The sequence below is a fragment of the Clostridioides sp. ES-S-0006-03 genome (assembly GCF_020662275.1).
Taxonomy (GTDB): Bacteria; Bacillota; Clostridia; order Peptostreptococcales; family Peptostreptococcaceae; genus Clostridioides.
Genome location: NZ_JADGMM010000009.1, coordinates 57,672 through 115,342, shown reverse-complemented (window position 1 = coordinate 115,342; position 57,671 = coordinate 57,672). Strand labels below are relative to the sequence as shown.

General features: G+C 25.9%; 57 protein-coding genes, 3 riboswitches and 1 other annotated feature (1 of these 61 only partly in view). Of the genes, 16 read left to right on the top strand and 41 right to left on the bottom strand.

The annotated features are described in order from the left end of the window. The 7 genes from miaA to IR151_RS13310 form a co-directional block, all read right to left on the bottom strand. Positions 1-507 carry the 5' portion of a tRNA (adenosine(37)-N6)-dimethylallyltransferase MiaA gene (gene miaA / locus IR151_RS13340; protein WP_227435241.1) on the bottom strand. Its footprint begins 429 nt before the window's first position, so 507 of the gene's 936 nt are visible here — the first part of the coding sequence; the start codon lies at positions 505-507; the stop codon falls past the left edge of the window. A gap of 38 nt (positions 508-545) precedes the next feature. Further along, complete coding sequence (mutL, locus tag IR151_RS13335; RefSeq protein ID WP_227435133.1) at positions 546-2,531, bottom strand: DNA mismatch repair endonuclease MutL; 1,986 nt, start codon at positions 2,529-2,531, stop codon at positions 546-548. 10 nt (positions 2,532-2,541) lie between these two features. Then, complete coding sequence (gene mutS / locus IR151_RS13330; RefSeq protein WP_227435132.1) at positions 2,542-5,385, bottom strand: DNA mismatch repair protein MutS; 2,844 nt, start codon at positions 5,383-5,385, stop codon at positions 2,542-2,544. A 162-nt stretch (positions 5,386-5,547) separates the two neighbouring features. Then, the gene (locus tag IR151_RS13325; protein ID WP_227435131.1) at positions 5,548-6,282 is read right to left on the bottom strand and encodes an ABC transporter ATP-binding protein; all 735 of its coding nucleotides are present in this window, start codon (positions 6,280-6,282) and stop codon (positions 5,548-5,550) included. After that, positions 6,251-7,270, bottom strand: coding sequence for an ABC transporter substrate-binding protein (locus IR151_RS13320; RefSeq protein WP_227435130.1), 1,020 nt, complete (start codon positions 7,268-7,270; stop codon positions 6,251-6,253). Before IR151_RS13320 ends, IR151_RS13325 begins: the two co-directional genes overlap by 32 nt. 21 nt (positions 7,271-7,291) lie before the next feature. After that, complete coding sequence (locus IR151_RS13315) at positions 7,292-8,062, bottom strand: ABC transporter permease (protein ID WP_227435129.1); 771 nt, start codon at positions 8,060-8,062, stop codon at positions 7,292-7,294. After that, positions 8,037-8,327, bottom strand: a complete 291-nt coding sequence (locus tag IR151_RS13310) for an MTH1187 family thiamine-binding protein (protein WP_227435128.1) — start codon at positions 8,325-8,327, stop codon at positions 8,037-8,039. Before IR151_RS13310 ends, IR151_RS13315 begins: the two co-directional genes overlap by 26 nt. 130 nt (positions 8,328-8,457) lie before the next feature. Further along, positions 8,458-8,557, bottom strand: a riboswitch (TPP riboswitch). A 470-nt stretch (positions 8,558-9,027) separates the two neighbouring features. Beyond that, positions 9,028-9,117, top strand: a riboswitch (cyclic di-GMP riboswitch). Between the two features lie 53 nt (positions 9,118-9,170). Here IR151_RS13310 and IR151_RS13305 point away from each other — a divergent pair. Further along, complete coding sequence (locus IR151_RS13305; RefSeq protein ID WP_227435127.1) at positions 9,171-9,347, top strand: hypothetical protein; 177 nt, start codon at positions 9,171-9,173, stop codon at positions 9,345-9,347. Positions 9,348-9,401: 54 nt separating this feature from the next. Here IR151_RS13305 and IR151_RS13300 read toward each other — a convergent pair whose 3' ends face one another. Together IR151_RS13300 and IR151_RS13295 are read right to left on the bottom strand one after the other, a co-directional pair. Further along, positions 9,402-10,304, bottom strand: a complete 903-nt coding sequence (locus tag IR151_RS13300) for a metallophosphoesterase (protein WP_227435126.1) — start codon at positions 10,302-10,304, stop codon at positions 9,402-9,404. 140 nt (positions 10,305-10,444) lie between these two features. Next, the gene (locus tag IR151_RS13295; protein WP_227435125.1) at positions 10,445-11,452 is read right to left on the bottom strand and encodes a M56 family metallopeptidase; all 1,008 of its coding nucleotides are present in this window, start codon (positions 11,450-11,452) and stop codon (positions 10,445-10,447) included. A 580-nt stretch (positions 11,453-12,032) separates the two neighbouring features. Here IR151_RS13295 and IR151_RS13290 point away from each other — a divergent pair. The 3 genes from IR151_RS13290 to IR151_RS13280 all read left to right on the top strand — a co-directional run bounded on the left by IR151_RS13290 (position 12,033) and on the right by IR151_RS13280 (position 14,423). Next, positions 12,033-12,731, top strand: a complete 699-nt coding sequence (locus IR151_RS13290; RefSeq protein WP_227435124.1) for an amino acid racemase — start codon at positions 12,033-12,035, stop codon at positions 12,729-12,731. A 421-nt stretch (positions 12,732-13,152) separates the two neighbouring features. Beyond that, positions 13,153-13,764 (top strand): NUDIX hydrolase, encoded by a 612-nt coding sequence (locus IR151_RS13285; protein ID WP_227435123.1) that lies wholly within the window; start codon positions 13,153-13,155, stop codon positions 13,762-13,764. Between the two features lie 320 nt (positions 13,765-14,084). Next, positions 14,085-14,423: a DUF3784 domain-containing protein gene (locus IR151_RS13280; RefSeq protein WP_227435122.1), complete on the top strand. Its 339-nt coding sequence runs from the start codon at positions 14,085-14,087 to the stop codon at positions 14,421-14,423. Positions 14,424-14,715: 292 nt separating this feature from the next. Here the strand turns inward: IR151_RS13280 and miaB are convergent, their stop codons facing one another. The 4 genes from miaB to IR151_RS13260 all read right to left on the bottom strand — a co-directional run bounded on the left by miaB (position 14,716) and on the right by IR151_RS13260 (position 18,941). Beyond that, positions 14,716-16,152, bottom strand: coding sequence for a tRNA (N6-isopentenyl adenosine(37)-C2)-methylthiotransferase MiaB (gene miaB, locus IR151_RS13275; protein WP_227435121.1), 1,437 nt, complete (start codon positions 16,150-16,152; stop codon positions 14,716-14,718). 358 nt (positions 16,153-16,510) lie between these two features. Continuing rightward, entirely contained in the window at positions 16,511-17,062 is a 552-nt protein-coding gene (locus IR151_RS13270; protein WP_227435120.1) for a tryptophan transporter, read from the bottom strand. 150 nt (positions 17,063-17,212) lie between these two features. After that, positions 17,213-17,477 (bottom strand) — a binding site (T-box leader). Positions 17,478-17,758: 281 nt separating this feature from the next. After that, positions 17,759-18,157 (bottom strand): hypothetical protein, encoded by a 399-nt coding sequence (locus tag IR151_RS13265; protein WP_227435119.1) that lies wholly within the window; start codon positions 18,155-18,157, stop codon positions 17,759-17,761. Between the two features lie 289 nt (positions 18,158-18,446). Beyond that, entirely contained in the window at positions 18,447-18,941 is a 495-nt protein-coding gene (locus tag IR151_RS13260) for an AAA family ATPase (protein ID WP_227435118.1), read from the bottom strand. A gap of 376 nt (positions 18,942-19,317) precedes the next feature. Between IR151_RS13260 and IR151_RS13255 the strand changes: the two genes are divergently transcribed. Further along, positions 19,318-19,845 (top strand): PadR family transcriptional regulator, encoded by a 528-nt coding sequence (locus tag IR151_RS13255; protein WP_227435117.1) that lies wholly within the window; start codon positions 19,318-19,320, stop codon positions 19,843-19,845. Positions 19,846-20,094: 249 nt separating this feature from the next. On the opposite strand, the gene IR151_RS13250 is transcribed toward IR151_RS13255, so the two are convergent. Then, positions 20,095-20,577 carry an SH3 domain-containing protein gene (locus tag IR151_RS13250; protein ID WP_227435116.1) on the bottom strand — a complete coding sequence of 161 codons (483 nt, stop codon included), beginning with the start codon at positions 20,575-20,577 and terminating at the stop codon, positions 20,095-20,097. Positions 20,578-20,662: 85 nt separating this feature from the next. Further along, positions 20,663-20,756: riboswitch (cyclic di-GMP riboswitch) on the bottom strand. Positions 20,757-21,438: 682 nt separating this feature from the next. Between IR151_RS13250 and IR151_RS13245 the strand changes: the two genes are divergently transcribed. The 3 genes from IR151_RS13245 to IR151_RS13235 all read left to right on the top strand — a co-directional run bounded on the left by IR151_RS13245 (position 21,439) and on the right by IR151_RS13235 (position 25,654). After that, entirely contained in the window at positions 21,439-23,772 is a 2,334-nt protein-coding gene (locus tag IR151_RS13245) for an FtsX-like permease family protein (RefSeq protein ID WP_227435115.1), read from the top strand. A gap of 10 nt (positions 23,773-23,782) precedes the next feature. After that, a complete protein-coding gene (locus IR151_RS13240; RefSeq protein WP_227435114.1) occupies positions 23,783-24,550 on the top strand; it encodes an ABC transporter ATP-binding protein in 768 nt (255 codons plus the stop codon). 279 nt (positions 24,551-24,829) lie between these two features. Continuing rightward, the gene (locus tag IR151_RS13235) at positions 24,830-25,654 is read left to right on the top strand and encodes a tetratricopeptide repeat protein (RefSeq protein WP_227435113.1); all 825 of its coding nucleotides are present in this window, start codon (positions 24,830-24,832) and stop codon (positions 25,652-25,654) included. Positions 25,655-25,961: 307 nt separating this feature from the next. Here the strand turns inward: IR151_RS13235 and IR151_RS13230 are convergent, their stop codons facing one another. From IR151_RS13230 to IR151_RS13215, 4 genes are all read right to left on the bottom strand, one after another. Then, on the bottom strand, positions 25,962-26,288 hold the full coding sequence (locus tag IR151_RS13230; protein WP_227435111.1) for an AzlD domain-containing protein: 327 nt from the start codon (positions 26,286-26,288) through the stop codon (positions 25,962-25,964). Continuing rightward, on the bottom strand, positions 26,281-26,982 hold the full coding sequence (locus tag IR151_RS13225; RefSeq protein WP_227435109.1) for an AzlC family ABC transporter permease: 702 nt from the start codon (positions 26,980-26,982) through the stop codon (positions 26,281-26,283). Before IR151_RS13225 ends, IR151_RS13230 begins: the two co-directional genes overlap by 8 nt. Before the next feature lie 280 nt (positions 26,983-27,262). Then, on the bottom strand, positions 27,263-28,645 hold the full coding sequence (locus IR151_RS13220; RefSeq protein ID WP_227435108.1) for a PLP-dependent aminotransferase family protein: 1,383 nt from the start codon (positions 28,643-28,645) through the stop codon (positions 27,263-27,265). 290 nt (positions 28,646-28,935) lie between these two features. Continuing rightward, positions 28,936-29,100: a hypothetical protein gene (locus IR151_RS13215; RefSeq protein WP_227435106.1), complete on the bottom strand. Its 165-nt coding sequence runs from the start codon at positions 29,098-29,100 to the stop codon at positions 28,936-28,938. Positions 29,101-29,748: 648 nt separating this feature from the next. On the opposite strand from IR151_RS13215, the gene IR151_RS13210 reads away from it, so the two are divergent. After that, positions 29,749-30,729, top strand: coding sequence for a MerR family transcriptional regulator (locus IR151_RS13210; RefSeq protein ID WP_227435104.1), 981 nt, complete (start codon positions 29,749-29,751; stop codon positions 30,727-30,729). A gap of 421 nt (positions 30,730-31,150) precedes the next feature. Here the strand turns inward: IR151_RS13210 and IR151_RS13205 are convergent, their stop codons facing one another. From IR151_RS13205 to IR151_RS13175, 8 genes are all read right to left on the bottom strand, one after another. Continuing rightward, positions 31,151-31,483: a carboxymuconolactone decarboxylase family protein gene (locus IR151_RS13205; RefSeq protein ID WP_227435101.1), complete on the bottom strand. Its 333-nt coding sequence runs from the start codon at positions 31,481-31,483 to the stop codon at positions 31,151-31,153. Positions 31,484-31,748: 265 nt separating this feature from the next. Then, positions 31,749-32,390, bottom strand: a complete 642-nt coding sequence (locus tag IR151_RS13200) for an SdpI family protein (protein ID WP_227435098.1) — start codon at positions 32,388-32,390, stop codon at positions 31,749-31,751. Beyond that, positions 32,371-32,664 (bottom strand): autorepressor SdpR family transcription factor, encoded by a 294-nt coding sequence (locus IR151_RS13195; RefSeq protein WP_227435096.1) that lies wholly within the window; start codon positions 32,662-32,664, stop codon positions 32,371-32,373. The genes IR151_RS13200 and IR151_RS13195 overlap by 20 nt, the downstream gene beginning before the upstream one ends. A gap of 265 nt (positions 32,665-32,929) precedes the next feature. Beyond that, entirely contained in the window at positions 32,930-33,064 is a 135-nt protein-coding gene (locus IR151_RS20260; protein ID WP_255612865.1) for a hypothetical protein, read from the bottom strand. A 368-nt stretch (positions 33,065-33,432) separates the two neighbouring features. Next, on the bottom strand, positions 33,433-34,185 hold the full coding sequence (locus tag IR151_RS13190) for a sulfite exporter TauE/SafE family protein (RefSeq protein WP_227435094.1): 753 nt from the start codon (positions 34,183-34,185) through the stop codon (positions 33,433-33,435). 62 nt (positions 34,186-34,247) lie between these two features. Continuing rightward, the gene (locus IR151_RS13185; protein ID WP_227435093.1) at positions 34,248-35,912 is read right to left on the bottom strand and encodes a helix-turn-helix domain-containing protein; all 1,665 of its coding nucleotides are present in this window, start codon (positions 35,910-35,912) and stop codon (positions 34,248-34,250) included. Between the two features lie 11 nt (positions 35,913-35,923). Beyond that, on the bottom strand, positions 35,924-36,286 hold the full coding sequence (locus IR151_RS13180; protein WP_227435091.1) for a metal-dependent transcriptional regulator: 363 nt from the start codon (positions 36,284-36,286) through the stop codon (positions 35,924-35,926). A 468-nt stretch (positions 36,287-36,754) separates the two neighbouring features. Further along, the gene (locus tag IR151_RS13175) at positions 36,755-37,123 is read right to left on the bottom strand and encodes a MerR family transcriptional regulator (protein WP_227435089.1); all 369 of its coding nucleotides are present in this window, start codon (positions 37,121-37,123) and stop codon (positions 36,755-36,757) included. A gap of 159 nt (positions 37,124-37,282) precedes the next feature. Here IR151_RS13175 and IR151_RS13170 point away from each other — a divergent pair, with 159 nt between their 5' ends. After that, a complete protein-coding gene (locus IR151_RS13170) occupies positions 37,283-37,903 on the top strand; it encodes an aldolase/citrate lyase family protein (protein WP_227435087.1) in 621 nt (206 codons plus the stop codon). A 192-nt stretch (positions 37,904-38,095) separates the two neighbouring features. Here IR151_RS13170 and IR151_RS13165 read toward each other — a convergent pair whose 3' ends face one another. The 7 genes from IR151_RS13165 to IR151_RS13140 all read right to left on the bottom strand — a co-directional run bounded on the left by IR151_RS13165 (position 38,096) and on the right by IR151_RS13140 (position 44,101). Then, complete coding sequence (locus IR151_RS13165) at positions 38,096-38,524, bottom strand: flavodoxin (RefSeq protein ID WP_227435085.1); 429 nt, start codon at positions 38,522-38,524, stop codon at positions 38,096-38,098. A 223-nt stretch (positions 38,525-38,747) separates the two neighbouring features. Then, positions 38,748-39,686, bottom strand: coding sequence for a S8 family peptidase (locus IR151_RS13160; protein WP_227435084.1), 939 nt, complete (start codon positions 39,684-39,686; stop codon positions 38,748-38,750). Between the two features lie 358 nt (positions 39,687-40,044). Beyond that, a complete protein-coding gene (gene ilvD / locus IR151_RS13155) occupies positions 40,045-41,700 on the bottom strand; it encodes a dihydroxy-acid dehydratase (RefSeq protein WP_227435080.1) in 1,656 nt (551 codons plus the stop codon). A gap of 156 nt (positions 41,701-41,856) precedes the next feature. Next, complete coding sequence (locus IR151_RS13150) at positions 41,857-42,510, bottom strand: TVP38/TMEM64 family protein (protein WP_227435078.1); 654 nt, start codon at positions 42,508-42,510, stop codon at positions 41,857-41,859. 763 nt (positions 42,511-43,273) lie between these two features. After that, a complete protein-coding gene (locus tag IR151_RS13145; protein WP_255613182.1) occupies positions 43,274-43,543 on the bottom strand; it encodes a DUF5071 domain-containing protein in 270 nt (89 codons plus the stop codon). Further along, a complete protein-coding gene (locus tag IR151_RS20255) occupies positions 43,456-43,656 on the bottom strand; it encodes a DUF5071 domain-containing protein (RefSeq protein ID WP_255613183.1) in 201 nt (66 codons plus the stop codon). The genes IR151_RS13145 and IR151_RS20255 overlap by 88 nt, the downstream gene beginning before the upstream one ends. Before the next feature lie 145 nt (positions 43,657-43,801). Then, entirely contained in the window at positions 43,802-44,101 is a 300-nt protein-coding gene (locus tag IR151_RS13140; RefSeq protein WP_227435077.1) for a hypothetical protein, read from the bottom strand. A gap of 263 nt (positions 44,102-44,364) precedes the next feature. Here IR151_RS13140 and IR151_RS13135 point away from each other — a divergent pair, with 263 nt between their 5' ends. Then, positions 44,365-45,039, top strand: a complete 675-nt coding sequence (locus IR151_RS13135; protein ID WP_227435075.1) for a VanZ family protein — start codon at positions 44,365-44,367, stop codon at positions 45,037-45,039. A gap of 260 nt (positions 45,040-45,299) precedes the next feature. On the opposite strand, the gene IR151_RS13130 is transcribed toward IR151_RS13135, so the two are convergent. Further along, positions 45,300-45,557: a hypothetical protein gene (locus IR151_RS13130; RefSeq protein ID WP_227435074.1), complete on the bottom strand. Its 258-nt coding sequence runs from the start codon at positions 45,555-45,557 to the stop codon at positions 45,300-45,302. Between the two features lie 638 nt (positions 45,558-46,195). On the opposite strand from IR151_RS13130, the gene IR151_RS13125 reads away from it, so the two are divergent. Further along, on the top strand, positions 46,196-46,567 hold the full coding sequence (locus IR151_RS13125) for a helix-turn-helix domain-containing protein (protein WP_227435072.1): 372 nt from the start codon (positions 46,196-46,198) through the stop codon (positions 46,565-46,567). Here IR151_RS13125 and IR151_RS13120 read toward each other — a convergent pair. From IR151_RS13120 to IR151_RS13100, 5 genes are all read right to left on the bottom strand, one after another. Continuing rightward, positions 46,564-46,704 (bottom strand): hypothetical protein, encoded by a 141-nt coding sequence (locus IR151_RS13120; protein WP_227435245.1) that lies wholly within the window; start codon positions 46,702-46,704, stop codon positions 46,564-46,566. The two genes, IR151_RS13125 and IR151_RS13120, sit on opposite strands and share 4 nt — an antisense overlap. 660 nt (positions 46,705-47,364) lie before the next feature. Further along, positions 47,365-47,835, bottom strand: a complete 471-nt coding sequence (locus IR151_RS13115) for a methylated-DNA--[protein]-cysteine S-methyltransferase (protein WP_227435071.1) — start codon at positions 47,833-47,835, stop codon at positions 47,365-47,367. Positions 47,836-48,118: 283 nt separating this feature from the next. Next, positions 48,119-50,713 (bottom strand): ATP-dependent chaperone ClpB, encoded by a 2,595-nt coding sequence (clpB, locus tag IR151_RS13110; protein ID WP_227435070.1) that lies wholly within the window; start codon positions 50,711-50,713, stop codon positions 48,119-48,121. Between the two features lie 36 nt (positions 50,714-50,749). Next, positions 50,750-51,346 (bottom strand): hypothetical protein, encoded by a 597-nt coding sequence (locus IR151_RS13105; protein ID WP_227435068.1) that lies wholly within the window; start codon positions 51,344-51,346, stop codon positions 50,750-50,752. 16 nt (positions 51,347-51,362) lie between these two features. Further along, entirely contained in the window at positions 51,363-51,707 is a 345-nt protein-coding gene (locus tag IR151_RS13100; protein WP_227435067.1) for a replication/maintenance protein RepL, read from the bottom strand. A 423-nt stretch (positions 51,708-52,130) separates the two neighbouring features. Between IR151_RS13100 and IR151_RS13095 the strand changes: the two genes are divergently transcribed. The 4 genes from IR151_RS13095 (at position 52,131) to IR151_RS13080 (ending at position 55,451) form a co-directional block, all read left to right on the top strand. Then, a complete protein-coding gene (locus IR151_RS13095) occupies positions 52,131-52,505 on the top strand; it encodes a GntR family transcriptional regulator (protein WP_227435065.1) in 375 nt (124 codons plus the stop codon). Continuing rightward, positions 52,502-53,365, top strand: a complete 864-nt coding sequence (locus tag IR151_RS13090) for an ABC transporter ATP-binding protein (protein WP_227435063.1) — start codon at positions 52,502-52,504, stop codon at positions 53,363-53,365. Before IR151_RS13095 ends, IR151_RS13090 begins: the two co-directional genes overlap by 4 nt. After that, complete coding sequence (locus IR151_RS13085) at positions 53,365-54,003, top strand: ABC-2 transporter permease (protein ID WP_227435062.1); 639 nt, start codon at positions 53,365-53,367, stop codon at positions 54,001-54,003. The genes IR151_RS13090 and IR151_RS13085 overlap by 1 nt, the downstream gene beginning before the upstream one ends. Positions 54,004-54,233: 230 nt before the next feature. Continuing rightward, positions 54,234-55,451: a M20 family metallo-hydrolase gene (locus IR151_RS13080; protein ID WP_227435060.1), complete on the top strand. Its 1,218-nt coding sequence runs from the start codon at positions 54,234-54,236 to the stop codon at positions 55,449-55,451. A gap of 377 nt (positions 55,452-55,828) precedes the next feature. Here IR151_RS13080 and IR151_RS13075 read toward each other — a convergent pair whose 3' ends face one another. After that, positions 55,829-56,437 (bottom strand): DUF4878 domain-containing protein, encoded by a 609-nt coding sequence (locus tag IR151_RS13075; protein ID WP_227435058.1) that lies wholly within the window; start codon positions 56,435-56,437, stop codon positions 55,829-55,831. Between the two features lie 124 nt (positions 56,438-56,561). Continuing rightward, positions 56,562-57,584, bottom strand: a complete 1,023-nt coding sequence (argF, locus tag IR151_RS13070; RefSeq protein WP_227435057.1) for an ornithine carbamoyltransferase — start codon at positions 57,582-57,584, stop codon at positions 56,562-56,564. Between the last annotated feature and the right edge of the window lie 87 nt (positions 57,585-57,671).

Sequence of the window (57,671 nt, the reverse complement as noted above, 5' to 3'; positions counted from 1 at the left end):
AACTTCAAGTGCTCTTATAACTCTCTTTGTATTGTTTTTATGAATTCTATCAGCAGCTTCTTCATCAAGTGATTTTAATCTATCATGCATGTAATCTATTCCATTCTCAAGAAGTTGTTTTTGAAGTTCTTTTCTTAATTCATTATTAGCATCAGATTTTGCAAAATCCATATTGTATATTAAAGAATTGAGATAAAGACCTGTTCCTCCAGTCACTAAAACACACTTTCCCTTTTGATTTATTTCAGATATATATTTTTTTGCCCTTTGTTGAAATTCTGAAACTGAAAATGGATAGTCAGGTTTAACCTCATCTATAAGATAATGCTTTACTCCTTGCATTTCCTCAGATGTAACTTTTGCACTTCCAATATCCATATATTTATATATTTGCATAGAATCTGCTGAAATTATCTCTGCATCCATATCTTTTGCTAACTTTATTGACAAATCAGTCTTTCCAACAGCAGTTGGACCTGTAAGTATTATAAGTGGTATTTTTTTCATAACATTCCTTTCCATATATTTTAAATATCCAAAATATTTTACATAATTCTTTTAAACATTTTTTCTATTTCGGTCTTAGAAATTTCAACCATTATAGGTCTGCCATGAGGACACGTAAATGGATTCTCACAATTTTCTAATTGTTCCAATAAGCTTTTTATCTCAATATCATATATTTTATCATTTGCTTTTATAGCAGACCTACATGCCATAGATGCAAATCTCTCACCTTTTAAATCATAATTACTTGTAATCTCATCTATATTATCAATTATTTGAAGTATAAACTTTTCAGTTTCTGGAATTCCAAATATAGTTGGAACACATCTTATCATTACATGATTGTTGCCAAAAACTTCTAATTCGAAACCAAATTTCATAAATAACTCTAAATTATTTTCAATTTGAAGCATATCTACATTTGATACTTCAAGAATTACTGGGTCTAAAAGTATTTGCATATTGATATCTTGTCTATAGAACTTATCCATATATCTCTCATACAAAACTCTTTCATGTGCAGCATGTTGGTCTAACAAATACATAGAATCATCTTTACTTAGAATTATATAAGTATTAAATACGACTCCAATTACAGAATATCCATATAAAGAAAATCTTTGTTTTGAATTAGTTAAATATTCCTCTTGGCTGTCTTTAATACTTCTTTCTAAATAATTACTATCTTCATTTTTAGAACTATCAATTTGTTTAGGCCTATCAACTTGAAATTCTTCTTGTATATTGTCATTTACAACCTCTTCTTCTAAAGAGCCCGTATTTTTTAATTCCTTTTCTATATTTGCATTTAAAACTTCACTTACAGAAGGAAATTCGTCTATTGGTTTTTCACTTGATAAACTTACAACTTCAATGAATTCATCTTTATCTTTAGTTGTATTATTATTTTTTGAATTAGCTTCAATGAAGTTCTTATTTTTAAATTCATAATCTGTACTTTTTTCTCTACTATTGATAGCAATTCGAGGCTGCGTTTTTTTATCATTATATGTAGCATACTTTCCAATAAGGTTAGAATGTATTAATTTAACTTTTAAAAAATCTCTTAGCTCTATATACACTTCTTGTTCTTTTTCAAATTTAACTTCAAGCTTATTAGGATGTATATTTACATCAATACCTGCTGGGTCTACTTCTATATTTAAAAAACAAACAGCATGCTTACCTATTGGAATTATAGACTTATAACTTTCAGTTATTGCATCTATAATTATTTTACTTTTTACAAATCTTTTATTTATATAGATATGTTGCAAGTTTTTATTGGAACGATAGATGTTATTATTTCCTATATATCCATCAATTTTAAAGTGATTGCATTTAAATTCTATATTTATTAGGTTTTCCGTTATTTCTTTTCCATATATACTCCTAATAGTATTTATGAGCTTTCCATCACCTGGTGTATTTAACATTTGTTTATTATTATTTGTATATTTAAATTGGATATTAGGATTGCCTATTGCAAGCTTATTTATCAAATCACTTATGTTTATGGTTTCAGCATGGGTAGATTTCAAAAATTTCTGTCTTGCTGGTGTATTAAAGAAAATCTCTTTTATAATGATTGTTGTACCATTAGTGGAACCAATTGGCTCCTTTGAAACTATTTTTCCACCTTCTACAAATATTTTAGTTCCAACCATTTCATCTTTGGTTTTAGTAATCATTTCTAATTTTGATATAGCTGAAATAGATGCTAATGCTTCTCCTCTAAATCCAAGAGAGTACAAATCATATAAATCATCAATTTTTTTAATTTTACTAGTAGCATGTCTTAAAAATGATTTCTCGACTTCGCTTGAAGGTATTCCTATTCCATTATCTGTGATTTTAATTAAGGTTTTTCCTCCATCAATGATATCTATAGAAATCTTATTTGCACCTGCATCAATAGAATTCTCAATTAATTCTTTTAATGCAGAAGACGGTCTTTCTACTACTTCTCCTGCTGCTATTTTATTTATAGTCAAATCATCTAGGATGTTAATTATATTTTTCATTTTTACACCTCTAAGATTTTATTTCTTTTGCTTTTTTTTGAAGACTGTAAAGAGAATTTATAGCATCTAATGGAGTCATATTTAAAATATCTAAGTTTAAAATTTCTTGTGACAATATATCTCTCTTTACACTATCAAAAGATATTTGAGTTAGTGCTAATTCCTTTACAGAATCTTCTTTATCAATTTCTTCTTTACTATCCTTTTTCTTCATTGAAATAACTTCATCGTTTAACGTTTTAAACTTAGAATTTAGTTTATCATAATCCTTTTTCATGTGTTTATAATCTTTTACTATAAGCTCATGCTCTATTTTTAGAGATTCGTATTTATTTTTAAAATTGCTCTGATTTACCTTAAGTAGTTCTTCATCTAAATCATTATTAATCACAATAGTTTTTTCTTTATCTCCATTTATTGCTACACTGTTATAAACATGATTTTTTTCTAAATCCTTAAGTATATATTTTGCTCTATCTATGACTTCATCTGGCAATTTAGCTAATTTAGCAACATAGATTCCATAACTCTTATCTGCACCTTGAGGAATTATTTTTCTTAAAAATATTATTCCCTCTCCATCTTCTTTAACTGCTATTGAATAATTTTTAACCTCTTTAAATTCTTCTTCTAAATCAGTAAGTTCATGATAATGTGTTGCAAATAGTGTCTTACATCTAATATTCTTTTGAATATATTCTACTATTGACCATGCTAAACTTATACCATCATAAGTACTAGTTCCACGTCCTATTTCATCTAAAATAACTAAGCTTCTTTCAGTAGCATTTTTTAATATAAGAGATACCTCATTCATCTCTACCATAAAAGTAGATTGTCCTTGAGATAAATCATCACTAGCCCCTACTCTTGTAAATATTCTATCTAATATCGGTACATTAGCATATTCTGCTGGAACAAAAGAACCTATATGTGCCATAAGTGCTATTATAGCAGTTTGTCTCATATATGTTGACTTACCAGACATATTAGGTCCAGTTATTATGTTAATGATGTTTTCTCCACGATTTAAATATGTATCATTTGGAACAAAATTTTCTTCACCTACTATATTTTCAACAACTGGATGTCTACCATTTCTTATATCGAGTTTATTATTTTCGTTTATCTGTGGTTTTATATAGTTGTTTATGTGAGCAACTGTTGCCAAAGATACAAAAACGTCTATATTAGCTATAATCTTAGCTACTTTTTGTATTCTGTCTATATTTTTATATATAGTATCTCTTATACTTACAAATATCTCATATTCTAGAGATTTAATTTTCTCTTCAGCATGTAGTATCTTTTCTTCTATTTCTTTTAACTCTGGAGTTATATATCTTTCTGCATTACTAAGTGTCTGCTTTCTTATATATGTCTCATCTAGTTTTGCTTGTTTAAAGTTAGCCTTTGTTATTTCTATATAATATCCAAATACTTTATTAAATCCTATTTTTAATGATTTAACTCCCGTCTTTTCTCTTTCTCTATTTTCTATTTCTTTTATAAGAAAAGCACCATTTTTAGAAATATCCCTCAATTCTTTAAGTTCATCACTAAAATCAGACTTAATTATATTCCCATCTTTTATAGTTATTGTAGGTTCTTCCAAAATGGCTTCATCTATTAAACTGTATATATCATCCAACTTGTCCATTTCTGATACATACTCTTTTAATCTATTTGCATTTGATAAGTCTATTGTGTCTTTTAGATTTGGTAATTTTTCTACTGAATTTTTTAAGTGAACTAATTCTTTTGGTGTTACTCTTTCAAATGCTATTTTCCCACATATTCTTTCTATATCATATATATTTTTAAGTATATCATTTAAATCTTCTCTTAGTATAAAATCATCTTTTATTTCTTCTATTACATTTAATCTATTTTCAATTTTAGGTTTATTTATCAGAGGCTCTTCTACATATTTTCTTAGAAGTCTTCCTCCCATCGCAGTAGATGTTTTGTCTAAAACATGTAATAGTGAACCTTTCTTTTTATTTCCTCTTATAGTCTGAGTAAGTTCTAAATTAGTTCTAGTAAACATATCTAAGACCATATACTCTGATGAATTGTATATATTTATATTATTAATATTGGATGTTATCTGCTTTTGAGTGTTATATATATAGTTTAGAAGAATTGATAAACTCGATTTTATAAGACCCTTATCATCAAACTTTAATTTTTGTAGATAAACCTCTGGAAAATACTCTTTTAATATATTTATATCTAAATAGTTGTCGCTAAAACTTTCATTTATGTATATGTTGCTTACAGTAGCTATATCTCTAAGTTTTTCTATAAAATTCAAATCATTTATAATTATTTCTGTAGGATGAATTTTTGCAATTTCTTCTATTACTTTATCTTCATTCAGACAAGTTGCATTAGCTTCTCCTGTACTTATATCTACATAAGTTAAACCTATATTGGTGTCATCTTTATATAAAGATAATAAATAATTATTCTTTTTATTTTCAAGTAAATTTCCATCTAGAACTGTTCCAGGAGTAATAACTCTTATTACCTCTCTCCTAACAATTCCTTTTGCAGTAGATGGGTCTTCCATTTGCTCACCTATTGCTACTTTATATCCATTTTCTACTAACTTTGATATATATGAATTGGCTGAGTGAAATGGTACTCCACACATAGGAGCACGTTCTTCTAAACCACAGGCTTTCCCTGTTAATGCTATTTCAAGAGCTTTTGAAGCTACTAATGCATCTTCAAAAAACATTTCATAAAAATCTCCCAATCTAAAAAACAGTATACAATCTTTATATCTATTTTTTACTTCAAGATACTGTTTCATCATAGGAGTTAATTTATTCATATCTATTTGCATTATTAAACCTCCTTCTTTTCTAATTAAATATTATATCATAGTACTTGATTATTATTAACATAATATATAAAATTTTGACGTATAACTAAAAAACAATCCAAAATGCTGATTGCACTTTGGATTGTTAAGTTTAATAATCACTAGGTAAAAACATATAGAATTTTATAATAAAGATATTATCTCTTTTTTCAGTTTAATAACATTCTCAAGATTATCTTCATTTATATTTCTATTATCTATGATAAATTCTTTTTTTACTATTGATGGTTTTTTTGAGATAACATAAATTCTATTTGATAACATTATAGCTTCATCAATATCATGAGTTATAAGAAGTATCGTTGAATTTACTTTTTTCTTAACTTCTAAAAGCCATTTTTGCATAGATGTTTTAGTTAATGAATCGAGTGCACCAAAAGGTTCATCTAAAAGCATTATGTCATTAGAATTTATAAAAGTTCTCAAAAAATTAGCTCTTTGTCTCATACCTCCAGAAAGCTCTGATGGATATTTATACTCATACCCTTCCAAACCAAAAACCTCAAAGTAGTGTTTTACCATAGACCTAGCTTTGCTCTTTTTTTCTTTTTTTAGTACCAATGGAAGAGACACATTATCTATTATAGTTTTATATGGTAAAAGTAAATCTTTTTGATACATGTAGCTATAATTACCGTTTATGTTTACCATACCACTATTATAGTCTGTCAATTGAGTTATAATATTAAAGATAGTACTTTTTCCACATCCGCTTGGTCCCAATATAGAAACAAATTCGCCTTCATAAACATCAATACTTATATCTTTTAAAACATCTACATCTTTATATGTCTTTGATACATTTTCTATAGATATTTTTGCCTTTTTATTGTGGTAAGAATTCATTTGTGTAAGCATCACTTGCCTTCATATCCTTATCTATTAATTTATATTCTTTTAAGAATGATGTATAGTTATTCCATACACTATCTTTCATTTCTCCCCATCTTGGTGCATCATCTTTATATTTACTTGCTAAATATTCTTGACTCTTTATTGCTAGTTTTTCATCTACCTCAGGAGCATGCTTTACTAAAATTTTTGCAGCATCTTCAGGATTTTTTATTGCATACTCATAACCTTTTGTTGTAGCTTTTAAGAATTTCTTAGCAAGTTCTGGGTTGTCTTTAAGTATAGTCTCATTAGAAATTATAAGTGGTGTATAATAATCTAATCTTTCATCTAGGTCTTTTACTGGTATAAAGTTTAAATCATAATCAATTAAATTAGCTTTAACTACATCCCAACCTTCAAATATCCATGCAAAATCTACAGTTTTCATAGCTGCAAAGAAATCATCTTGACCAGTATTAACTATCTTTAATTTATTAAAGTCAGCTCCATTTTTATTCATAACTGCTTTAAAAACAGCTTCTTCTGATGGAGAACCCCAACCTCCATAAGTTTTTCCTTCAAAATCTTTTGCTGTAGTTATGTTTTTTTCTTTTGGAGATGCAAATCCAGAAGTATTGTGTTGTATAACAGTAGCTACAGCTTTTATTGGAAGTGGGTCTTCACTAGTTTTTGCGTAAGTAACTTGTTCTTGATAACTTATACCAAAGTCAGCCTTTCCTGTTGCTACTAAAGTCTCAGCTCCACTTTCAGGTGGTTGTACTATTTCAACATCCAAGCCTTCTTCTTTATAATAACCTTTATCAAGCGCCACAAATAATCCAGTATGATTAGTATTTGGTGTCCAATCAAGTACAACAGTCACTTTTTTAGAAGAAGTATCTTTACTATTTTTTTTGTCTTTATCACTATTATTTCCAGAAGAACATCCAGTTATTGTTGCTAATGTAAGAGCACTTACTAAACCTAATATTCCTAATTTTTTGAAATTCATAATATCCTCCCTCAAGTACATTTAATCTTCTAATCTATGTTTTATAACAACTTTTTTTATAGCTTGTACAATTCCTACAAATATTAAGCTAAATATAACTACTAATATAGTAGATGCAAATACTTTATCAAGTGCATATGCACTTTTTGACCTTAGCATATAAACACCAAGACCTTTAGTTCCACCTAACCACTCTGCAACAGTTGCTGCCATTACAGCATAAGTAGAAGATATTTTAAGTCCAGAAAAAAATTTATCCATTGACATAGGAAATTTGAGATGAATAAAAGTATTAATCTTATTTGAATTCATAGTCTTAAACAAATTTAAATAATCTTTATCAATATTCTCAATACCATCTACAAAACTTATTAATATAGGGAAAAAACACGTAAGTGTTACCATCAATATTTTTGGCATTGTTCCAAAGCCAAACCAAATCATAAAAAGTGGAGCTATTATTATTGTAGGTATCATTTGAGTCACTAACATAATAGGATAAAGACATTTTTTTATTATCAATACAAAATCCATTAATATTCCAATTATTAAAGATATTATTATCGCAACTATAAAGCCAAATATTGCTTCCCCTATAGTAACCATGGCATGCATGGATAAATTTTGATAATCTTTAAAAAATACGTTAATTATATCTATTGGTGTAGGCAGTATATATTGAGGAACTCTTAAAACTTCTACCACAGATTGCCAAAAAATAAGTATAAACAAAAATGTTGCTATTGGATATATACTATTTTTGACTTTATCTATGATTTCTAAGTTTATCATCTATAGTTAAACCCCCAGCTTTTTCATCTACTCTAGCTACTGTTATAACTCTTTCACATCCAAGATTAAAAGGGATTTTATGTACTTTTTTTAGTAGTTCAAAAACTTCATCAAAATCACCTTCAACAGTAGTACTCATTGCTCCTATTTCACATTTAAGACCACTGTTTTCAATTTCTGCTATACAAGCATCTACTACTTTATACATTTCTTCTTCACCTTTGTAAGGTCTTAGTGGCATTACTGCTATGTCTGCAATTACCATTTAAATCACTCCTTTTAAAATAATTAATACCTACTAGGTATATTTTGTTTTTTATTAAAATATTTTATAGATAAAAACATAGTATATTTAAATAAAATAAAAGTCTTATCCAAAATAGGATAAGACTTATTTTTATCTTTACTGGTCTCCCTACACTGGCATTATCCAAACAGGTTCAAAGGGTCGAGATAAAATCTCCTCTCAGCATATTAGCTCCCCGAAATATATTATATCTTTTCTACTTGATTATACTACACTTATCATATTTTAACAAATTTTTTATTTATATCATATATTTTATTTGTATTAAAATTTACAAAACTATTATAGTAGTTTATGATTTATTGTCTTTATGCCCACTAATTTTTTAAAATTTCAATAACCATCTTTTATTTACTATAGCTTTATTCTGTTAATGCTATTATTTTTGATATAATAGATTTTTATACACATATATTTATTATCTATACTCTTTTTAATATATTGAACACTTCCTGTTGATTAATTTTGTGCTACTTCATCAATATAATTCAAATAAATTAATAATATAACTTTACAGTTCCTTTTACACAACAAGCTTTATTACATAATTTACTTGTATGTTTTATTTTTAAAGGACAAAATAACTTTTATATTTAATTTTTTTAGTTTATATATTGAAAAACAAAACGTTTTCCTGTAATATTATAATCGTAGAATAAAACTAACTAGGCAAAACTAGAGAAATTTAGTGACGCAAAGCTATAGGGACTAACACTTATAAAATAAGTTATGTCAGCCAGTTGCCAAAAAGATATTTTCTTTTTGTTTTTTATGAAAGTTTTTTAGGGGGATAAATAATATATGTTTATGAATAAAATAGATAGATGTACACATATACTAACTGCCTATATATGTAGTTCATATGACTACTGTAATTTTATAGATACGCAGTTAAACGATTTTATACTAGAGTATGGTGAAAATGTTGTGGAATCTTGTTTACATCAAGTGATGGTATTGGTAAGTAAGTATAATTAAATGGATTTTATTTTCTAGAAAACCCTTTTTAGTTTTATCTACATTTTAAATGTATTATTGATATAAAATTGATAAAAAAAAGATATCATTTGTATAATCATGTTGCTCAATTTCCTTATGAGTATGCCCTGCTACTATCGCATCAATTCCATCAACTTCTTTAGCTAGTTCTTGTATTCTATTACCTGGATTTTTAGGCTTTTTAGGTTTTTCTCCACTATGTACTACGGCTAATAGTATATCTGGATTTTCTTTTTCTTTTATTTCCTTCACCCATTTTTTAGCATCATCTATCATATCATTCATATATAAATCCTGGTATGTAGCCATATCTTTTAAATCTCTGGACTTAGCCTTAATTTTATTTTCGTTTTCATCAAAATCCCATCCTTCTCCGACTTCTTTGATTGTAAGACCAAGTATACCAAGCTTAACTTCACCATATTTTGTTTCAATTGTATTTATTGTGTAAGGTTTAACATAACTTGAACTGTTACTATTATATGTATTCGCAGATAAAACTTCTATATTTTCACTATTAAATTCATTTATCATTTTATCTAAATTTTTTTTAGAGCTAGAAACAAACTCATGATTACCAAGCACTACTGCATCATATTTAACTTCACTCATTTGTCTAACTATAGGTACTTCTTTTTTAATTACTTCATCTTTTTCGTAAGCATCTCGAGCCTCACTAAGATATTGCTCCATTGCTCCTAAACCATCCGAATTATAAAAATCTCCTGCATCTACTAATGTTATATTAGAGTCTTTTTTTCTTTCTTCGTTTATTTTTTCAGCTACATTATAGGTAACTTCTCCATGTAAGTCTGTAGTTGCTAATATATTGATTTCAGTGATTTTATCATTTTTAGAATTAGTGCAACCTGTCAATATCATTGGAATTGATATTAAACATAAACTTAATACTTTGGCTTTACTTTTAAAATTCATTTTATCCCCCTATAAAACTTAATATACATAAAGTATAACAGTTGAACTAACAAACTAATTTACACCAAAATATATATTAGCGTAATTAATAAGCTAATTTATTCTCAATAAATCTCTAAATGTATTATTTAAAATTCACATTACTCATCTGTATTAACCTGTCCTAAGTATTTAAAATTAGAATTCTTATTTTCAATAGTTAATTGTTTTGGTAATGAATAAATTAATGATTTAGAATCAATTATATCTATTTTAAAATATGTAATCAATGATAATAAACATAAAATTAATGCCATTAAATTTCCTGTTTTATTTTTTTCATTAAACATATTAGATACTCTTTTTTTTATATCTGATTTCTTATGCAGTCCAGCTACAAATTTATTTGAAGAATTTAAATCTTTTTTCATTGCACCTATAATAGTCAAAGCATACTCTTTTTTATCTTCTATACTACGATTTTTTAAAACTCTTTCATCACAATAAAGTTCACAATCTAAATCTATAACTTTATCCATAATGTACATAAAAGGATTAAACCAATATACTATTTTTAAGAATAATACTAAATATTTAATATAAATGTCTTTACTCTTAAAATGCATAAGTTCATGTCTAAATATCCATTCAAGTTCTTTTAATTTATAATCATATGGTGGTAAAAGAACACAGGAATTAAAAAATGACGGAGTTTCAACTTCATGAGAATATTTAATCTTTACATTTTTATTTATATTAAGCTCTTTTAATAAACTATCATAAAGATTGTTTATGTCTTCATCATCAACATCATAGGACAAATCCTCTATCAGATTTTTAAGCTTAATATATTTCCATAAAGTAGAAATCAAATAAAATATCGTAACAGTAATCCAAACAGACACTAAAATAATAGTACACAAAGTAGAAATATTGTTAAAACCTTCTAAATTTACCTTATTAATATTGTGTTGATATTTCAATTCATTAAATGCAAAAGTATAATATGTAAATGGTAATAATAGTTTTATAATGACAATAAACCATATATAATAGTTAAATTTTCTACTGAAAGTTTTAAAAATAGTCATTCTAAAAACTAATAAGATAACTATAAATAAACTACTTACTAAAACGGTTCTAAAAAAATCGTTTAAAATTAAAATCATAAATTTTCACCCCCTTATTCTAGAGTGAATTGTGGAATATTTAAAAAACAAGCACCAATATAAAAATAGCAACAGGACTATGTCTTTCTTAATACAAAGAATTCCTTCATGACACCAGTTAAAAATTCCAATATCTTTTGACAGTTGACATACTTAAATTTAATTAAATAGGATAATGACTTTTAGGTATAGCTTTTCTTTTATCTCTTTTAAGACATAATCGAGTCATCCTCTATTATCAAAAAGCATAGTTGGTTTTAATTTTATTCCATCCGAATCTTTTTTTATAAAAATTTAAATACTTCTTTTATATAATTTTGATTGTAACATAGAGCATGACATAATACCACAAGAGCTATTATATAAATAAAGAATACTCAAATATTTTTCATAATTACGCTACAATTGTTAAATGATACAAAAATAGTATAAAAGACTATAAGGATTGTTACAAAGATTTATTCTACATTTGACAGAAAGACACCCAAATATTAGAATTAAAGAAACATATGATTTCTTCATTTTTGGCGGATAAAGCCTATACAAAATAAACTATACAGAATCTAAGGAGATTATTTAAATGAATAAAAAATTAATTGGAATTTTGGCTGGGATGGGCCCAAGGTCAACAGCGCCATTTGTTGATTTAATTATTGATGAATGTCAGTCTCAGTATGGAGCGAGATACGATGAAGAGTTTCCTGAAATTATGATATATTCCTTACCTACTCCATTTTATATTGACCGCGCAATAAATCATGAACTTATGAAAAAAACTATCATTAAGGGTCTAAAAAAACTTGAATCAATTGGAACAAACTTTATTGCGATGCCGTGCAATTCAGCTCATATATATTTTGAAGAATTGAAAGAATCAATAGGTATTCCATTATTAAATATTGTAGAAGAAACTATTAAATATTTACCTGCTATGCCACAAAAAGTAACTCTACTTTCAACAAGTTCAACATTTGAATCTACAATTTATCAAAAAGGTATAACAAAAGCTGGTCATGAATTTATATTTAAAGAAGAATGGCAAAAAAAGATAAATGCTCTTATACAAAACATAAAAACAGATAAGAATAATCCACAAAATATCAATATTTGGAATGAACTTCTAGAAAGTATAAAATTTGAATCTATTGAAAATATAGTGATTGCTTGCACTGATTTAAATGTTGTCTTGGAAAAGATACAACCATCAATTAACATTATTGATTCGTCAAAATGTTTAGCAGAGTCAGTTATTAAGAAATATTTAGAGTTAGAAAAATAGAATTTACTCTATTTTTAATTTATAAATATTTTAGATAAATTATTCATAAAAAAGTAAAGCAGTAAGATTATCTTACCACTTTACTTTTTTATAAATATTCACTTTTTTATTTTTGATGATGATTCTAAAATAAAATTCACCTTAATGAGATTGTAAAAATAAAAAAATGAATGTCAGTTAAAATAGAAATATATTTTTCAATTAAAGGTCACAAAATTATTTTATAATACTTTAGTTTAAATATTACTAAACTTAAATACTTTAGTATTTGTTAATACTTGTTAATATATATTTATTGATTTATTATATAATAATATAGATATTACTATATCTTGAATTAGATAAATATAATTACGTATATATTGTTATTGTCAAAATTTAATTCTACATTTTTTTAATAATATTATTTTAGGAGGAAAAAATGATAAACAATATTAAAAATAAATTTAAAGATTACAAACCATATATAAACGGTTATGAAAATATGAAAAGAGCATCTGTATTAATTCCAATAGTAGAAATAAATAACATACATCATATATTATTTGAAGTTCGCTCAAAAAATTTAAAGCATCAACCCAATGAAATTTCTTTTCCAGGTGGAAAAATAGAGTCTAACGAAACTCCTTATGAAGCCGTTATTAGAGAAACATGTGAGGAACTTGGAACTTTTAATGACAATATAGAAGTTATAGCAAGTCTTGACTTACTTATAACTCCTGTAAAATTTATAATACATCCCTACTTAGGATATATAAAAAACATCAATAATTTAAATATAAATAAAGATGAAGTTGACCATACTTTTTTGGTACCTATAAAATATCTTTTAGAAAATCCTCCAAATACCTATAATAATACAGTCAAAGTTTTTCCTGATGAAAATCTTCCATATGGTTCAATTCCAAATCAAAAAGATTATAAATTTGAAAGTGGAAGTTACCCTGTTCTATTTTATAAATATAAAGATTATGTAATTTGGGGAATAACAGCAAAAATATTAGAAAATTTTTTAAACTTCTTATCAGAATAATACTTATAATCAAATATTCAAATTTTTATATAAAAAGTTTTTAAAATTTTCTAACTTTAAAATGTTATAATTCTAAAAAAGATAGTAAATTATGTTTTATAATATTTTTTATGCTTGATTATTGTTCAATTATTGTTACACAATTTTTAATACAATTTCAAGCTAAGCACTATGTATTAACACCACATTATAAATAAATTATAATATGATAATATATCTAATAAGATTAATCTATGAAATAAATGATTTTAATGTATGTTTATGGTAAAATATTAATAATTAAGTAAACTGATAAATCAGAGTATCTGGAGGTGCTTATAATGTTTGCAGTAGGATTCACAGTTATAATTGCAATTGCCTCTTTCATTTTAAGTATATTGTTATTTAATGGAAAAGCAAGTATGCTATTAGCAGGTTATAATACTATGAGTGATAAAGAAAAAGCTCGATATGATGTAAAAAAACTATGTAGAAGTTCTAGCATTGTTACTTTTATCGTATCTATAATGTTATTTATCATGTCATTTTTGGGATATAGAATAGAGAGTGGACAAATGGATGAAAAAAAAATGCTTCCGTTTGCTGTAATATTTATAATAGTTATACTTGCTAGCGTGTTTTTCAATATCTATTACTCTAACAAGAAATGTAAAAAATAAAAATTAGTAAGTTAAGCAGTTAATTATGAAAGATTGACTGCTTTTTTATGTCTATTAGATATTTTAATATATAATAAATACTAAATATAGTTAAGTAAGCTTTGATAAAATAGAATAAAAAATAGATGTACAATTAATTTACATCCTATATCAAATTTATTTTTATTTATAATAGAAACTGAAATTATCATAATATATATGATATGTTCTTAAAATTTAAAAATTTAATATATTTTGTTTTATAGTACATCTATTCCAATCAGTTTACATAATTTTATTATTTTATACAGTTCTAATCATTTACTAGTACACCATTCAATGAAAATGTTCTAGGTTCAGTGATTTTAACCATAACTAATTTTCCAATTAAATCATCACTTCCACCTTCAAAATTTACAAGTTTATTTTGTCTAGTTCTACCAGCAAGTTTATTTTCATTATTTTTGCTTCTTCCTTCGACCAAAACTTCAACTACTCTATTTTTATATTCATTATTTATCTCTGCTGAGATTCTATTTACTGCTTCTAATACTCTATTAAATCTTTCATGTTTTATTTCTTCTGGTATTTGATTTTCCATTTTAGCAGCAGGAGTTCCCTGTCTTTTAGAATAAATAAATGTAAATGCTGAATCATATCTAACTTTTTCAACCACATCTAGAGTATCTTCTAAATCTTCTTCTGTTTCTCCTGGAAAACCTATCATTAAGTCCGTTGAAAAAGCAATATCTGGCACTTCTTTTTTAGCTTTCTCTATTATGTCTAGATAATATTCCTTTGTATAATGTCTATTCATTTTTTTCAGAAGACTACTACTTCCACATTGTATTGGTAAATGTAAAAATTCACACACCTTATCACAATCTCTAATTGCATATATCACCTCATCAGATATATCTTTAGGATGAGATGTCATAAATCTAACTCTTTCAATTCCTTCTATATCATTAACTTTTCTTAAAAGTTCTGAGAATGCAACTGGATTTTCAAGTGTTTTGCCATACGAATCTACATTTTGTCCAAGCAAAGTTATTTCTTTTGTTCCATTTGAAGCAAGCTCTTTTATCTCATTAATTATATCTTCAGGTGTTCTACTTCTTTCTCTTCCTCTTGTATATGGAACTATACAATATGTACAGAAATTATTGCATCCATACATTATATTTACAAATGCTTTTAATTCAAATTTTCTATTACTTCTAAGGCCTTCTATTACTTCTCCATCTACATCCCATACATCTACTAACATTTTATCAGAATTTATTGATTCTGTAAGTAATTGTGGAAATTTATATAGATTATGTGTTCCAAATACAAGGTCTACATGTTTGTATTTTTTTCTTAGTTCTTCTACAACATGTGGTTGTTGCATCATACATCCACACACAGCTATTTTCATGTTTGGATTTTTTCCTTTTAGATGCTTTAACTGACCTAAATTTCCATACACCTTTAGTTCTGCATTTTCTCTTACTGCACATGTATTATATATTATTAGGTCACTTTCTTCAACTATCATTGACATTTGGTATCCCATTTCTTCTAACATTGAACAAAGTTTTTCTGAATCATGTTCATTCATCTGGCATCCAAAGGTTTGAGTAAACACGAGTTTTCTCTTTCCAGTTCTGTTGAAGTATTCTTCATTTTGTCTGTGTATTTGTTCTATATATTTATCTTGTTCTTGTATTTTCTCTATAGGTATTGTTACTTGTTTTCTTTTGCTCACTTCTATTCCTCCTAGTTAATTTCTTATATTACACATAACCTTAATTATATCAAATAAGAAAAATCTTTTAAAGGTATTATTAAAGTTTTAAGTATAATAAAAGACAGCCAAGTCGCTGTCCTTTATTATATTATACTTTACTTTTATATAAAAATAGATTTTAAATCAATCCATTTACAATTCTACAAAATATATTTCTATTGATATCTAATAATTTACTAAGTTTATACTATACAAGTACATTAAATTAATCTTATTTAAGAAAATAAAATAATCATAATATCTTTATAAAATAAACTTTTTATTATATCAAGTATATCTCAAATTAAATATTATAAGCCATATATCTAATCAAATTTTAACTTTGGTAACTAACCCTTCTTATTGATAAATTAACAATCTTAAATAAAAATATTCCTGCAACTAAATTTATTAAAACAGCTGGTAATACTACTGTTAAGAATAACGCTGTAAAAGAAGCTCCTGGAAGACCAACTATAGCTTGAGCAGCTAACAAAAATATTGTTCCACTTACAAGTGTTCCTATTGGCATTATAATTGCAACTACTATAGTATCCTGTGTTTTTTTAGATAAGTTTTTTATAAAAGGCATTTTATAGCTAACATATATTAATAAAAATACTATATTGGCTGTAAGAGTTTTATCTATTATATTAGGAACTTGACCTCCTGGGAAGCTTGATGTAAGTGCTGTAAATATACCTGTCACTATTCCTGCTATTAAGCAAGTTTTATAGTCATCTCTATTTAAAACTAATATCACAAACAGCATTGCTAGTGGTACATCTGGTTTCATTGGTAATCCTATAGCAGGTGTAATTTGATGTATTAATAATCCCATTGCTAAAAGTATTGCATTTAAAGTTAGTTTTTTTGTATTTGTTTTCATTTTTGTATTTCCTCCTAATTTTTTTAATTTTCAATTTATTTTTTTGCCAGTTTTCTAAATCATCATCTTTAGCTTTAGAAATTCATAACATCTATTTCACCACCTTCTACATATCGAATTTTTCGTAAAATAAAAAACTCCGTCCTAAATTAATAGGACGGAGATTATCCGCGTTGCCACCTAAATTATATAAAAACTTAATATAAAACTCAATTTTTATATATCTCATTATCAGGTACTTACATACCCTATTCGCTATAACGTACGACTAACGATAAAGTCTACTCTCAAAAATATGATTTCGATTTACTCCTCTAAGGCCCATTCATCAAATTTTTTCTTACCAAGATTCCACCATCCTTGGCTCTCTATATTGAACCTAAATTTAACTACTCTTCCTTGTCATAGGATTTAATTTATTATATATTGTTTTGCCATTGAAATAATCATATTACTTTTTCTAAAAAATGTCAATATATTTTTATAGCTTTTTAAATATACTTCTTTTAAAACTATTTTTTTAAAATAATACTAATAAAAATCAATACTAATTTCTTTCTTAAAATTTTATACCTAATTCAAACTTTTTAAATTTTATTTTCAATAATTTAATTTATTTTCTTATTATTTATCTAGCTATTTTATGTAATTTTTGAATTAGTCTTAATAAGGCTTTAATAATTCTATTTTTATATTCTAATAAAATCTTTTCTTATTTCTTTTAATTAATATTACTATTACTATAGCTATAATGATAAATATCACTATTACTAACAATATCAACTTTGATATTATATTGTGTTTTTTTATACTTCTGTTACTATGTCTATTTATAATTCCATTTCTATACCTTTTATTACTTGTACTTCGTTTTTTTAGTTTTATTTTACTTTTATTTGACCTACTACCTCTATGTCTTTTTCTAGATTTAATAGTCTTAAACTTAGCATTAGTAGATGTATAGTTCGTTTGTGTTGAGTAAACAGATGTACTAAAATCGTTAATAATTTCAGCTTCTACTTGTAGCGGATTTACAATACTGATTACTAGCAAAAAACATATAATTATCCTAATCAATTTTTTCTTTTTTTTCATTTACTTTCCCCTCATAAAAAATTTATATCTATTTTATTATAATATATACTCACTCAAAAACTACAAATTTTTTCAAATTTCTAATTTTTTTATATTAGATATTTTTTATAATATCAGAAGAATATTAAAATTTGACTATATTTTTTCGTCCTTATTCTTAATCTAACTGGAACAATAGGAATTACACAAATAGAATTAAGCAATGCATTCCTTTTTTATATTTATCAATCAACAGTGGAATGTTCAACAATACTATAATGTCATTAACTTTAAATTAAAAACTAAAATTTTACAATTTAGATATCTCTTCAAAAATCTCTTTGACAGATTTATTAGAAACATTAATTTTCGTTGTTGCTAATATTTCATACATGGGTAAATAGTTAACACTTCTTTCTATTACATCAGTAAAACGCAAACCTTCCTCTACATCGGTCTTCAACCTTTTTCTCAATACAGTTTCATCACAAATTAAGGAAATATTTATTACTCTACAATCAGATATATCTAGGCAAGATATAATAGTATCAATAATACTTTGTTCATGCATTACCCAACAAAAAATAATATTTTCAAAAGTACTACACTTTATAAAGTTATTCAACAATGAACAAATATTTGAAAGAACCATTTTTTTCGTTTCAACAGTAATTTGAAATGGATGCATATCCCAACACCAATCACCATCAAGAAAAACACTATTTTTCAAGATTAATTTTAGAGATTGGCATACTGTTGTTTTGCCTACTCCCATTGTCCCACCAATAATATAAATATTTTTCATTCATTTTTCCTTTCAAAGTTCAATTTATTTGTTAGTCATATTTTATCACATCAACATATAAAAATCATACTTTAACATCTATCATATTATTCATACCATATACAATTGCTTTGTTATCTTTAGGTCTCTTATATTCCTTCCTAAATGGATTAAGTAGAAAATTAAACTTATAAATCAGTTTTTATTACTTAAATTTTTGAAATAATTAATTTAAACTTTATACATTTATTAATTTGTAACATAATCTATATTCATACTTTCTTTCATTAAAATTCCATGATACAATAATACTGCTAGATAATAGTAGTAGTTTAATATAAAACTAATATATATATAATTATGTAATAATAAATATTACAAAGGAGAGTGAATTATAATGTTATCAAAACCAGCAACAATGCTTTTAGGTCTAATAAATGAAAAGCCTCTTAATGCCTATGAAATTATAAAAGTGCTAGAATACATGAATGTAAAGTACTGGTTTAATATCGCAGACTCAACCGTATATACTACAATTAAGACTTTAGAAAAAAGAGGATTGATTTTAGGTACTGTTAAAAAGGATGGTAATATGCCAGACAAAACGGTTTACACAATCACAGAAAAAGGAAGTATAGAATTTCACGATACTTTGAGAAGTTCTATTTTAAAATTCGATTATGACACTAATATTTTTTCTATTACAGCATTCTTTATTGAATACCTAGGAAAAGAAGAAAGAAAGAAGCTTTTAGAAAAACGATTAGAAGTTTTAAATCAATATCTAACAGGGATTAAGCAAAAAGATGATGATTGGGAAAAAGAAGTTAGTGAATTTCATGTTGCTAATGTAAAACGTATGATAGATATAGTATTAGCAGAAATTTCTGGAACAAAAAAATTATTAACTGTTTGTAAGGGTTAAGCAAAAACTGTAGATAATGGCTTTCCACATATAATTCATAGTTTACTGTTTTGTATTTATTTTATTTACTCTTCTTTCATAGATATAGAAAGGGCACCTCATATGAAGTGCCAATCTATATTATATTCATTTTTAGTTATTACCTTTAGCTATTGTATAAAACTCTTTTCTCAATATATTTTCATATACCCTTATGAATGACATCTTGCATTTATTAGGATTCTTTTTTATAAAGTTTATTATATATGATTATGTCAAAGTCGAATATTCTTCTACATACTGACTATATACATATCCAGAATATCTTTTCCCATTTTTGTGAATATTGATTCTTGTCCATTTTCCAACACTATAACAGACTTCAACTTTAAAACCATCAGGAATTGTAGTTATTATTTTTGAATCTGTTGTTCTGTCATTTCTTAATTCTAGATTTAAACCATTAGTTTTTATATTTCCTATGTAATTTCTTTTTCTGTTTTCTAGAATATTATTACTTTTAGCGTTGCTCAATTTCTCTAAATATTTATATAGTAACCAACCTTTGTCATAATTACTTTCAACTTCTGCCCATTTTCCATCTACACAATTTAACTTAACCATTTTTCCTTCTGGTATGCTTTTTAATTTCATACTGTTTATATCTGGTTTCTCTCTTAAATTCAATTTAATCTTAGTCTTAAAATTGATTTTAGATTCATCAAAGTTTTTTAACATTAATTCAGATATCATTTAAAACCCTCCTCTTGCCAAATTTTAAGTTATTAAAAATACCTAACTCTTAAAAAATAAATTTAACAAAAAGAATTATTATCTTTTTGGCAACTGGCTGACATGACCTTTATTATATAAAGATTTTAGTCCCTATAGCTTTGCGTCATTAGATTTATCTAATATTGCCTATATCTGAATAATAACACAAATTAAATATTTACAAAATAATATTCCCTCAAATTTTATATTAATTAAATATAAATTCAATTTTTAATTAATAATAAATAAAAAATATCTTTATATTACTAAATAAAGTATTATTCTCTATGAATCATCTATAAAATAGTAATTTACCTAACATATAATTTTTTATAACAAACTTTTTTCTATATTAAGAATATGAAGATATAAAGACAAATTCATAATTTCTTATATCTTTAATACAGGAACTTTTATAAATATATATTAACAAAAAAGTTTGTGTGTATTCATACAGGTTCTTATACCTTATATCTCTTTTTTGATTATTGAACACTATTTAGGTATCATAATTTTTTAAAGCTTACTTGACAAAAAAGGTATATCACTGTATCATTAATATAAACCGACGGTCAGTCTATAGAATAGATATAAGTATAAAATCTACATATATTTGTATGATTATGAAAGTACATAAAGACTAACTAATAAAAATTTTAATGAAAATAGTGGTAACTATTGTTATCTCTTATCAATATATAACATTAATAAAAAAATCACTTATGATACACTTTCTTGAGTTTTTTTATATTCAACTCAGTTCACTTACTTTAGTTATTTACATTGCTATACTTATGCTATTTTTAATTTTTTAAAATTTTTAAGAAACGAGGATGAAATATGTTAAAAAGAATATTACAAAAAGATTTAGCAAGAAATAAAGTAGTAACAGCCACATTATTCATATTTATTTTCCTGGCAGCTATGTTGGTATCTAGTGCTACAAATATCATTATAGAACTTACTAGTTCTATGTCTTCCTTGTTTAGACAATCTCATGCACCTCACTATGTTCAAATGTATTCTGGAGAATTAAACCAAAAATTAATCAATGAATTTACATCTTCAACTCCGTCTGTAAAAGAACAACAAACGGTTGAACTTCTAAATATCAATGGAAGAAATATTTTTCTAGGAAATGAGAAAAAAAGCCAATCTGACAGTGTTTTAGAAAATAGTTTTGTGAGGCAAAATAATAAGTTCGATTTTTTGTTAGACATGAATAATGCTATATTAAAAGTAGAAAATGGAGAAATAGGGGTTCCTGTCTATTACATGAAACAAAATAATTTAAATATTGGAGATAAGATACAAATAGCCAATGGTGATTTCTTCATGGAATTTACAATAAAAGACTTTGTGCGTGATGTACAAATGAACCCTTCCCTTGTTACTTCAAAGCGTTTCTTAATCAGTAATGATGATTGGAATACTTTACATGCTAACTTAGGTGAAAGTGAGTACCTTATTGAATTTCTATTAAATGATATAAATAAAATTAGTGAATTTGAAACGTTATATCAATCAACTAATCTTCCACAAACAGGAACATCAATAACTTATTCTCTTTATCAAGTACTAAATGCATTATCTGATGGAATTTTAGTTGCAATTATTATATTAATTAGTATTCTACTTATTATAATTTCTACTTTATGCTTACGATTTACACTAATTACAACTATTGAAGAAGATTATCGTGAAATTGGTGTTATGAAAGCAATTGGTATCCAAAGTGTTAATATCCGAAAGTTGTATCTTGCAAAATATCTATTGATTGCATCTTTAGCAAGTTTTTTTGGTTATATAACCTCATTATTTATTGGAACTTTTTTTACAGAGAATATCAATCTTTATATGGGTACAGTAGAAAAAAATACTTTTAGTGTCTTTATCCCATTAATTGGTGCAGTTATTGTATTTATAGCAGTTATATTCTTTTGTAATCTAATACTCAAAAGATTTAATAAAATATCAGCAGTAGAAGCATTAAAAACAGGTACTTCAATGACCACTAAACAAAACAGATATAATATAAAACTGTACAAAAGCAAAATAACAAATGTTAATCTCTTTTTAGGATTAAATGAAGTAACTGGAAGATTTACCATTTATAGCTTACTCTGCTTTGTTTATGCTGTCTGCACCTTCCTCATGATTATACCACTTAATTTTCTAAATACTATTCAGTCTCCAGAATTTATTACTTATATGGGAGCTGGTCAAAGCGATATTCGCATTGATTTGCAACAGACAAATGAAACTCAAAACCATCTTAATTCTATATTGAAGGTGATTGAAAGTGATGATGATGTTGAAAAATATGCTTCCTTTATAACGAGTTCTTATAAGGTAGTGAACCAGGATGGAGCGATAGAAAACATGAAAATAGAAAATGGAGATTTTTCAACTTTTCCACTTGAATATGTAAATGGTTCTGCACCAACAAATGAAAATGAGATTGCTCTATCTGTTATAAATGCTGATGAACTAGGGAAAAGTGTTGGAGATAATTTATCCATTTTTTCAGAAGAAGATAATGAACTAATTCTCACTGTTAGTGGCATTTATCAAGATGTTACATATGGTGGTAAGACTGCAAAAGCGATGCTACCTTACAAAAAAGATACAATTTTATGGTATATCATAAATTTAAATATGAAACCTGGAGTTAATTTAACAGATAAATTAGATCAGTATAGAATGGATTGTTATCCTGCAAAAGTTACAAATATGGATGATTATGTAAGTCAGACATTAGGCTCTGTTATTAGCCAACTAAGACTTGTTATAAAGTTAGCTATTATTCTATCTGTTTCGATTTCTGGATTTATTACAGCAATGTTTTTCAAAATGCTGATTGCTAAAGATACATCACAAATTGCAATTATGCTTAGTTTAGGATTTTCTACTAAAAATATACGAACTCAATATACTGCAAGAGCATTATTAGTGCTTACAATTGGAATTATTTTAGGAATTATTGCATCAAATACAATTGGTCAGAAAATAGCAGGGCTACTTCTTTCTGGTATATCCAATTTACAATTTATAACAAATCCACTAATTGTATATATAGTTTGTCCAATAACTTTAATTATAACTGTATCTGTTACTATTACAGCAATTAGTATGACAATCAAAAAAATAAAAATTATGTCTATCATAGAATAAGAGGTATATTATGAATAATATTATAGAAGCTAGAAAAATTAGTAAAGAATATGTCATCAGCAAAGAGAATATACATCAAGTTTTAAAAGGAATTGATTTAACCATTCAACATGGAGAGTTTGTATCTGTTATGGGAGCTTCTGGCTCAGGAAAAACAACTCTACTTTATAACTTAAGTGGTATGGATAAACTCACATCTGGAAATATTACATTCTGCGGAGAAATGATTTCTAGTATGTCTGAGGAAGAATTATCGAAGATACGATTAGAAAAAATGGGATTTATCTTTCAACAAAGCAATTTACTAAAAAATTTAAATATTTTTGATAATATAGTCCTTTCCGCCTATTTGAGAAAGGAAGAAAGCCGCCAAATAATTAATGAACGAGCAAAAACACTTATGGAGAAAACAAATATTTCAGAAATCAAAGATAAAGATATTACTCAGGTTTCTGGTGGTCAACTTCAAAGAGCAGCTATATGTCGTGCATTAATTAATACTCCAGAAATCTTATTTGGAGATGAACCAACAGGTGCACTTAATTCTAAAGTAACAAATGAAGTGATGGAAATTCTTTTAAATATCAATAACTCTGGTACAACCATTATGCTTGTAACTCATGATGCCAAAGTTGCAGCAAAAACAGAACGAGTAGTATTTATGTCTGATGGTGTAATCATTGGAGAAATTATATTAGGAAAGTTTAATGAATATAATAACAATTTAAAGGAAAGAGAAAATAAACTTACAAACTGGTTATTAGAATTAGGTTTTTAGAAATATTAGTATAAATAAAACAGATATTACTAATATTATAAAATCAAAATAGTTATAAGTAAAGAAATAAGTAAATCTATTATTAGGAAATCTATAAAGTAATATAAGTACAACTTCTTAAAGCAATAATTGTTTATAAGAAATTTTTCATATATCTAAATTAAGATATACAACATTTTATTAAACTATCTACTTCACATATATATTAAAGCTGATGACTTATCTAATGTTTGATGATAAAATAAAATTAATAAATATTTAATTATAGAGGATTATATTATGAACATTATTAAAAGAGTACCCTTAATATTAATAGTATTAATTGCAATATTACTAACAGGATGTTCTCCAAGAGAAAGTGCTAGTGAAGTAGCAAAAAAGTACAGTGATAGAGTAAATTCTGGAGATTATGAAACAGCATATGATTTACTAAGCAAAGACACCAAGAAAAAAGTTAGCCTTGAAAGGTTTAAAGAGTATCAGGATGTATTAATAGAAACTAAAAAAGTAATCGGCTATAAATTAGGAAAAGAAGAAAATATAGAAAAGAAGAAATATGATAGAAAAGAATATAAGAATCTTATTAAACTAGAAGAAACTTATGATATAAAAGATATGTTTTCTAGAAAAAGGAAAGCTTTAAAAGTTGATAGATATTTTGTAGTTGAAAACAATCGATATAAGTTATTATGGCATGAAAATTTTAAAAGTAACCTTAGTTCTAGATACCTTGATTTTGTATATCTAAAACTAGAAAATTTTTCAGAAGAATCTTTTAAGGAAATTGCTATATTGCTAAAAAAAGCAACTGATGCTGATTCTAGCAATTCAGATCTTTACTATATAGAGGCATCTAACTATATGTATTTAGATGACTATGATAATGCTCTACTCCCAATTAATAACTGCTTAAAATATTTAGATAAAAAAAGTTCTGACTACAAAAAGAAAGCAAGTGATGCATACAATTTAAAGGGAGTTATATTAATGTGTAATAAAAAATATGATGAGGCAAAAAAATTTTTAAATAAGTCATTAGATATTAATCAAAATAATGCTGATGCAAAATATAACTTAGATACAATAAAAAATGATTTAGAGTAACTATTTAATTTATACAAAATAAATTCATTTTTATTTATTATGTATTTAATAATATTCCCTATTGAATCAAAATATTTATAAGTCAATTACAAACTTAAATTATAAAAAAGAACTTATTACTATATGAAAGTTAGTATATGAGCAATAAGTTCTTTATATTTGTACGTAAAACATTAATCAATTAAATTTAAAATACATAACAAGATAATACTAAAAATATATAATTATGTTAAATAATAAAATCTAAAGCAATATGTATTTATAAATATTTATAATTTTAAAATTTGTATATGACAGTAGTTAAATATTACATAATAAATCCAAATAAATATATAGATATCACACCTGTAACAATAGAAATTCCAATAGATTTAAATTTATATGCAACAAGAAGCACAATTAGAAAAGATATAATTTTAGGATTTACTACAGACAAATATAAATTATCTCCATTAAAAAATACATCTTTCGCTGTTAAAGAAGTAAGTATTGCTACAGGTATAAATTTCATTATTTTTTTCAAAGACTCAGGCATATCCTTTTTCGAAAAAATTAACATTGGAAGAACTCTTGGAAGGTATGTAACAATGTACATTCCTATTATAATAAAAAATATATAATTACTATTATTCATAAGATTCCTCCTTTTTAGAATGTACCTCTTCTGCAAAGAACCCAATTAAAGAGGCTAAAATTGATGCAACTATAATTACTAAATTACTCTTAAACAATACATATAAAATAATTGAAATAATAATTGACGATATAAATACTAAAACATAAATCTTGTTTTTTATTTGAGAAACTATTAATGCTATAAACATAGAGGTCAGTATAAATCCAGAAATAGAACTATCTATAGATATTGTTTCTCCTAAAAATGCGCCAATAAAGTTAGCTAAGACTGATGAAACTAGGCAAAAAAAATTGAGATAGATTGCATTTTTATCAGTCCAATTTCCAGTAGTAAATTTTTCATAATTAACTGCAAAAGTTTCATCAGTTATGGTATGGCAAAATGGCAATATAAACTTTGGACTTTTATTTTTTATATACATATTTAAATTGGAACTCATTAAAAAATGTCTCAAATTAACAATAAATGTGGTTAATACAATAGACGTTACACTTGCACCAGCTGAAATCATTGAAGCTGCAATAAATTGAGAACTTCCTCCAAATACCAAAGTTACCATTAATGCTATTTGGAAAGGTGAAAGACCAGATTTCTGCAATAGTATTCCTCCTACTATTCCTATTGGTATATAGCCCAAAAATATGGGTATAGAAGCAATAAAACTTTCTCTTAGTTGCTGAGTTCTTTCCATGATAAATCACTCCTTTTAACCTTTAATACACTGAGTATTATTAAAATATAAAATAGATTAATCATATAATTGCAATTATACTTAAACATAGATTTGAATTAACTATATAAGCTTTACTATATAAATAAAAATAAATTAATTTTGAAATACTATTAATTTATAATTACTTTTTGTTGTGAGGCAATAATATATGTCAATTCTTATAAATCAATTATCTATCATATTTTCATTGTAACAGCAAAAAAAATTACACACAATTAAAATATTGTGTGCAATACAATTATCTTTTTTCTTTTAGTAATCGTTTTAATACACTTAAACCAAATTTAAGTTCTTCTATATTTTCTGTAGCACATACAGCTATTCTTATTGCAGAAATAGGTTTTTCTTTTCCAACTGCAAAGCGCTCAGATGCATAAACCTGTACACCTTCTTTGAGTGCTTGTAACTCAAGTTTTTCAGCCATTATATCATCAGGTAGTATTAACCATCTAAATATACATTCATTAGTTCCTAAAATATTATACTCAGATAAATATTGATTGACAATCTCATTTCTCTTTCTAGCAGACTTACGGCGTGCCTCAATTAATTTATCTGCTTCTCCTGATGCAATCATACGATAAGCTATTTCTGTTAAAAAATATGATTGAGAGAGATTAATATTATACAAAGCACTTGATAAGGCTTCTCTATACTTTTTAGGTGTAGCAATGTATGCAAGACGTAAGCTAGGTGCAAGAATTTTTGATAAACTTGTAATATAAATTGTCTGATTAGGTATATAATTAGCAACTGGATTCAAATGTATTTCATTAAGTAAACCATGAATAGCATCCTCAATAACAATTAGGTTATATTTGGATGCAATATGTGCAATCATTTTTCGTCCATCCTCTGACATTATATGTGTAGTGGGATTTTGATAATCTGGTATTATATATATTCCCTTGATATTTTCATTCTTGCATGCATATAATAAACCTTCTTCACTAATCTCCCCATTTTCTTGTTTAATTGGAATTAATTGTATTCCAAGCATTTTGGCTGCTGTCTTTATTCCAGGGTAAGTTAATGGGTCTACACCTATTCTATCTCCATGTTGAAATAGCCCTGCCAAAATGGCTACAATTGCATTTTGTCCTCCACTTGCAGGAAGTAAACTATCAGCTGAGGTTTTAAATCCAGTTTGGGAAATCAATTTAGCTATAGCTTCTTTTTGCCAATCAGCGCCATCTCTCTGTCCATATTGAAATATAGTTTTAAAATCCAATTCTTTAGTTATTTGTTTAAATAAAGTACTCATTTCTTCTAATGCAAAATCAGGATTCATTGTACCCATTTCAATGAATGTAATTTTATTACTTGACATCAAAAATAAATTTGATCGTATATCATAAGCTACAAAAGTTCCACTTCCTGTCACCCCACTTATTAATCCTTTCTTTTCACAAATTTTAAAGGCTCTAGAAATAGTACTTACATTTACATCTAGGAAGTCTGCCAATTCACGTTGTGGTGGCAATTTGGTACCAGGCAACAAAGTTCCATTATCAATATCTTGTTCTAATTGTTCTGCAATAGCTTTATATAATATTTGTCCTCTTAATGGCCGTTTTGGTTTCCAATTCATAGGATAATTTTCAAAAGAATTAATTGGCATAAAGTTTCACCTCACATTACTAATTTGACTATTTTGTTTATTTAGAACAATAAATTCATTAGGAAAGTGATTATACAAATCCCTAAACTAAACAAATGAATCAATAGCTGTATTTCATAATTACATTTAAATTTATTTTAATATATACACCATATATTTAAAGCGCTTTCTTGTCAACATAAAAGTAATGCAATCATAATTAAATGAATACTAGAATATTTAATTATTTTTATACAATAAAAAAGAAGGTATAAAGAACTACCCTCAAGCTCAATATACCTTATAAATATCTACACTTCGTTTTTGACTAATTTCTCTATGTCTTTGATAATATGTTCTTTAGATTTTTTTCCAGCTATTGCATCAAAGATTGCAACAGCTTTTTTCTCTCCAAACTTCTCTGCTACATCATTAAACTCTAGAAATCTAACACTTTCCTTTTGTTTGCCAAACATACAACACCTCTCATACATTTTTATATATTTATTATAACTTCTATATGTTTATTTTTCACCAATAAACGTTAGACAAATTAGTTCCTTTATTTTTTTGACTTTATTTTACCTTCAAAATACTTAACAAAACTAGTTTATTCTACCCTATAAATAAAAATATGCAATTTAATTTGTAAAAAACTCTGTAATAAAATCAGTACTTCTCTTTCCAAAAGTTTTACAGTAAAAATAACAAAAATTATTTATTGTGTAGCAGATTTAATATATAAGTAAGATTCCTTAACTATTTTATTTCTAAAAGTAAATAAAAGGTAAAATATTTAATAACAGAAAAGTTTCAAACTTATATGCTATTAGTAGAATTTTTCTAAAAAAACATATCAAATATTTGATTTTCCTGTAAAATACAGTATCTAGTATAATGGCAGATGATTATACAGCTTGAAATAAATAGCCTGTATGCCTTTGATATATAATATTTCAAAAACTTTTATGTTATTATATAGACTTATTTAATTTCACAAAGAACTAAGTGTAATAGGAGATATTTAAACTGATTAAATTAAGGTTATAAATAATTATAATGTCTAATTATTGACTTTGACACCGTGTCGTAGTTTATACTGAAGCTGTAAGGAGGGAAGTATAATGAAGACAATCACTATAAGCCAAGTATCTAAAAATATGGGGATATCCACTAGAATGCTACGCTATTATGAACAAATTGGATTAATTAAAAGTTTTCGTCGTGAAGGTTATGCTTACAGAGTTTATGATGATGAAGCAATTTCTAGAATTGAGCAGATTATGCTTTTGCGTAAATTGCGAATTCCTTTACGTCAAATTCAAACAATTCTAGAAAATAAAAATGCAGTTACTGCTATTAACATCTTTCGTCAAAATATAAATGAATTGGACGAGGAAATTACTGCTCTTTCAACAATCAAGGATATTCTCTTTTGTTTTATCAAAGAATTAATTAAAGTTACAGAACTACCATTCAAAAATATTATTTCTGAAAATGACACATTGTTATCAGCTATTGAATCACTCAATATTGTTAGTATTAATTTTAAGGAGGAGCAAGGTATGAATAAGTTAAATAAAGCAGATGAAAGACTATCAAAAATCAATGATATACGTATAGTATACCTACCACCAACTACTATTGCTTCCGCTCATTATATTGGTGATGACCCAGAACTTCATGCAAATACAATGCTTGATGAATTCGTGCGTAAAAACAATTTGAATAAAATTAAACCAGATTTAAGACGTTATGGTTTCAATCATCCTAATCCAATAGATGAAACAGGCTATCATGGTTATGAGGCATGGGTGACAATTCCAGATAATATGGAGATTTCGGCACCACTTAAAAGAAAGCAATTTGCAGGAGGGTTATATGGTGTACATATGATTGCTTTTGGCAATTTTGCTGAATGGGATGCACTTCTTGAATGGGTGAATAACAGTGAGAAATATAAATTTGCAGGTGATTTACAAGACCAAGAACATATGTGTGGTCTTTTAGAAGAACATTTAAACTATTTTAGCCATATAGAAAAGACAGACCTTGAGGTAAAAGATATACAACTTGATTTACTAATACCTATTAAGGAAAAATAAGAAAAAATATCAGCATAATAATACTAGTTTGTCAAAAAGATTATATGACTGTGAGATAGCAATTATGATAGAGGAAGATTATTTTTGAAAAGAAGAAATATATCTTTCTATTTAACATTCTAACTATTGACAATTAAACAAGATTATAATAAAAAATAGATAAACTATATAGTTTATCTATTTTTTATTATAACTTTAAGCAATCAATATATTTAAATCTAATAAAATTTATCTAAAGTCTTAAAGTTGAAAAAGATAAATGAAGTACCAAGAACCACTTCCTTTTTTTAATCGTCAATCTTATCTCATACATCCTCTGATATACTTGATTTTCTAAGAGGTTTTATTATATCAGTATTAAAAAAACTGTCTTAGAATATATCTTAGATATTAAATATTAATTACAAAAACAAATCTATAATTATATATTAAGTTCTTCTAAGATTTTTATTGCAAATCTTGCATTTGGATATGTAATAGAGCCACCACCAATTACACCTATTTTTATTGCTTCTATAATTTCAGCCTTACTTGCTTCAGAGTTTACACACCCCTCTATATGATAGCAAATGCATTCATCACAACGACTTAAAATAGAAATTGCTAATCCCATCAACTCTTTATTTTTTTTACTTATAGCTCCCTCAGAATAAGTCTTATCATCAAGACTTCCAAAGGCTCTAAAAAATTCATCTGTTTCACTTAGTTTATTATTATATAATTTTCTATATTCTTTCATTTCTTCAAGATTCATGTCTACCTCCTGTGTTCATAAATAATTTTTATAGAGTATGATATAACATCATACTTATATTTTCAATATTAAATATGAATTTTCAATTTATAATGCATATCCTGATTGGTAAATAACCTTAGAATATATAGTTACTGATGACTTCTTACTTTTAATGTTAATTAATTTCAGAGCTAAGATAAATATCTTAATAAGTTTTTAATTGTCTGTTTTAGCTCTGAAATATATAAGATTTAGCTAAGTTTTATAAAAATATATAACTATCCTAGTTATTTTTAGCTGAACTTTTATATATAAAATAAGAATAAATAAATGGTATCACTACAATCATAATTATTACAAAAGTATTATAAAAAGGAATATTAATAAATGCATTAATAATTAACAATATTCCACCAATAATCCAAATCCATCCAGCTAAATGATGTGTTTTATTCCAATTTTCTTCATCATTAAGAATCCATGGTAATTTTATTCCTAATGTATAGTTTTGTTTACATTTAGGAATATAGTTTCCAATAAAGAAAATCAATATTCCTGAAAATAATCCTATATAAAAATTTGTCTCTAAAGTAATTCCTATTGAATACACAGTCATCATTACTTGCAAAATAACTGAAAGTATAGCAACTCCCCATTTTGAAAAACCTTGAAGTATTTTTGAAAATCCTATTTTCTTTGGTTCATTTTCAATTCTAAACCATGTATATAAATGAATACATAGCATTAATAATGGTACACCAAAAGCTGCTATAACTTTTGGAGCATAATTATCTGGATTTCCATAATTGTCAAAATGAATTGCAACCTGATCTGGCAATCTATTATAAAAATAAACTGATACAATAAATGGTATAAAACATACTAAAGTTGATAAAACAAATTGTTTATTTATCATTTTTTTCATTATCTTTTTCTCCCTTCTCCATAAATTGTGAAAACCAAAGCATAACTTCCTCAAAAACTGAAGTATTTATTTCATAGAAAATGAAGTTTTTATACTTGGTTTCAAATATGAGCCCTGCCTTTTTTAATTGAGATAGATGATAAGAGATTGTGGCATTTGTCATATTAAATTTTTCACTAATTTCTCCTGCTGACATCTTGTTATTCTTTAGCATAAGTAAGATTTCTCTTCTTACAGGGTCAGAAAGAGCTTTAAACGTTTCTGGAAAACCCAACAATATCACCTCTCTATTTAGAATTTCATCTAAATACAATATAGCATAATTAATTATTCATTTCAATAACTATTTAGATTTTTTTCTAAATAGTTATTGAAAATTATTATATAAATTTCTAAAACTAGCTTTAAATAAAACAATCTCAATCATAGATTGTTTTATTTAAATACTTTACTTTCAAAAAAATAAAGGACTTAGAAACAAAACTCTAAGTCCTTTTATTTTATAAACTTTCTTATATTTAAAATATAATGCGCACTATTTATGCAACATATTCATACTTTTCTCTGTATTCTCTTATGGCATCATTCCAAGCTTCTTGTACTGTTACACCTCTTTTATTAGCAATTCTCTGTGCCAGTTCAATTATTTTCATAGCTCTTCTTGATATGTTCATATATATTCCTCCTACAAATTATTATATATTTCATATACATAGATTAAAGTTATATTTTTATACTATATAACTTTTCTATTATAATATTACAATTTCCATATGTATTATATATGAACTGTATTAGAAGATAATTAGAATTTTTGTAAAATTTGTATATATTCATATTTATACAACATTAACCTCATGAAAATCTTAAAATAACATGAAATATATGTTCTCATATATACTATAATGAGCATTTAGAAACTACAAAACACTTGAAGTTTTTAATTATCAGTATCCTATAAAAAAGCCATAACTAATATAACTACAATGGTTGTAGATTTTTATATAATATATAAATAATTATAGGAATTAAAACTATCTAATTAAAACAATGTCTGGTACATTAGCTTTGTGACCATAAACAATGCCATTACTAAAAATATTGGTTTTATCATTTTTGAACCATTTTTTATTGCAACTTTAGCACCCACATAGGCCCCTATTATCATCACTAATGCAAACAATACAGCAATTTTATAATATACTTGACCATTTATCATAAATAATAATAACGAAGTTACATTGCTTGTCAAGTTTAATATTTTTGTATTTGCTGAAGCATGCAAGAAATCATATCCATATATTTTTATAAATCCGAAAGTTAGAAATGTTCCTGTTCCAGGTCCAAAAAAACCATCATAAAATCCCATTATAAATGCCATAAGCATTCCTAATCTCAAATTTTTCTTATTAATACCTTCAAATCTATCTTCTTGACCTAAATTTTTAGAAACAAAAGTATAAATTGCCACTATTAAAATCATTAATACAACTAAAACATTTAGTATATTTTCATTTATTGATAATACACATTTTACTCCTAAAATACTACCTATAATAGTAAAAGGAACTAACTTTTTTAAAAGTTCATTATTAGTTTTGCCAGATTTTGCATATCTATAAGCACTACTTATACAACCTGCTGATGCTGCAAATTTATTTGTACCAATAGCAAGATGTATTGGTACTCCAATAGCCATAAGAACAGGCATACTGATAAGCCCACCTCCACCTGCTATAGAATCTACAAAAGCAGCTATAAAACCCCCTATACATAAAAAAGTAATTACAAACATAAAATTCCTCCATACATTCTATTTCAATCTCCTTTATAATATATACTCTATACAATTTCTTTTTAATTTTTATTGTCCAATATATTTTTTCTATATTCATTTGGAGTACTATTATTAAATTTTTTAAATATTTGTGAAAAATAACTGCTATTATTAAATCCTACTTTCTTACAAATATCTGCTATACTCATATTTCCATTTTTTAAATATTTTTTAGATTCTTCTATTCTAAGAATATTTATATACTCAGTTATTGAAATTTTATTCTTTTCATTAAAAATAGAACTTAAATAATTTGGACTTATAAAAAATACATCAGATATGCTATTTAAATTTATATTTTCTTTATAATGTTTTTGTATATATTCGTTTATCTTTTCAATTAAATTTACTTTATCTTTTCTCCAAAAGTCTCTATTAATATCAATACATTCTTTAGAAAATTCAAGTAATATATTCCATAAGTCTTCATCACTACTTACAAGTGATATTTTTTTAGTATATTTATTTTTTACATAATAAATAAGATTTAAATCTTCTAAATCTCTAAGTACTGTTCTAGATAATATGAGCGTCATCTCTTGAACAATACTCTTAATATTATTATGTATTTTCTTATTTACCTCTATTAATTTACAAATACCTTCTAAATTCATATTTTTAATTTCTTTCTCAAGAGAAAATTCTAATTCATAAGGATACTCTCCACCAGCAGTATTAAGTATACTAATTTCTATAGGGCTTATAATACATTTTTCTTCTAACAGCCTAGTATTAGCCTTTTTAAGTGCATCTTCAAGCCTTATATTGTCTTTTCTATTTTTTAATATTTCCTCATCCTTTATGCTAAGTTGGTTTTCAAAGAATTTTCTTTTCGCTATTTCCTGAATAAAATCAGTTACCATTAGTAAATTTTCTTTTAATACATATAATCTACTTTTAGGATTTAATGGAATTTCACTGTAAATTTTATTTATATATTTTGTATCTATATTTGAGTTATTTGATAATATAGACAACTTTTTATCTATATCAATAGATTTATATATTATAAAATTTCCACATTCTATATATCCAATTATATTTTCTTCTAATACTATAGGTATCTCTAGACTAGAAACATCATAATCACAATTATATATTTTAGTAAAATTGTCGTTATTTATATTTTTATTAAGTTTTCTATTACAGGTTCTTATATTTTTGCAAGTAACGCAAAATTTAACTTCTCCATTAGTTTCAAATATTTTTTCGTGTTTTGAATCATAAATAGATATTTTAAGCTTCAATATATTAGATATTTGATTTGCAATATTTTCAAGTATATTTATATTAACTAATTCTTGTATATTATTCTCAGAAAACATGATTGGTAATTGTTTTAAGCTCGAAAATTTATAGGGAACATAAGCTATTAATATTATCAAATCATTTTTACCAGTATTTATAATTTCATGTTCTGAATATGGTGGGCAATAGATTATTGATGATTTCTTTATATTAATCTTTCTACCATCAATTATTTGTATTCCTTCTCCTTGAATCACGTATAAAAGTTGTTCTTCACTTAAATGAAAATGTTTTTCTTGACAATTTCCTGGAAAAAATTTTACAACTCCAGCACTAAGTCTATTAGATTGTGTTTTTGATGGCTCATGTATCCATGTAACTTCTCCCCAATTAAATTTTTGCACTTCATATTTACTCGACTCACTAAAATACTCCATAAGCTCACCTCTTAGTTTTTGTCTAAATATTTTTTTATTCTTTCAAATGTCTCATTACTTATCACATGCTCTATTCTACATGCATCCTTTTCAGCTATATTGAATGAAACTCCCAATGTATTTATTAGAAATCTAGTAATTAAAATATGTTTTTCATAAATTTCTTCTGCTTTTTTTCTACCATTCTCAGTTAAAATAATTTCACCATCAAGCATCATTATAATAAGACTACTTTCTTTTAAAATCCCTACAGCTCTACTTACACTTGCTTTACTATAATTTAATTCTTTTGCTATATCAATAGACTTTACAACTCCATTTTTCTTCTCCAAAATCAATATTGTCTCTAAATAATTTTCTCTTGATTCATACATTTCTACTTCCCCCAAGCAATAACAATTCAATTCTAATATTTTTATCATACTAATTAAAAAAGTATAACTGTATGTTTTAACATCATAATCTAGATTGTTCATATATAATAAAAAAATACTCACTTTTATACTCATAAGTATTTTTATCACTTACATTAATATATCTTATCATAATTTTCTTTTTTATTACATAGAGAAATATCATATAAAATAAAACCCATTTTAGATTTTGATATATAGTGTAAAAATCATTAAAAACGAGACTTTACATAAATAAATAAATAGACAACATAGTTGAAAAACCTTCATAAAATCAGGTATAAATGACAGGAATACTAATTCATTTTCTACACACTATTTTAATTATTATCAACCCATTAATTCTAAGAAGTTAATATCAAAAACTAGTATCCTTTTTCTATATTTACTTATCCTCAATAGAAATAGTTATAAAAAGAGCACAAAAAATTATTTCTTAACTGCCTTTTTTTCATTTAGATAAGCTACTTTTTCATCTATTTGCTCCATACAATGTTCCAACACATGTATTTTATTTTGAATATTCTGTTTATATTGCTCAAATAGGCAAATTCTTTTATCTATTGTGTCATCTCCCATATCACAGAAATGAAAACATTCATATATATTCTTTATAGATAAACCTGCCATTTTAAGTTCTGTAATAAATATCAAGCGTTCTACATCCTTTTCTGAAAAGTAACGAACACCGCTTGGTTTTCTATTGATAGGAAGTAGTAAACCTTTTTCTTCATAAAAACGGATTGCTGATGGAGAAATTTCAGTTATTTTTGATACCTCAGTCATGGAATATTGCATGTTCTTTACCTCCCTAAACTTTTAAATGAATAATAACATTATAAAAATTCCTTTCATAATAGTCAATCAGTATTCAATAAAAAGTATTGACTTCAAGTTAGGTTGAAGTTGTATAGTTTGAAGTGTAAAAATCAATTTGTAAAAGAAAGGATTATATAAATGGAAAAATATGCAACTATGATTAAAGAAAATTTAAATGCAGGAAAAGTACTTTGTGGGATTGCAGTTTCACTGTCTGATTCAGCTGTAAGTGAATTAGTAGGATTATCTGGATACGATTTTGTATGGATTGAGGGAGAACATGGAGCTTTAGACCATAAAGACATTCAGCAACATATGATAGCAGCACATGCTGGTGGTGCTGCTTCTTTGGTTAGATTGGGAAATAGTGACCCTACTCTTGTTAGAGCTATAATGGATATGGGAACAGATATTATAGGCTTTCCATTTATTAATACAGTACAAGACGCACAAAAAGCAGTATCAGTTTGTACCTATCCACCAAAAGGCATAAGAGGATGCAACCCTCAACGTGCTTCGTATTATGGGCATATGAATTATTTAGACTATATTAAAAATGCAGATAAAGAAACATTGAAAATGATGTTAATTGAACAAAAAGCAGGCTATGACAATCTTGAAAATATAGTACAGGTTGATGGTTATATTTCTTTTACAATAAATGGAGCACATTATTACTCCTTTTCCTTACATTTTTCTACAACACTTATTAAAACTTTCATAAGATTAAATAGCTCAGATTATTCAGTTTATACTTAATAAACATACTGCCAGATAACAAATAAAAAATCGTTATCTGGCAGTACTGAATATATATTGAAGTCAAAATATTAAATATTTTATCTTTTATAAAATATTCATTACATATATCATGCTATTAATATTTTTTAGTGTTATGTATACTAATATTATCATTAGTTTTTAAAAATTAGCTTTTTATAGCATACAAATTTATTCAGCCAACATTTTACCTAATTCAATACAATTAGCCTCTGCCTCTCCATCTGGATCTTCCATTGCTGTGATTCCTTCACCACCTATAATTGTAGCACCAGCATTTTGCATACGTTCTTCCCAATCTCTCATCCATTCACAATTTCCCCAACCATATGAACCAAATAATCCAATCTGTTTACCTGATACCATTGCTTCTAATTCTGATACAAATGGTTCCATATAACCTTCTTCCAATTGTTCTGCTCCCATAGATGGGCAACCTAGTGCAAATTTATTTTCTCCTTTTAAATCGCTTGGTTTCAATAAACTTACATCTAAAACCTCTGCTATTTTACCTTTTGACTTTACACCTTCAGCTACAAAATTTGCCATTTTTTCAGTATTTCCTGTTCCACTCCAATAAACAATATATATTTTATTCATTTTTACCTCCTACGATATTTTTAATCATTCTTTTAGTTAGCTATAGCTAACTAGAATTTAAAAAATAAAAGATTTCTTTATTTGAAATCTCTTTATTTTTTCTAAATATATAATATCATGCACAGTTTTAAAAATCAATACTTATTGATAATATTTCTCATTAAATAATTTTTATCATTTATTCATAAATATATAGTCATTATCTTTCATTAGCAAACAAAGATTATCTTTTAGTATTTCCCTTGTATTTATAAAGGTTTAAATATAAGTAACCATTTCCTTGTTCTGTTCTAGGCAAACCAAGTGCTCTTGTACACTTTATCAACTGTGCATACAACTCAGCTTCATCAAAATTTCGTTCAAACTCTTCTCTTGCCCACTCTTTAATCAATGCCATTGAACCTGTTACATAGGGTGCACTCATACTAGTACCACTCATAATAGCAAGTTTATTATCCATATAAGTGGATAAAATATTTCTTCCTGGTGCAACTAAATCTATTGTACTATTTGAATTGCTAAATTTCTCAACTAAATAATTTTCATTTATTGCACCTACTTCTATTACTTCAGGATAACTTGCTGGATAACTATATTCACTTGTACTAGAATCCCCATCTCCATTATTACCAGCTGCACACACTACAGGAATATTATTTTTTACTGCTTGTAAAACAGCATTTTTTAGATTTTTATCATCTTTATTCCCTCCTAGAGACATAGATATAATATCTACCTTGCTACTTACAGCAAAGTTGATAGCATTAATTATACTCTGATATGTCCCAATACCATCTTTATTTAATGCTTTTGCTATTAATAATTTACAATCTGGTGCTACTCCCATAACTTCATTATTATAATTAGATGCTGCTATAATGCCTGCTACATGTGTTCCATGTCCATTAAAATCCTCATATATATTTTTATTTCCATTACTATCATCACTGAAATTTGCACCTCCAATGATTTTTCCTTTTAATAGAGGGTGAGATGTATCGCAACCTGTATCTATTATACCAACTACAACATTTTTACCAGTGTAACCCTCTTCCCACATTCCTTTAGCATTCATTTGTTTTATACCATATGGAAATTTATTCTTTGTTCCTCTTAAATTTTCATTTATCTCATATGGAATTAACTTCATTTTTTTATTCATAATGTATCCCCCTAAAAATTTTATTGCATATAAAAAATTATAAACAAGTTAAAGTGATAAACTATAAATTAAATTATTAATTTATAGTTACATGCTTATACTCATCTATTTATATTTATGATATGTTTTTTATTTTTAGGAGTCATATTTTATTGTCTACAAAATAAAATTTATATGTTATATCAAAATAAAGATTTGCTTACATATACAGATTTACTTTTATAGATAATTTACTTTTTTGTAGGATATAAAATATTTTATACATTTAAAACAATAAAATAGGATATCTTATTTATGGTAAAAACTTTTTAAGATATCCTGTTAGTATTTAATATTCTCTACTTTTTTAATATATTTACTATTTCAAAACTGCCCCTGTATTTGCTGATGTAACCAGCTTAGCATATCTACTTAAATATCCATGCTTTATTTTTGGTTCTAAAGGCTTAAATTTTGATTTTCTATTTTCTATTTCTACTTCACTTACTTTTAGTTCTAATTTTTTATCTGGTATATTTATAGAAATTATATCTCCTTCTTCAACTATTCCTATTAAACCACCTTCCATAGCTTCTGGAGAAATATGCCCTATAGATGCCCCTCTGGTAGCTCCTGAAAAACGCCCATCAGTAAGAAGTGCTACATGCTTATCAAGCCCCATTCCCGCAACTGCTGATGTAGGAGATAACATTTCTTTCATTCCTGGCCCTCCTTTTGGACCTTCATATCTTATAACTATAACATCACCTTTGTTTATTTTTTTGTCAAATATAGCACTAACAGCTTCTTCTTCTGAATTAAAAACTCTTGCTGGACCTTCATGAATCAACATTTCCTCTGCTACTGCTGATTTTTTTACAACTGCTCCATTTACAGCAAGATTACCTCTTAAAATTGATAGGCCACCTTGACTGCTATATGTATTTTCTAATGTATGTATTACTTCTTCATTCTTTATCTCACAATTTTTTATGTTTTCTCTTATAGACTCGCCTGTTACTGTTTTACAATCTAAATTTATTCCTTTTATCTTTGAAAGTTCATTCATTATAGCTGGTATTCCTCCTGCCATATGTAAATCTTCGATATGATGCTTACCACTTGGACTTAATTTTGTTAAACAAGGAGTTTTTTCACTTATTTCATCAAATAAATCTAAATTAAGTTCTATTCCTGCTTCATAGGCTATTGCAGGTAAATGAAGCACTGTATTTGTAGAACCAGCCATTGCCATATCTACAGTTATTGCATTTTTAAAAGCGTCTATTGTCAAAATATCTCTAGGCTTTATATTATTCTTAAGAAGTTCAATAACATACATACCTGCATATTTTGCTATTCTTTTTCTTTCTCCTGAATGTGAAGCAGCAGTACCATTATATGGAATACCCATACCTAGTGCCTCTGTTAAACAATTCATACTATTAGCTGTAAAAAGCCCAGAACATGAACCACATCCAGGACAAGAATTCATTGCCAACACTTCTAGCTCTTCTTCACTCATTGTTCCATCCTTACAAGCGCCAACACCTTCCATTGCAGAGTTAAAGTCATATACTTTTCCATTTGCTTTTCCTGGAAGCATAGGACCTCCACTTACAACAACACTTGGTATATTAAGTCTTGCAGCCGCCATTAACATTCCTGGGACTATTTTATCACAATTAGGTATAAGTACTAAAGCATCAAAACCATGTGCCATTGCCATTGCCTCTATAGAATCGGCTATTAATTCTCTTGAAGCAAGTGAATAATTCATTCCAACATGCCCCATAGCTATACCATCACAAACTCCTATAGCCGGAAATTCTAATGGTAATCCACCACTCATTCTCACTCCATTTTTTGCTGCTTCTGCTATTTCATCAAGATGAAGATGACCAGGAATCACTTCATTTTGTGCATTTACTATACCTATTAATGGTCTTTCAATTTCTTCTCTAGTAAGACCCATTCCATACATTAATGCTCTCTTTGGAGCTCCCTCTATTCCTTTTTTTATATCGCTTCTCATGGTATTACCTCTTTCTTATATTTTAAAAATTTTCATAATATTATTATAATATATTTTTATATCAATTAATTACAAAAAACCCAAAAAATATTAAAAGATATTAATATAAAAATATTACTATTTTATATTAATATCTTACACAAATAAATTAAATAGTTATTCTCTCTTAGATATACTAGTTGGAGAAATCTTTTTTGCCAATATTAAAGATGTTATTATTAATAAAAACAACAACACTATAGAAATTATAAAAGAAGGATTAGTGATATCAATAGCTTTATCTCCTATATTTAAGAACACTAATGTTCCTGGTAAAATACCAATAAGTGTTGCAAACATATAGCTACTAAATCTTATATTAGTAAGCCCTGCTCCATAGTTTATCAGATTATATGGAGTAATTGGTATCAATCTTAATACAAATATAATAAAAAATCCTCTCTTCTCATCTGCCTCCATAAAAAGTTTCCATAAAGATGGTGATAATCTATTTTTTAAAAACTTAGTTATGGCATCCTTAGCTAATACCTTTGCCATCATAAACATAATTGCACTATTAACACCTGCACCTATTATCGTATAAAGTGTCCCTTTCCACAATCCAAATGCTAATCCTCCAGCCAATGCTAATACTGGAACGGGAAAAAAAGTAATTGGCAAAATTGAGAAAATCAATATATATACAAAGGGTGCATAGTTTCCATATGATTGCACATATTGACGTATTTGCTCTGCTGTAATACCCCTAAAAAATGCATAATAAATGAGTATAAAAATAACAATGATAAGTGCTGTAACAATTCCTTTCAAATTCCTTTTTATAATAAATATCATCCTTTCTATGTGTATTTATTGTATATCTCTATTGTTTATCTTCTTTTTTAAGTTTCAATAAATAACCCTTTATTTATATTCCATCTAAATAACTTCTTCATGACTTTTTAAAATTTCATCAAAGTTAATAATCCTACATCAAAAATTAAAATAAGATTTTTAATATTAATTAATTCAGATTCTATATGATTTAGACTTATTAGATGAAAGTTAATAGTAATCACTTCTTATGATATTATCTCTTTATCAGATTTTCAAGTTTCAATAATATCATTATAATACATTTTTATATTAACTAATTACAAAAAATCTAAAAAATATCAATAAATTACACAATTAAACTAAATAATTATTTTTTATTGTATTCCTTAGAAAATTTTTTTAATAAGATGTAAGATAGTATTATTTATAGAAAATATGAGCTTTATTATTTCATGCATTAATAAATATTGATTTTTTAATAAATAAAAAACATTCCCATTAAGAGAATGTTTTTAGGTATATAAGTATATTAGAAATACACTGCTATTTGTATTCTATCAACAATATTTTTTGGAGAATATAAGTCTAAAATATCTTCATATATTCATATATAAATCCATAAACCTTCATAAAATAATTATTTTCTAAAATCCCATATTTTTAACTGCATATCACATAATAGCATAGTTTTGTAAAGTTGAACTATTATACATATCTTATCTAATAAAGCACACTCCAAAAATACTCATAACCTTAATTATAATAATTTTCTCGCAACCTCATCTACTTCTGAAGTATTTTCCCATTTTGTTGGCTTTTCTGCAATTCTCTTTATAAAAGGTATAATTGGTTCAAGTTTTTTATCTGTGAACATTGGTAATAGACATACGATTATCCAATATTTCCAATCATCATCTTGTTCCTCTGGGGTAAGAATATCTATATCAATGGAGTAATAATTTCTTGATGTAATGCCAATACAGGCAATATATATTTTGCAACAGGCCAATTGTAATCTTGTATCCATTCTAAAAGCTTAAGGCAAATAGGTTTTATCTCTTCATCAGATAATAATTTTAATTTTTCAATATTACAGTTATCAAACTTATCTTTTGGAAGTAGTTCTTCGACATTTTTCATAATCTATTTCTCCAGTCTAACACACAATAATTGCCTTATCTTCAAGATAGACAAAAATCGTTTATGTTTAGATTCTAATATCTACATTTACAAATGTAAAACAAATTATAACTTAATATACTTGTATATAAGTACTAATTTTAAGTTAATCAAATATAATATTTGAAACTTTATCCCAGTTAATCGCTCTCGAATTATATTCAGGGTGTGATAATTTTACTACATGAGTTGAATTATTATAATTATAATAAATTGTAGTAGTACCATCAATTTGATTCCTCTTATATCCTTGATAGCTAGCATTATTTGGCACTTTTTTTTCAATAAAACTATATGCAGATGAAGCATCAAGTATTTTTACTTTATTAGGAAACATCAACATAAAAAAAGTTATAAGAGCAAAAATACATATACATGTAATACTATACCATTTAATCCATTTCATACAATTCCTCCTATTTTACCAATATATACTATTATTATTTCCATATATTTATAATATTTATACATATGATAAAATTTTTAAATACTTACATATTAAGTGTAGAAGATTCAATTTTCTAAGTCTTATAAGGATACATAGTTTATTTTTATAAGTTAATAAATTTTTAAGGTTTTATTAAAGAAAAGTTTATTTTTAAAGATTACAATAAAGATAGTATTTATAAGGTCAAAAATATAAATTTTGGAGGGAGATAAATTAAAATTATGTGTACACTTTATCCGTTATTTTGTGCAATATTACCTTGTTTAATATACCAAATAATTGTTATAAGAAGAGTAAATTTAAAAGAAAAAAGGAATTTAGTAACACATCTAATATGGGTCTATGTTTTTTTGTTTTATATTTACTTAGCACTTAGCAAAGCAGGTATTGGAAGTATATGGGATATAGGTAGATATGGTGAAATTATTAGACTAGATGAAATAAATTTAATTCCATTTAGTTCAAGTGGTGCTTTAACCTACATTCTAAATATCATCATGTTTATGCCTTTAGGATTTTTACTTCCTTTGATTTGGAAAAGATTTAGAAATTTTATTAGCATATTATGTACTGGACTAAGCTTTTCATTGGCAATTGAGATTTGTCAATTATTTAATCATAGAACCACAGATATTGATGATTTGATGATGAATACTCTAGGTGCTATTTTGGGATACTTCATATGGATATGTATAGATAATTTATTTAATTATATAAGTAAAAAGACTGTCTTTGCACATCGATATGAACAGATTCTTCAAGATGAAATTGCTGTTGAAGCTGATGATGATACAAATAGAAAAACTATTAACCTACCTAAAAATGAAGCTATTATGTACTTAATATTAGCTGTTTTAGGAGAATTTCTATTGTATAATTTTTATATCACTTATTAGATAATTTAATGTATCTATTAGCTTTACATTTTATCTTAATATTTATGTACAAATAAAATACCCATTCTTACTACCTTAAGAACAGGGTATTTTATTCTTTAATATATTTAACAATAACTTTTTATCTTATTGATAATACCTATTTTCACTTTTCTGCTTGATTATAGCAAAAACAATATTTAAAATAAATTTTAATTATAATCACTTTCAACAAAATTATTAGAATAATTTTCAAATCTGAATAGCCTAATATAATAACCTTACTTAATTGGCATTTGAAATATTCGATTTACATTACATCTAACTTTATTAGCAGTTATATAATCATATTCAGTGCCATTCTCAATAAAATTTTGTATCTTATCTAATACTTGTATTGCTCTCTCTTTACTTTCATAACATCCTATCTTCCTAGTATTATACATATCTTCAAATGTTACATATATTTGATTATCATTTATTTCAATTTTACTAACTTTCATTAAATTAGTTTTATCCTGGCTTCTAATTATTATCATTTCAAATTCTCCAATATATTTAATTTATTTTTAAGTCATTTCCTTGTTATATACTATTTTGACATAATTAAAACTTTTACCATTACATATTTATATACCATCTTTCTCTTTTGAGAGTTTCTTTAATCCTAAAAGCCTTGCTAATTAGTTCTCTTTTTTATTTCCATAATAAATCATTTGTTGATTATTCCAACATCATTATACAATCTATTTCACTTAGTAAAACTTATCCTTACCACCCTTTCCATGTTGATTTATACATTTGGTAATTGTATTAATAAAAATTTTTATTCAAATCATTTGTATATTAAATCATTTATATCAAAACTCAATATTTTGCAACATATATATCTCTTTTCTATAAACTTATTTTTATATTTTCTTCAAATAAATGTATTATAGGATTTATTTTTAATAATTTCATTATTTTTTTTATAGCATCATTTTTAATTTTGATTTGCTTCCATTCAACATATCACCCTTCCATAAATTACCATTTGTATAATTTATATTATATATATACAAACGGTAATTATCAATCTTTTTTCTTATCTTTTTTCTTTTTTTATATATTTTTGGTAATTTTATTTTACTTTTCAGCAAAATAACTTATAATTTCGGTAAGGAGTGATGTACATATGGAAAGTTTAGGAGATAGAATAGCAAAGCTAAGAAAAGAGTTGAATATAAATCAAAAGGAACTTGCTACTAAAGTTGGTATAACTGAAGCTAGTTTATCACGTTATGAAAATAATCTGCGAGAACCTAAAAGTGAAATAATAGTAAGATTAGCAAAATCACTGAAGACATCTACAGATTATTTATTAGGTATAAATGAAAATACAAAAATAAATAGAGAAGACAAATTAATAATAGAAAGTTTATCAGTTAGTGAAAAAACAAAGCAGCTTTTAGAAAAGATATATTCACTTGAAGAAGAAGATAGAGAGGCTATAGAAAAAATGATTGATAATGCTTATATAAAGAGATTTTTAAAAGAAGAGAATTAGTTCTCTTCTTTTACTTTTTCCAATATTTCTAATAACAGTTCATAAAAATCAATATCTACACTCAATAAAAAATCTAATTTAATTCCTGTGTCTTTAATTTTTTCCTTTCTTATAATAGTAGTATTTGATTTTTCCACATACACCATCCCCCAGCGAACCTATGTTCTTAATTTTATTCAAAGATTCCCAACAAATTTTTAATAAAAATTATGTAATTATGATTTTTTCATTTCATAAAATATTTTTCTCTTATCCAAAATTTTCTTGGATAATTATCTTAACTATATAATAATACTTTTATTCTACAGATGCAATAAAAAACTCGTAATTATAACAAAAAAATCTATTATTGTAGAATTTTGTATATTTTTTATGTTTTTATATATTTTTTAAGATAATTCTTATTATAAAATTTTGTATAAATATATAAATTTTTATGTTTATTTAATCTACTTTTTAGTACTTGATAAAGTATAAAAAATACTGATAATTATAGTTTACTAACTATCATTATCAGTATTTTTTTACCATTTATAAACATAATTAAAATCCACTTTCTAAAGAGGCTAGATTTACCTGACTACACTTCAAATTTTTCTCACAAAATACTATTTATCTTTTATTTATGTTATTCACTTTATATTTGTGTAGTAAAATTTATTTAGCTTGAAACTATTTTTATTATTGAGAGTTTAAGTTTTCATAACTTAATTATTGGAACTTAATTATTAATGAAAATAAAGTTAATTTTCATTATAAGTATTATCTTTTCAATATGTACTTACTATATAATTCTATTATTTATTTTCACTTTCCAGTTTTAATAAATAATCCTTTGTTTTTATTCCGCCCAAATAACCTCTTAAACTTCCATTAGAACCAATAAGCCTATGGCAAGGTATAAAAATAGAAATAGGATTTTTACTATTGGCCAACCCCACTGCTCTATATGATTTAGGTCTATTGATTGTATTCGCTAATTCTAGATAAGTTCTTGTTTCTCCATATGGAATTTTACAAAGTTCACTCCACACTTGTTTACTAAACTCACTTCCTGATGGATGTAATGGTAAATCAAATTTTTTTCTATCACCATTTAGATATTCACTTAGTTGTTTATTTGCATCTTTTATAATTTTAGTCTCTTTAACTGTATATTTTTCACAAGATAATTCTTGTATCCCAAAGAATAAATCTGTAATGTAATTATTTTCTTCTGATATTCCTATTTTCCCAATTTTAGTTTCATAGTAAAATATATTTTTCATTGAGCACTATATCCTTCCATATTTATTTTTATCTTCAGTTATGATTAATAGTTTTACTTATTTATATCATATATTTTATCAACTTTTAATAAAAAAACTTTACTCTGTTTAAAAATATTTGTTTTATATAAAATCAATTAATACCCTATATTATATAAATAATAAAACTAATTATATCTTCCTTATTAAAATCATAAATATATAAATTAATTAACATTAATGAACAAGAAAGTCAGTAGAGCATGATGTATCAAACCATACATTTTGCTCTACTGACTTTTTATTACTTAACTAAAACTTCAATATTTTCATCTTGCCCATCTATAACTATAGTACATCCATTATATATATCTCCAGCAATAAGTTTTCTTGCAATTATAGTTTCTAATGTATTTCCTATATATCTCTTAAGAGGTCTTGCACCATACACAGGGTCATAACCTTCTCTCACCATTACATCTTTAGCTGAATCTGTAACCTCAATAGAAATATCTTTTTCTTTTAATCTATTTTTTAAATCTTCCATAAATATGTCTATAATTTTCTTGATATTATCTTGGTCTAAAGGTTTAAACATTATAATATCATCTACTCTATTTAGAAATTCAGGTTTAAATCTATGCTTCATCTCATTCATTACAAGACTGTTAGTAGTATCTGTTATATTTCCACCTGCTTCTAATAAATAATTACTTCCTATATTAGAGGTCATTATTATAAGAGTATTTTTGAAGTCTACAGTCTTACCTTTATTATCAGTAAGTCTACCATCATCTAATATTTGTAAAAACATATTAAATACATCTTCATGTGCTTTTTCTATCTCATCAAATAATATTACAGAATAAGGTGCACGTCTAACTGCTTCTGTAAGTTGTCCGCCCTCTTCATATCCTACATATCCTGGAGGAGGTCCTACTAATCTTGATACAGCATGTTTTTCCATATATTCAGACATGTCAATTCTAATTATATTGTCTTCACTATCAAATAAATTTCTAGCAAGAGTTTTTGCAAGTTCAGTTTTTCCAACTCCTGTAGGCCCTAAGAATATAAATGAACCAATTGGTTTTCTTTCATCTTTTAGGCCAGCTCTTGCACGTATTACTGCATTTGAAACTGCTGTAACAGCTTCATTCTGTCCAATAACTCTCTCATGAAGTTCATCTTCTAGCTTAAGTAGCTTTTCTCTTTCACCTTCGACTAATTTAGTTACTGGTATACCTGTCCACTTTGATACAATATTAGATATTTCTTCTTCTGTAACTTCTTCTTTTAAAAGTGAGTTTTCAGAACCATCATTCATACTTTCTTCATATTTCTTTATTTGCTCTTCTAATTTAGGTATTTCACCATATTTAACCTCTGCTGCTTTGTTAAAATCATATTCTCTTTCGTACTTTTCAGCTTTTCCTTTAGCTTCATCTAATTGAGATTTTAAATTTTTGATATCTAGTATTTGACTCTTCTCTTTTTCATATTTAGCAGTCATTTCATCATTTTTAGATTTTAACTCTGCTATTTCCTTTTGAATATCTTCTAATCTTGTCTTACTCTTATCATCATTTTCTTTAAGCAAAGCTTCTCTCTCAGTTTCTAGTGTAAATAATTTTCTTCTAACCACATCTAATTCTGTTGGCAATGAATCTATTTCACTACGAATCATAGCTCCAGCTTCATCTATTAAATCTATTGCTTTATCTGGTAAAAATCTATCTTGTATATATCTATGAGAAAGTTTTGCTGCTGCTACAATAGCATTATCATGAATTCTTACTCCATGATGTATCTCAAATCTTTCTTTAAGTCCTCTAAGTATAGATATTGTATCTTCAACAGTAGGTTCTTCTGCAATTACAGGTTGGAAACGTCTTTCAAGGGCTTTATCTTTTTCTATATATTTTCTGTACTCATCAAAAGTAGTTGCACCAATACAATTTAACTCTCCTCTTGCAAGCATAGGCTTAATCAGGTTACCTGCATCCATTGAGCCTTCTGTTTTACCAGCACCAACTATAGTATGAATCTCATCTATAAATAGAATGATTTTTCCATCAGAACTTTGAACTTCTTTTAAGACAGCCTTTAATCTTTCTTCAAATTCTCCTCTATATTTTGCACCAGCAATCAATGCGCCCATATCAAGAGAAAATACTATTTTATCTTTTAATCCTTCTGGTACATCTCCTCTTACTATTCTCTCTGCTAAGCCTTCAACTATCGCAGTTTTACCTACACCTGGTTCACCAATTAATACAGGGTTATTTTTTGTTCTTCTTGATAAAATTCTTATAATTCTTCTTATTTCTTCATCTCTTCCAATTACAGGATCTAATTTATTTTTTTTAGCTAAATCTACTAAATTTGTTCCATATCTAGCAAGTGCATCATATGTTCCTTCTGGGTCTTGTGTTTCTACCCTTTGACTACCTCTAACTTGTGATAAAACATTTAAAAAATCATTTTTATTTATATTATATTGTTTCAATATTTTACCAACAACTGATTTTGATTCTGTTTCCATCATTGCAAGCATAACATGTTCAACACTTATATATGAATCTTTAAATTCTTTAGAAATACTTTCTGCTTTTATAAGTACTTCATTTATTTTTCTAGTAGCTGACACTCCTTGTGAATCTGCTCCTTCTCCATATACTTTTGGAAGTTTATCCATTTCAAAGTTTACAGTATTTCTTAAAGAATCTATTGATATATTCATCTTTTCTACTATATTTGGTATTAATCCATCTTCTTGATTAATAAGTGCTGAAAAAAGATGAATTACATCTACTTGTTGGTTATGATTTTTTACTGCTTCATTATAAGCCTCATTTAAACTTTTTTGAACTCTTAAAGTCATTTTTTCTACGTCCATATAAATCCCTCCATTTTAATATTATATCCAAATAAATTAAATTCTCTCATTTATGATTATTGATTTTCTAAGCTCTAAAAGACTATCAAGCAAACTTTCATTTTTTTGTATGTCAAAACTTAATGTCAGATTAAAGGTTCCATCTGAATTAAAAAAATCAAACACTTCTTTTGATTTTGCTCTTAGATATAAATCTTCATCTATAAGTCTTTTTTCACCTATTAACAAATATTGGCACTTATCTATAAAACTCTTTCTAAAATCAATAGTATATAGATTTTCTAAAAGATTATATTGGTAAATTGCAATATTATTAAACACTTTTAATAAATTTGAATTTACAAAATTGTAAATTTGATTATCGTTATACAGTGATATTTGTTCATATATATACTCTCTAAATAAAGGATGAATGTTTTGTTTAAGTTTCAAAGTAACTTCAGCTGGTATTTCAAAATACAACTTCCAGTATTCAGAATTATTTTTTTCTAATATAAATGCTACTCTGTTTAAACTAGTGGGGCTAATCTCTTTTAATGTACATTCAAAATTATAATATCTCAAACTAGTTTCTTCATTTTCAAATACATAATCAAACCACTGTAGAACATTTCTATCAAGTTTTAAACTCATATAAAAACCTTCTTCCTTATTTACTAACCTTATTAGGTCTTTTTATCTGATTATATTCTTCTAGTAAACTTTCTTTATCAGCTTTATTTCCTTTATATGCTATATGTGGATTTATCATATACTCACCATTTTTTACTTTCTGTAAAAAATCTAATTTTTTTAGTTCTGTAAACAATGAAGACAAGGAAGTCTTTGGATATTCAAATTCGCAAGATAATTCATGTAGTGTTTTCCTAATCTTATTATTTTTATCCATAGAATTTATTAATTTTATTGGAATTAAATCTCTTTTAGTATACATTCCTTCTGCCACTTTGATATAATTTTTAAAGCAAACATTCATATATTTACTTTTGTTCATAACCAAATTTCTACTTTCTGTGTATTCTTGATTTAAATCTTTTTTTAATGCCTTATCTAAATTAAATATCTCTTCTCACTCTCCTTATCTCTAATTGATAATATAAATATATTACAAAAAAATATGTATGTCAAAAACAAAAATAACAAAAGTTTATCTATAAACTAAACTTTTGTTTATCTATAAGCTAAACTTTATTGTTTTTTAAAATCAGTATTTTCAATTTATTGGTAAGATTTTTGAATAATATTTGTAAATTTTTTTTAAAAATTTTAATATGCTCAGTAAAATAATCTTTTCTACAGAGTAAAACCACTAAACACATAATATTTCCAATTATTTTTTTGTAAGTTTACTTGACATAGTATATATATATTTATATAATGTATATATACTATATATACAATTTAAGGAGGTGTTTAATTGAATATAGTTATTAGTAATTCAAGTGGCAAGCCAATATACGAACAAATTACTACACAAATTAAAAGTATGATTATAAGTGGAGAGTTGCCAGAAGGTACTGCTCTTCCAAGTATGAGATTATTAGCAAAAGAACTTAGAATAAGTGTAATTACTACAAAACGAGCATATAGTGATTTAGAACATGATGGATTTATTGAAACAGTTACTGGTAAAGGTAGTTTCGTATCTGGAAAAAATATGGATTTTGTTAAAGAAGAACAACTTCGTTTAATCGAAGAATACCTACAAAAAGCAGTTGATACAGCTCAAAGTAGTGGCATTACATATAATGAGTTACAAGATATTTTACTTTTATTATATAAGGGAGAATGATAATTATGGACGCAATAACTATAAAAAACCTAAACAAAGTTTACAAAAATTTTGCATTACAAGATGTATCTTTTTCAGTACCAAAAGGCTCTATAATGGGATTTGTAGGTGAAAATGGTGCAGGAAAAACTACTACACTAAAATCAATTTTAAATTTAATATCTTATGATAGTGGAAATATTGAAATCTTTGGCCTTGATAACATAAAAAATGAAAAAGAAATCAAAGAACAAATTGGTGTCGTATTTGAAGGAAGCAACTTTCATGAGAATTTAAATACAAATAATATCTCAAAAATTATGAGCCATATCTATAAAAACTGGGATGATAGACTATTTAAAGAATATTTAAAACAACTAAGAGTTCCAAATAATAAACTAATTAAAGAATTTTCAAAAGGTAATAAAATGAAACTTAGTATTGCTGTAGCTTTATCTCATAAACCAAAGTTATTAATATTAGATGAAGCAACTAGTTCACTTGACCCTATTGTAAGAGAAGAAATATTGGATATATTCTTAGATTTTATACAAGATGAAGAACATTCTATTATTTTATCTTCACATATTACAAGTGATTTAGACAAAATAGCAGATTATATTACATTTATACATAAGGGGAAAATTGTATTTAGCGAAAGCAAAGATGAATTAATCGATACTATGGGTATCTTAAAATGTAATTCTAATGATTTTGCTAAACTTACAAATGAAGATTATTTATATTATCGTAAAAGCCAGTTTGGATATGAAGTACTACTTAAAGATAAGTATAAATTTATTACAAAACATCCAAACCTTATAGTTGATAATACATCAATTGAAGAAATTATGTTATTTTATGTAAGAGGTGATAAATAATGAAGGGACTAATTTTAAAAGACTTACTTAATTTAAAAAGCAATATAAAATTTCTAATTTTATTTATGATTGTATTTGGATATATCTCTTCTGTTGGAGATGGAAATAACAGTAGTTTTATAGGTGTTATTATAGTTTTATGTACAACAATGATTGTTTCAACATTTTCATATGATGATTTAAATAAATGGGATAGCTATGTACTTACAATGCCTATCAAACGTGACACTATTGTATTAAGTAAATATTTAACTATGTTAATATTTAGCTTTATAGGTGTATTTTTTTCACTTATTATTAGCATTGTTAATGGATATTTTAAAAATACACTTGTTTTAGATGATACTTTAGTTATTACAGGATTAATTTTATCAATTTCAGTATGTTTTGCTAGCCTTATTTTACCACTTATTTATAAATTTGGTACAGAAAAAGCTCGTTTATTAATGATTGCATGCTTTTTACTTCCTACTGCTGCAATATTAGGATTTAAAAGTCTTTTGGAAAGATTTAATTCAAGTATTTCTATTGAAATTATACTTAATACTTTAGTTTATTCTCTTCCATTTATTGCGATTTTATTATTTGTAATTTCATATTTTATTTCTACAAAAATTTATTGTAAAAAAGAAGTGTAAAAGATATTAACACTAGTTTTATATTTAAGTGGTTTTATAAAAGATTTTATAAAAATACTATCAGGGTAAAATTTGATAGTATTTTTGTTTTTTATGAATTTATTTCTACTAGGATTTTTATTTTTTTATTATTTATTTATTCAGTAACATCCTATTATTTTCTAAATATACTGATATAATATAATTATCTGATAAATTTAGTTGACAATTATATTTTTAGGAGGGTACACATGTTAGGACAAAGATGTATGGATTATTTACAAACATTAGGAAAAATAAGTTCAACAACAACAGGACTTACAAGACTTATATTAACTGATGAGCATAAAAAATCGATTGAATTAATAAGTTCTTGGATGAAAAATTTGAATCTTGATATTGAAATTGACGATATTGGAAATATTATAGGTACATATAAATCTAATTTCTTAAACGCACCTACATTAGTAGTTGCATCTCATCAAGATAGTGTAAAATGTGGAGGTATATTTGATGGAATGCTAGGAATAATTGTTCCTCTAATTGGACTTGAAGAATCTATAAATAATAATAAGTCTTATCCATTTAATATTAAATTAGTTGCATTCGCTGAGGAAGAAGGAACAAGATTTGAAACATCTCTAATGGGAAGTAAAGTTTTTGCTGGTACTTTTAAAGAGGAACTACTCAAATCTGTTGATGAAAATGGAATCACGCTTGAAGAAGCTGTAACAAAATTTGGATTTGATACTAAAAATTTAATAAATTTACACCCTAGAAAAGATATTGATGCTTATTTAGAATTCCATATCGAACAGGGACCTGTCTTAGAAAACAATGCTCTTCCTGCTGGTATTGTTTCAAGTATTACAGGATTTAAGAGTTTTAAAATATCAGTAAATGGCAAATCTGGCCATGCTGGAACACTCCCAATGGATATGCGATTTGATGCTGGATGTTGTGCTTGTGAATGTGTATTATCAATTGAAAATATAGCTAAGATAACGCCTGATTTAGTTGCTACAGTTGGAAAGATGAATTTCTATCCATCATCATCAAATGTAGTTCCTGAAAGGGTTGATTTTACTCTTGACGTCCGCTCATGTTCACAAGAAACTCTTGATACTTCAGTAATAAAAATATTTGATGAAATAACTCGCATATGTCAAAATAGAAAACTTAATTATACAAGTGAACTCTCTTTTGAAAATGTTCCTGTACCATGTTCTGATAAAATGACAAAAGTTATAGAAAAAAGTTTTGTGGATTTAAATCTCAACCCATTTTATATTTATAGTGGCGCTGGTCATGATGCTCAAGAAATGGATAATATAACTGATATAGGCATGGTATTTATAAGATGTACTGAAGGCATAAGTCATAATCCTAATGAAAATGTTACTGTGAATGATTTAGATATTGCAGTAAAAATATTTTTAAAAATACTAGATAATCTTAATCTAAAATAATTTTACAATAATACTCTTCATTCTGATGTATAAAAAAAGAAAATAAACATGAAAAAGGTAGCAACTAACTCTAATTGCTACCTTCTAATTCTATTTATATAAAAGTTGATTTCTCATCAATAATATCACATCTATCATTTCCATTAGATATATGTCTTACTTATAATTATACATTCTATTCGTAATTATCTCATTTTAAATAATATATATTATACAGTAAATATTTTTCTAATAATGACAATAAATATTCAAATTATTTTTAATATCTCCATTGATTTTTATCTATTTACCTTAAAAATATAAAGGATACCAAAGCTGATATCCCTTATAAATGTTATATATTCATTTTTTATTATAGTTCCAATTTAATATTCAACTTAACTCATAGAGTTAGAAAATTCCTCTCCTGCTGTAACAAGATTAGATAATAATACATCAGCCAGTGCATCATTAGCTGAACTTATTATCCATTTATTATCTTTCTTAGTACATTCAAACTCTACAGTTTTTGTTACAAAAGTTTCTTCAACACTTTTTTGCTTTTCTTTCATAATTGACACTAACATTTCAGTTGTTTTCTCATCTGTTAAATCTTGACCTGAAAAACTCATGCCAAGCATCTTTGTAAATGCTTCAGCCACTATTTCTTTAAGTAATGGTGTTGAATCTACAAACTTACACTCTACTTGAATTTTTGCATTATTATCTTTAATCTCACTGTCTTTTATTGTGTATGTTATTTTAGATGCATTATGTTTTAGATAATCTAAAACATACTGTGTACTTGGGTCTTCTGTTTCTAATTCTTTTAGTATATCCTTATATTTTTCATCATTATTTTCCATAGCTTTGTTCATACCTTCAAAGTCAAATTTCTTTGCACTACTAAAAAAATTATTGATTGTATCTTCTGGTTTTGCACTTGAACATGCTGTCAAAGATATTGCTAATAAAAAAGTTGTTAAAAGTAATATGATTTTTTTCATATCTCAAATCCTCCCTCTTAATTTGTTGATACATAAATTATTTTAACATATAATGAGGATTTTTAATAATATATTTAGAATATTTATGACTTTTATCAAAACATAAATCTAGATTAAAAAATATTTATATTAAATTATTATTCATATTTACATCAGTCATAGTAGAAACCATAACAGCCTTTATAGTATGCATTCTATTTTCTGCCTCTTCAAATACTTTTGAATACTTGGAATTAAATACCTCGTCAGTAACCTCTAATTCTGATAATCCAAACTTTTCATAAATTTCTTGACCAACTTTAGTTTCTAAATCATGAAAAGCTGGAAGACAATGTAAAAATATAACATTTTCATTTTCAGTTTTCTTTATCATATCCATATTCACTTGATAATCTTTAAGTTGATTTATTCTCGCTTCATATTGTTCTTCTTCTCCCATAGAAACCCATACATCTGTATATATAACATCAGCACCCTTTACATCATCAATATTTTCAGTTAACAATATATCTCCTTTAGACTTTTTAGCTATTTCTTTCATATCTTCAACTAACTTTTCATTTGGCCAAAGTTCTTTAGGAGCAAGCGCTACAAAATGAATTCCCATTTTAGCACATCCTATCATCAATGAGTTACCCATATTATTTCTAGCATCCCCAACATAAACAAATTTAACTTTATTTAAATCTTTATCTACATTTTCAATTACTGTTAGAAAATCTGCAAGTATTTGAGTTGGGTGATATTCATCTGTAAGGCCATTCCAAACAGGTACTCCAGAGTATTTTGCTAAACTTTCAACTGTTTCCTGTTTAAATCCTCTAAATTCTATACCATCATAAAATCTTCCTAAAACTTTTGCTGTATCGGATACAGATTCTTTTTTACCCATATGGCAGTCATTGGGTCCTAGATAAGTTACATGAGCACCTTCATCATGAGCAGCCACCTCAAACGAACATCTAGTTCTTGTTGATGTCTTCTCAAACAATAATGCTATATTTTTACCTTGCAATAAATCTCCTTTTATACCAACCTTCTTCTTAGTTTTTAAATAACTAGATAAAGTTAATAAATATCTAATTTCCTCTTTTGTAAAATCCTTTAATGTTAAAAAACTCTTTCCTTTTAAACTTATATTATTCATATTGATTTTCCCCTTTTTGTAAATTTATTTAAATGCTATAAAATTTTTAGTTTCATATATTTTTATCTACTCTAATTCTCACCCTAA

What these genes read in the sequence shown, in the direction of transcription:
- IR151_RS13220 (WP_227435108.1), bottom strand. Translation starts at nt 28,645, where the DNA reads ATGCCAATTAATTCTTTTGAAAATTATCCTATGAATTGGAAACCAAAA.
- mutL (WP_227435133.1), bottom strand. Translation starts at nt 2,531, where the DNA reads ATGAAAAATATAATTAACATCCTAGATGATTTGACTATAAATAAAATA.
- IR151_RS13290 (WP_227435124.1), top strand. Translation starts at nt 12,033, where the DNA reads ATGAATAAAAAATTAATTGGAATTTTGGCTGGGATGGGCCCAAGGTCA.
- IR151_RS13295 (WP_227435125.1), bottom strand. Translation starts at nt 11,452, where the DNA reads ATGATTTTAATTTTAAACGATTTTTTTAGAACCGTTTTAGTAAGTAGT.
- IR151_RS20255 (WP_255613183.1), bottom strand. Translation starts at nt 43,656, where the DNA reads ATGAAAAATGTCGAAGAACTACTTCCAAAAGATAAGTTTGATAACTGT.
- IR151_RS13165 (WP_227435085.1), bottom strand. Translation starts at nt 38,524, where the DNA reads ATGAATAAAATATATATTGTTTATTGGAGTGGAACAGGAAATACTGAA.
- IR151_RS13080 (WP_227435060.1), top strand. Translation starts at nt 54,234, where the DNA reads ATGTTAGGACAAAGATGTATGGATTATTTACAAACATTAGGAAAAATA.
- IR151_RS13135 (WP_227435075.1), top strand. Translation starts at nt 44,365, where the DNA reads ATGTGTACACTTTATCCGTTATTTTGTGCAATATTACCTTGTTTAATA.
- IR151_RS13125 (WP_227435072.1), top strand. Translation starts at nt 46,196, where the DNA reads ATGGAAAGTTTAGGAGATAGAATAGCAAAGCTAAGAAAAGAGTTGAAT.
- IR151_RS13300 (WP_227435126.1), bottom strand. Translation starts at nt 10,304, where the DNA reads ATGAATTTTAAAAGTAAAGCCAAAGTATTAAGTTTATGTTTAATATCA.
- IR151_RS13160 (WP_227435084.1), bottom strand. Translation starts at nt 39,686, where the DNA reads ATGAATAAAAAAATGAAGTTAATTCCATATGAGATAAATGAAAATTTA.
- IR151_RS13145 (WP_255613182.1), bottom strand. Translation starts at nt 43,543, where the DNA reads ATGGATACAAGATTACAATTGGCCTGTTGCAAAATATATATTGCCTGT.
- IR151_RS13170 (WP_227435087.1), top strand. Translation starts at nt 37,283, where the DNA reads ATGGAAAAATATGCAACTATGATTAAAGAAAATTTAAATGCAGGAAAA.
- IR151_RS13285 (WP_227435123.1), top strand. Translation starts at nt 13,153, where the DNA reads ATGATAAACAATATTAAAAATAAATTTAAAGATTACAAACCATATATA.
- mutS (WP_227435132.1), bottom strand. Translation starts at nt 5,385, where the DNA reads ATGCAAATAGATATGAATAAATTAACTCCTATGATGAAACAGTATCTT.
- IR151_RS13240 (WP_227435114.1), top strand. Translation starts at nt 23,783, where the DNA reads ATGAATAATATTATAGAAGCTAGAAAAATTAGTAAAGAATATGTCATC.
- IR151_RS13180 (WP_227435091.1), bottom strand. Translation starts at nt 36,286, where the DNA reads ATGTATGAATCAAGAGAAAATTATTTAGAGACAATATTGATTTTGGAG.
- IR151_RS13205 (WP_227435101.1), bottom strand. Translation starts at nt 31,483, where the DNA reads ATGAATCTTGAAGAAATGAAAGAATATAGAAAATTATATAATAATAAA.
- IR151_RS13235 (WP_227435113.1), top strand. Translation starts at nt 24,830, where the DNA reads ATGAACATTATTAAAAGAGTACCCTTAATATTAATAGTATTAATTGCA.
- IR151_RS13075 (WP_227435058.1), bottom strand. Translation starts at nt 56,437, where the DNA reads ATGAAAAAAATCATATTACTTTTAACAACTTTTTTATTAGCAATATCT.
- IR151_RS13175 (WP_227435089.1), bottom strand. Translation starts at nt 37,123, where the DNA reads ATGCAATATTCCATGACTGAGGTATCAAAAATAACTGAAATTTCTCCA.
- IR151_RS13310 (WP_227435128.1), bottom strand. Translation starts at nt 8,327, where the DNA reads ATGGTAATTGCAGACATAGCAGTAATGCCACTAAGACCTTACAAAGGT.
- IR151_RS13260 (WP_227435118.1), bottom strand. Translation starts at nt 18,941, where the DNA reads ATGAAAAATATTTATATTATTGGTGGGACAATGGGAGTAGGCAAAACA.
- IR151_RS13100 (WP_227435067.1), bottom strand. Translation starts at nt 51,707, where the DNA reads ATGAACAAAAGTAAATATATGAATGTTTGCTTTAAAAATTATATCAAA.
- IR151_RS13105 (WP_227435068.1), bottom strand. Translation starts at nt 51,346, where the DNA reads ATGAGTTTAAAACTTGATAGAAATGTTCTACAGTGGTTTGATTATGTA.
- IR151_RS13140 (WP_227435077.1), bottom strand. Translation starts at nt 44,101, where the DNA reads ATGAAATGGATTAAATGGTATAGTATTACATGTATATGTATTTTTGCT.
- IR151_RS13215 (WP_227435106.1), bottom strand. Translation starts at nt 29,100, where the DNA reads ATGTTTGGCAAACAAAAGGAAAGTGTTAGATTTCTAGAGTTTAATGAT.
- IR151_RS13200 (WP_227435098.1), bottom strand. Translation starts at nt 32,390, where the DNA reads ATGAAAAAAATGATAAATAAACAATTTGTTTTATCAACTTTAGTATGT.
- IR151_RS13325 (WP_227435131.1), bottom strand. Translation starts at nt 6,282, where the DNA reads ATGCTTACACAAATGAATTCTTACCACAATAAAAAGGCAAAAATATCT.
- IR151_RS13315 (WP_227435129.1), bottom strand. Translation starts at nt 8,062, where the DNA reads ATGATAAACTTAGAAATCATAGATAAAGTCAAAAATAGTATATATCCA.
- IR151_RS13185 (WP_227435093.1), bottom strand. Translation starts at nt 35,912, where the DNA reads ATGGAGTATTTTAGTGAGTCGAGTAAATATGAAGTGCAAAAATTTAAT.
- IR151_RS13190 (WP_227435094.1), bottom strand. Translation starts at nt 34,185, where the DNA reads ATGTTTGTAATTACTTTTTTATGTATAGGGGGTTTTATAGCTGCTTTT.
- IR151_RS13280 (WP_227435122.1), top strand. Translation starts at nt 14,085, where the DNA reads ATGTTTGCAGTAGGATTCACAGTTATAATTGCAATTGCCTCTTTCATT.
- IR151_RS13245 (WP_227435115.1), top strand. Translation starts at nt 21,439, where the DNA reads ATGTTAAAAAGAATATTACAAAAAGATTTAGCAAGAAATAAAGTAGTA.
- IR151_RS13115 (WP_227435071.1), bottom strand. Translation starts at nt 47,835, where the DNA reads ATGAAAAATATATTTTACTATGAAACTAAAATTGGGAAAATAGGAATA.
- IR151_RS13090 (WP_227435063.1), top strand. Translation starts at nt 52,502, where the DNA reads ATGATAATTATGGACGCAATAACTATAAAAAACCTAAACAAAGTTTAC.
- IR151_RS13130 (WP_227435074.1), bottom strand. Translation starts at nt 45,557, where the DNA reads ATGATAATAATTAGAAGCCAGGATAAAACTAATTTAATGAAAGTTAGT.
- IR151_RS20260 (WP_255612865.1), bottom strand. Translation starts at nt 33,064, where the DNA reads ATGAACATATCAAGAAGAGCTATGAAAATAATTGAACTGGCACAGAGA.
- IR151_RS13225 (WP_227435109.1), bottom strand. Translation starts at nt 26,982, where the DNA reads ATGGAAAGAACTCAGCAACTAAGAGAAAGTTTTATTGCTTCTATACCC.
- IR151_RS13250 (WP_227435116.1), bottom strand. Translation starts at nt 20,577, where the DNA reads ATGATATCTGAATTAATGTTAAAAAACTTTGATGAATCTAAAATCAAT.
- argF (WP_227435057.1), bottom strand. Translation starts at nt 57,584, where the DNA reads ATGAATAATATAAGTTTAAAAGGAAAGAGTTTTTTAACATTAAAGGAT.
- IR151_RS13320 (WP_227435130.1), bottom strand. Translation starts at nt 7,270, where the DNA reads ATGAATTTCAAAAAATTAGGAATATTAGGTTTAGTAAGTGCTCTTACA.
- IR151_RS13305 (WP_227435127.1), top strand. Translation starts at nt 9,171, where the DNA reads ATGTTTATGAATAAAATAGATAGATGTACACATATACTAACTGCCTAT.
- IR151_RS13255 (WP_227435117.1), top strand. Translation starts at nt 19,318, where the DNA reads ATGTTATCAAAACCAGCAACAATGCTTTTAGGTCTAATAAATGAAAAG.
- ilvD (WP_227435080.1), bottom strand. Translation starts at nt 41,700, where the DNA reads ATGAGAAGCGATATAAAAAAAGGAATAGAGGGAGCTCCAAAGAGAGCA.
- IR151_RS13210 (WP_227435104.1), top strand. Translation starts at nt 29,749, where the DNA reads ATGAAGACAATCACTATAAGCCAAGTATCTAAAAATATGGGGATATCC.
- clpB (WP_227435070.1), bottom strand. Translation starts at nt 50,713, where the DNA reads ATGGACGTAGAAAAAATGACTTTAAGAGTTCAAAAAAGTTTAAATGAG.
- IR151_RS13265 (WP_227435119.1), bottom strand. Translation starts at nt 18,157, where the DNA reads ATGAAAAAAAAGAAAAAATTGATTAGGATAATTATATGTTTTTTGCTA.
- IR151_RS13085 (WP_227435062.1), top strand. Translation starts at nt 53,365, where the DNA reads ATGAAGGGACTAATTTTAAAAGACTTACTTAATTTAAAAAGCAATATA.
- IR151_RS13230 (WP_227435111.1), bottom strand. Translation starts at nt 26,288, where the DNA reads ATGAATAATAGTAATTATATATTTTTTATTATAATAGGAATGTACATT.
- IR151_RS13270 (WP_227435120.1), bottom strand. Translation starts at nt 17,062, where the DNA reads ATGAAAACAAATACAAAAAAACTAACTTTAAATGCAATACTTTTAGCA.